Source organism: Kitasatospora atroaurantiaca (assembly GCF_007828955.1).
Lineage (GTDB): Bacteria > Actinomycetota > Actinomycetes > Streptomycetales > Streptomycetaceae > Kitasatospora > Kitasatospora atroaurantiaca.
This window is the reverse complement of record NZ_VIVR01000001.1, coordinates 55,777-111,320: the sequence shown is the minus strand read 5'-3', so window position 1 is coordinate 111,320 and position 55,544 is coordinate 55,777. Positions and strand designations below refer to the sequence as shown.

The window sequence follows — 55,544 nt, the reverse complement described above, 5'->3', positions numbered from 1 at the left end:
CCGGGGAACTGTGCCCGGTCGAGCTGTCCCGCGAGCGCCTGGCCGAGGCGGTGGTCGCCCGGTGCCGCAACGACCACATCGAGCCGCCTGCGCCGGCGAAGGTCCGGCGGCTGGTGGGCAAAGCGGTCAAGACCTTCGACGCGCGGTTCTGCCGTACGACGATGGAGCGGCTGTCGCACATGACCCGCTCGCGCCTGGAGGACCTGGTCGCGGGCGGCGAAGGCGACGATGAGCCGGACGGCGAAAAAGCGGCGGCCGGTGGTGGCCGGTCGTTCTTCACCGAGCTGAAGACGGACCCCGGTGCGCCGGGCCTGGAAAGCCTGCTGGCAGAGGTCAACAAGCTGCAGCGGGTGCGGAGGCTGGAGCTGCCGGCGGACCTGTTCGCGGACGTGTCCGAGAAGCTGGTGGACGCCTGGCGGGCGCGGGCGTCGAAGGAGTACCCGGCGAACCTGCAACGGATGAAGCCGCCGGCGCGCCTGGCGCTGCTGGCCACGCTGTGCCACGTGCGGCAGACGGAGATCACCGACTCGCTGGTGGACCTGATCATCCAGCTCGTGCTGCGGATCAACACCCGGGCGGAGAAGCGGGTCGACAAGGAGTTCACCAGCGACCTGAAGAAGGTCCGGGACAAGGACGCGATGCTGCTGCGGGTCGCTGAGGCCGCCCTGGCGGAGCCGGCGGGGACGGTTCGCCGGGTGATCTACCCGGTGGTCGGCGGGGAGAAGACGCTGAAGGCGCTGGCGGCGGAGGCCGCGGCGACCGAGGCCCGGTACAAGGCGCGGATCCGCACGGTGCTGCGGTCCTCGTACTCGGCGCACTGGCGGCGGATGCTCTCGCCGCTGCTGCGGGCGCTGACGTTCAAGTGCAACAACAACGCGTACCGGCCGGTGATGGACGCGATCGACCTGCTGGAGCGGTACCTGGAGCAGCCGCTGAAGGAGGGCGCGTTCTTCGACCTGGCGGAGACGGTCCCGCTGGACGGCGTGGTGCCCGAGCAGTGGCGGGCCGCCGTGGTGGATGACAAGGGCCGGGTCGAGCGGATCCCGTACGAGCTGTGCGTGCTGGTGGCGCTGCGGGATGTGCTGCGGCGCCGGGAGATCTGGGTGGTGGGCGCGAACCGGTGGCGCAACCCGGAGGACGATCTGCCGCAGGACTTCGAGGACAACCGGGACGTGCACTACGACGCGATCCGCCAGCCACAGGACCCGGCGAAGTTCGTCGCCGACCTGCAGAAGAAGCTCCGCGGCTCACTCGACCGCTTCGAGCGGGCACTGGTGGAGGACGCCACTGGCGGGGTGGCGATCACCAAGAGGCGCGGCGAGCCCTGGATCCGGGTCTCGCCTCGGCCCAAGCAGGAAGAGCCGGAGAACCTGGTCGCCGTCAAGGGCGAGATCGAGCGGCGCTGGGGGACGATCGACCTCCTGGACATCCTGAAGTACGCCGAGTTCGATACCGGCTTCACCGCTGAGTTCACCTCTGTAGCCACCCGCGAGAACCTGTCCAAGGAGGTGCTGCGACGCCGGCTCCTCCTGGTGTTGTTCGGGCTGGGCACCAACATGGGCATCAAGCGGGTCGCGGTGACCGGCAAGCACGGTGAGACGGAGGCGACTCTCCGCCGGGTGCGGCACCTGTTCGTGAACCGGGCCAACATGAGGGCCGCGCTGGTGAAGCTGGTGAACGCCACCTTCGCCGCCCGCGACGAGAAGTGGTGGGGCACGGGGACGGCATGCGCCTCCGACAGCCGCAAGTTCGGCTCCTGGTCCTCGAACCTTATGACGGAGTGGCACCAGCGGTACCGGGGTCCGGGCGTGATGATCTACTGGCACGTCGAGCGGAAGTCGGCGTGCATCTACAGCCAGCTGCGATCCTGTTCGGCGTCCGAGGTCGCAGCGATGATCGAGGGCGTGCTGCGGCACTGCACCGACATGGAAGTGGATCGGCAGTACACCGACACCCATGGCGCGTCCATCGTCGGGTTCGCGTTCGCGCACATGCTCGACTTCAAGCTGATGCCCCGTCTGAAGACGCCGCGCGGCTGTACCGGCCGGCGGCCGGCGAGGACGCCAACTGGCCCACCCTCGCCCCGGTGCTGTCCAACCGGACGATCGACTGGGACCTGGTCGCCCAGCAGTACGACCAGATCGTGAAGTACACCACCGCCCTGCGGCTGGGCACCGCCGAGGCCGAGCAGGTGCTCCGCCGCTTCACCAAGGGCGGCCCCAAGCACCCGACCTACCGGGCGATCGAGGAGCTGGGCAGGGCGGTGCGTACGGCGTTCGTCTGCGACTACCTGGCGGACGTCGAGCTGCGGCGGGAGATTCACGAGGGCTTGCAGGTGGTGGAGAACTGGAACTCCGCCAACCAGGACCTGTTCTACGGCAAGGACGGCGACCTGACCGGCGCGGACAAGGAGAGCCAGGAGGTCAGCATGCTGGCCCTGCACCTGCTCCAGTCCACCCTGGTCCAGTCAACACCCTGCTGATGCAGCAGGTCCTGGCCGAGCCGAAGTGGGCGGCCAAGCTCACCGACGCCGACCGGCGGGCCCTGTCGCCGCTGTTCTGGACGCACGTGAACCCGTACGGCCGGTTCGAGCTGGACATGAACTCCCGCCTGGACCTTGGCCCGCAGCCCACCGTTCCCGGTCAGCGGGTGGCCGAGGAGGAGCCGGTGGCCGCCGGCATTTGAGCGGCACACGCGAGGGATAGCACCGGGTCCATCCGGTGCCCATCGGGTGAATGCGGCACCGCCGGGGCTGTTGGCCTGCACCGACGCAGCGTCGAGGCCAAGGACAACTCGGCTCGGCGGCCCCCGGGCGAGCCGGACCAGGACTCAACTGGATGCTGACACCAGGCCTGCTTCGTAGGCGGCGATGACGAGTTGGACCCGGTCGCGGGCGTCGAGCTTGGTCAACAGACGGGCCACATGGGTCTTAACGGTGGCGGGGCCGATGAAGAGGTAAGCGGCGATCTCACTGTTGGACATACCGCGCCCGACCAAGGTCAGCACCTCGCGCTCTCGTCCGGTGATGCCGTCGATCTGCCGACTCTGTGATGGGGGTGGTCCCCCCGTCCGGAGGCTGGAGGAGGATTCGCGCCGCCCGGCGAACTCCTCGATGAGGCGGCGGGTGACGCTCGGCGCGATCAGGGCATCGCCAGCGGCGACAACGCGGATCGCCGCGATGATGTCCACCAGCGCCATGTCCTTAACCAGGAATCCGCTCGCACCGGCGCGCAGCGAGGCGTAGACGTTGTCGTCGTCGTCGAAGGTGGTCAGGACGACGACGCGCGTCGTCTCGGAGCCCGCCGTGATGATTCGGGTGGCTTCGATGCCGTCCATGCCGGGCATGCGGATGTCCATCACCACGACGTCGGGCTTGAGGTCCGATGCCAGCTCGACCGCCTGCGCACCCGTTCCGGCCTCGCCCACGATATCGAGGTCCGGGATGTCGGCGATGACCATGCTCAGCCCGGCGCGAACCAGTTCCTGGTCATCGGCGAGCACGATACGGATCGTCATGTCGGCAGCCTAGCCGCCACCCGGAAGCCGCCTTCGGGCCTGGACCCGGCGCTGAACCGGCCGTTCAGCAGGGCAACCCGCTCGCGCATCCCGGAGATCCCATAGCCGGCCCCCGCCGCCGCATCGGCACGCACAGGGCCGCGCCCGTCGTCGACGACCTCGATGGCCAGCTCCTCGTCTCGATACTCCACGGACACCTGGCAGTGGTGGGTGCCTGAATGGCGCACCGTGTTGGTGACCGATTCCTGGATGATCCGGAAGGCGACCAGGTCAATCTCGGGGGGCAGCGGGCGCCGTTGTCCCAGCCAGTGCACCTCAACCCGGACTCCGGCGTCGGCCGTTGTCGCGGCCAACCGGTCAACGGCCTCCAATCCCGCTGCCGGAGCGGCTTTCGCCGGATCCGCTTCCGCTTGGTGGAGTGCGCCGAGCATGCGTCGCAGTCCGGCCAGCGTCTCGCGGCTGGTGGTCTCGATGGCGCTCAGCGCCTTGCGCGCCCCGGCTGGCTGGGTGTCGATGACCAGGCCCGCCGCGCCGGCCTGGATCGCGATGACGCCGATGCTGTGGGCGACCATGTCGTGCAGTTCGCGGGCGATCCGCAGCCGTTCGGCGACCACCGCCCGGGCTGCTGCCTCCGCGTGCAAGGCCTCACGGTAGTCGCGCCGCTGGCGGATCGAGTTGCCGATCATCCAGGCGATGACGACGGTCAAGGCGGCGCCCGACACCTCGGAGAGCAGATCACTGACCATCTCGTTCCCACGGCGCACGGTCACCCAATTGCCCATGAATGCGCCGGCCCAGACGGCCAGCACGGTGCCGGCGGCCGCGATGCCGGTTCGGCGCGACCGGGTGGCCGCGATGTAACAGATCAGAACATCCATGGCCGGGAACAGCGGCCACGTCCGCTCCCTGAGCACCATGACCGCTATCGAATCGGCGAGCATCAGCCCGAGCACCGGCAGCGGCCGACGGCGGGCCACTCCGATCGGCAACGCCATGACGACGGCCACGCCCGCCCCGGCCCAAAGCCCCCAGCGAAGGAATCGATCCGGGGAAAGGTAGAAGAAGACGTTCATCGCGGTGAACAGCACCAGCGCGAACAAGCCGGCCACGCAGCGGGTGACCGCAATCCATGCGCCCGGCGATATCCGTCTCAGCAGCGGGAGCCGCGGCATTACTTGATCCACCGGCCGATCGTAGCCATCCGATCCACCGCCGGGCGTCCCCCCGCGGGCGTACGCCCGCAGGGGGACCGGCTCGTTCGGGAGGTCCGCCTGTGTCCGGACGCTGTACGGGGCCGGCCTGCGACAGCGTTGACCGGGTGATCGAACTCAACCAACTCACCAAGCACTACGGCAGCGTCCTGGCCGTGAACGGCCTGACCTTCACCGTGCGGCCCGGACAGGTGACCGGCTTCCTCGGCCCCAACGGCGCAGGCAAGAGCACCACCCTGCGCATGCTCCTGGGGCTGAACACCCCCACCAGCGGCACCGCCGTCATCGACGGCCGCCCGTTCCGCGAGTTCGGCACCGGACTGCGCCACGTCGGCGCCCTGCTGGATGCTAATGACGTCCACAAGGGACGCACCGCGAACGCGCATCTGGCCGCACTGGCCTGCAGCAACGGTCTGCCCCGGCGTCGGGTCCAGGAGGTCCTGGAGATGGTCGGCCTGGGCGAGGCGGGCCGTCGGCGGATCGGCGGATTCTCCCTCGGCATGCGGCAGCGCCTGGGCATCGCCGCCGCCCTACTCGGTGACCCGCCCGTCCTGCTCTTCGACGAGCCGGTCAACGGCCTGGACCCGGAGGGCATCCGATGGGCGCGCGAGCTGTTCCGCCGCCTGGCCGGTGAGGGGCGGACCGTGTTCGTCTCCAGCCACCTGATGAGCGAGATGGCGAACACCGCCGACCACCTCATCGTCATCGGAGGCGGCAGGCTGATCGCCGACGAGCCGGTCGGCGACTTCGCCGCCCGCGCTGCCAATGCCGGCGTCACCGTACGTACCCCCGACCCGGACGCCTTGGCGGAGGTCCTGCGAAACGTCGGCGCGTCGGTGCTGGCGGAGTCCCAGGGCACCCTAAGCGTCACCGGCCTGACTGCGGCCCGTATCAACGAGCTCGCCTTCACCCACCGCGTCATGGTCCACGAAGTCACCGCCCATGGCGGATCGCTGGAAGACGCGTTCATGCAGCTGACCGCCGACAGTGTCCAATACCGCGCCGGAGACCCCCGATGACCACGCTCACTACCTCACCCACGGCCACCGTCCCGTCCGCTGTCGGGGCTCCTCCGCGGTGGCGCGACCTGCTCGACGCCGAATGGATCAAGCTCTGGTCACTGCGCTCGACCTTGATCGTGCTGGCCGGCATCGTCATCCTGGCCTGGTACGTCGCCTACGACGGCGCCAACCAGGCTTACACCGCCTGGCCGGGCTTCGAGGACGACTTCAAGCAGATCTTCGACCCCGGGCACGAAACCCTCTACCCCCCGGCGTATCTCCTGCTCATGACCATTGCCGGCGCGATCGGCGCACAGACCGTGGTCGGCGAGCACGCCAACGGACTGATCCGCACGACGTTCATCGCCGTGCCGGCCCGCAGCCGAGTGGTGCTGGCCAAGGCCGCCGTCGTGACGGCCGTACTGGGGGTCATCGGCCTGCTCGTCGGCGTCGGCTCATGGGGCATCGCCATGGCAATCTACTCGGACCGCATCACCGCGTTCTCCTGGAGCACCCCCGGTCTGCCGGGCCTCCTCACGGCCGTTGTGATCACGTTCCCGGTGTCCGGCCTGATCGGGATGGCCGTCGGCACGCTCATCCGCAACGGCGCGGTCACCATCTTCGTCCTCTTCGTGAACTTCATGATCGTGCCGATGGGCCTGCTGGCGCCCGACGACAAGCTGCTGCACACCGGCAATTTCTTCGAGCAGGTGAGCAACGCCCTGCCGTTCTCCGCGTTCCTCCAGCTCACACACCTCGGATCCGGGCACATCGTCGGCTATCACCCGTCGAACACGGAGGCGTGGATCGCGCTCCCCATCTGGGGCTTCGTCTCCTGCGTCATCGCTGTGATGGCCCTCCGCCACCGCGACGTATGAGCACACCAGGCCCCGCAACCAGCAGAGACGGCAAGCCAGGGCGCTGAATGGGCTGGACTGCGTGCTGACAGCAGCCCCGCGTGCTCGCCGCAGGTAGGGGGGCTGGAGAGCCTGCACGGCATCAGTTGGCCACCAACGCCGCTTTCCCAGCGAACCTGCGGGCTCGTCAGCGAGAGCTCCGGGCGGTCACGCGATTCGCGCCGCAGACCCCGGTGGGCTGCCTGGGGTAGGGCGCCTTGGCCGCCCTACCCACTCTGCCGTTCATCTCCGTCGACGGGCGGCCGGGTCCTGGGCGGCGACGTGCCGGGCGACCGCGTCGACGCCGGGGCGGGCGTACCGCTCCAGCGACCGGACGGAGGCGTGCCGGGAGCGGGCCAGCAGCATCGGGGTGCTGGTGCCGTTCTCCGCGTCGTGCGTGAGGCTCGAATGGCGCCAGCGGTGCAGCGTCCAGCCCTGCAGGTCCTCCCACTGGTCGGGCCGGGCGAGCGGGTTGGCCAGCAGCCGGGTGCTCTCCTCGAAGATCTCCTCCGCCCGCCGGTAGGACAGCCGGGCCCGGCCGGTCGTCGGGCAGACATCGAGGCTGGGCGTGCCGTCCGGGGCCCGGCGCTCGGTGAGGAACAGCGGTCCCTTGGCGCGGCCGGCGATCAGGCGGGGCAGCAGCTGGGCCGCGCCGGACTGCCAGTGGATCCACTCGATCGCGCCGCCCTTGGCCTTGATCTTGCCGCGCTTGTCGGCGGTGAACAGGTCCTCCACGTTCAGGCACAGCATTTCCTCGGCCCTGGCCGCCGACTCGTAGAGGAGCCGCCAGAGCGTCTTGTCCCTCAGGCTCACGTCGTCCAGGCGCCAGACGGCGGCGACCTGGGCGAGGGAGAGCGCCTTGGTCTTGTCCGGCGGGGACGGCCGGCGCTCGATGCCCAGCGTCGGGTCGGTGCTGATCCAGCCCTGCCGCAGCCACCAGCCGATCGCCTTGCGCACCATCGACAGTTCGCGGTTGACGGTGTCCGGGTCCATCTCGTCCGCGCGGGCGGCGGCGAGTTCGGCCAGGACCTCCGGCAGGCCGGGGTCGTCCAGCGCGGAGAGCTCCAGCGTCGGCGGCTTCGCCCCGCGCCGGGCCGGACCGGTCGGCGTCTGGTCGCCGGCCAGCATCCGCCGATCCGAGGATAGAGGTCCTGTCGCGGTAAATCCGAGATTTACCGCGACGGATGGTCCAAGCCATCGACGGACACAACTTGTCAGATCGTCAGCCAGGCCCCGATCCAGTCGTCATTGCTGGTTACCGACAGCAAGGGCAGTTATGGAGAGCTACTTGTCGGGTGGCGGCAGCTATACGAGGACACGTCCTTGAGCCCCGTGGGTTCATGGAAACCGAAGGTCCTTCATGGTGAACCCGCGGGTCCACCACCCTGATTCTCGCGAGGGGACCCGCGAGTTCGTATCAAGACACGGGTCCACCCTTGTCGGTCGCCTCCAGAGCCTGGGTCAGGTCCGCGCCGCGGATGGTGTGGACGCTGAGGACGGGATCGAGGGGAGGGACGAGCGCCCTGGTGGCGATGTCCACCAGGTGCGGTGGTGCGGCGCCAGCCTGCAGAGCGGTGACGTACTCGATGACTTGCGCGTGCGTGAGCGTGTGGACCCGTTGCCGCAGCACGTGCATGGCGATGATTCGTCCGTGGGCCGCCGCTGCCCGGCGGATCTCCTCGTGCAGGTCATCCACTGCGGTGCGTGTGGGCATCTTCCGAATGCGGGTCCGGTAGTCCAGCTCCCACTCGCCGGTAACAGCGGTGACCGGTCCGATCTGGTGGAGACTCCCATCGAGGCGATCAACCAGGTAGGGGCCATTGCCGCCCAAGAGCTGACTCGGGTCGCCCGTGCGTAGGTACTCCGCGGTCTGGTAGTAGACGATCCAGACGAGTTCGTGCTCCTCAGCCTTGGTCACCACCAGTCGCCCCGAGAACCTTCGATCCAGATCTTCTTGGGCCGCCCGGATCGCGAACTCACGCTCGATCATGTCCGGCAGCATCTCGCACGGTGTGGGACATGAACAGGGGTTTTCTCCAGGTGGGCTCGCTGTGAACCCAGGGCGATGGATTCACGCGCCCACCTCGGGAGATGCTCTTCGACGGGCCCCAGGTGCTGGTCAAGCAGGCGTCTGCCGACCAGGTCCTCAGCGTTGATCATCCAGCGATGCTGTCACGGAGTTCCACGACTCGGCACTGTTTCCAGGAGGCGCCGGGCCGAGTCCGCGTAGCGGATGGCGGTCTTCTCGTCGATGCCGAAGACGAGGGAGAGGTGGAGCGGGTCGGGTCCGTGAGTGAGGGCCTCTTCGAGCTGGCGGTCGACGCGGAGCCGTTCCAGGGTGGCGGTGAGGTTGCGGGTGGCCCGGGTGGTCCAGAGCTTGCCCGCCGGCCCGAGTTCGACGGCTGTCTTCTGGGTGATCAGCAGGTGGGGGTTGGCAGTGTTCGGCCAGCGGTTGCGGCGGTGGTCGAGCCAGTCCAGGACAGCGCGGTGGGTGAGGTCGTCGAGTGGGCGGACGTGCCCGCCCACGGTGATGCGCCGGTTGCCGAGGTCGACGTCATCCAGTTGCATCGTGCGGATCGTCCTCGGTCGTGCCGCGTGGACGGCGGCCAGGGCCATGATGAGCCGGATGTCCGGGCTGGTGGCGGCGGCGATCGCCTCGTCGATGTCCGGCTGCCCGAGGGATTGGATGACGCCGCCGGCCTGCCGTGGGACGCGGATCCGCAGGGTGGGGTTGCGGAAGACCTGGCCGTTCTTCTTCGCGTGACGGAACAGTGACCGCAGTGCGACGAGCCGGCTCTCCCGCTGCTTGCCGCTGACGGCGTCCCGGGCCGCGATGACGTCCTCGCGCGTGACCTCCCGCAGATGGTCGTAGCGGCTGGACCACTCCAGCAGCACCGGCTGGACCTCGTTGAGGTAGGCCCATGCTGTCTGTCGCGCGCGAGGCTCGGACCGTTGCCCGCCGTCGAGCAGGGTGCGGGCCCAGGCTTCGACCTCGCTGCGGATGCCCTGGGCGACTGCGTCGAGCTTGCGTTCCAGCCACCGGTCGACTGCGGGAGCGCGATCGTCGGTGAACAGGCCCAGCTGGTCAAGGACTTCGGCGGTCCGACCTACCGGGAGCCCCCGGATTCGCAGGGCCGGGAAGAGCTCGGAGTACCGGATCGGCTCGGCCTCTGTATGACCGGACAGCACGATGACCAGAGCCCGGTCGACGTCACTGGTGATCCAGCGGCTCCACCCGCGCGCCTCGCTCAGCGCGCGAGCTGCCCGCCGACCTCGAACCAGCCATGGATTGGCCAGGTCAGCGTGCTGTTTCCGGTCGAACTTGCGGTAGTCCCGTGCGGCGGCGAACAACGGCGGTTGGATCCAGTCCGCCAGCGTGCCTGGCCAGGCAGGTGCTGGTGACCGCTTCGGAACGCGACGCCCTTGCTTGCCGACTGGCGGGCCGCCGCTTCGGGGCCGCTGCAGGTTCGCGAAGAACAGCTGCTGGCAGGTCACCTGACGTAGGTACGGCTCCAACACCGATGCCTTGCCGCTGGCCTTGATCGCCCAGGTCGCCTGAGCCCGGCAGAGGCGGCAGTAGCCGTGCTTGTCGTCAACGGGAACCTCGCGTCGGCAACCCGAGCACCGTCCGACGGCATGCTGTTGGCCGTAGGTGTAGCAACCTCGGCAGTACCGGCCGGGCAGTTGTCCCCAAGCGAAGCAGCCCGCGCAGGAGGCTGCCGGCTTGTCATCGCTGATCTTGCCCACCGCGGCGATGCCGGCGTCAGACCGGCGGGAGGGAACGGCCGTCGCGGCGCTTGGGCACCACTGTCGGGGCGGTGGTGCTGGCTCCGACCGCCGCTCGAGCCGTCTCCTGCTGCCCGGGGGATTGGACCTTCGCTGGTTCGGGGATCAGCAGGTCCCCGATTTCGCAGTCGAGAACGACGCAGATGACATCGAGGTCCTCCAGCTTCAGGGAGACCGGCTGCCCGGACCACAGCCCGGACATCTTCCCGGCCGAGATCACCAGGCCGTGCTCTGCCAGGCTCCGCTGGAGCTCAGATGCCTTCCAGACGCCCTTGTTCGCGGCGGTCAGCCGTAGGTTCCACTTCATCCCAGGAGTCCTTCCAGTCGCTTCGCGGCCCGCTGTTGCCCGGTGATCCAGGCGTCTTCGACCCGGGTCTGCTGGACGTGGATGTATCGCATCGTCGTGGCGATCCATGAATGTCCCAAAACCTCCTGAATTGCGATGAGGTCCAGGCCGCCCTGATAGAGCTCCGACGCGCAGAAGTGCCGCAGGACGTGGGGAGTCAACTTCTCTGTCCAGAGCGGCAGATGGGCCTCGACGGCCGCTGCCAGACCATCACGCAGGGCGTCATCGCCGACCCGGCGCGCGGAGCCGTCGGTGTTCTTGCGCTCGCTCGGGAACAGCGGGGCGCCGGGGCGGGTGTGGTCGTCGTCGAACTGGCCCCACACATCCTCGATGAACCACCGCAGCGTCCGGTCCGCGCCGTTGATCAGCGGCACCATTCGCTCACGTGGCCCCGAGCCACGAGCGCCCTTGCCGTGGCGGACATGGAGCTTGCCGAACCGGCCCAGGTTCCACTTGATGTCGTCCAGGTCGAGCTTGCACGCCTCGTTCACCCGCAACCCGACCTGCGACATCAGCTTCGCGGCGGTGTAGTTGCGGGCTGTCGGAGCAAACTTGCGGCAGGTCGCGAGCTCACCGCCCCAGCCCGTGAATAGCTGACCGACCTCCGGCTCGGTGGGCGGGATCCGCAGTTGAGCGTCCTTGGAGCCGCGCGGACGGTTCATCTCGTCGATCGGGCACTCGACCACGCGCCCGGTCATCTGATGGATCTCGACCTTGTGCCGAAGCTCCAGGAACATGAAGTACGTGGTCAGCGCCTGGGAGCGGGCCAGCCGGGTACCACTGGGCGAGCCCCGCAGGACCCGCCCGAAGTACGCGTCCGCGTCGGTCGGCTCCATGTCCCACAGCGGACGGCCGAACCACGTCCGCATCTGCTCCAGGTGCCCGACGTCGCCGCGAATCGTGCCGTCCGTCAGCCCGGCCGAGGCCCGGGCCAAGACGAACCCGGCCAGCACGTCGGTCTCGAACTGCTCAAGCTCCTCCGCCGAGACCGGATCCCGGTACTCGCGCAGGTCCCGCACCACCGCCAGCGCCGCCAACTCGCGCCTCCTCGCCTTCGACCGGACCGCAGATCGGTCGGATGAGTTGAGAACGCTTCAGGAATCCTGAGGTTACGTCACAGGCCGGCGGAGCACTCGAAGGAGGAAGAAGCCCCTGGCCACGGCCTCGGGCACTCAGCAGGCCTCAGGAGAACTCGCGGGATGTCGCACAGGCGCAGCTCATGGCGGGGCTCCACAGCCTGGGCCTCAACAGCATCCGGCTGCCGTTCGCCGACGCCCTGATCCACGACACGACGGTGGTGCCGGACGCGGCGGTGGCGGCGAACCCGCAGTTGCGCGGGAAGACGCCGCTACAGGTGTACGACGCGGTGGTCGCCGCGCTGACCGCCGACGGCTTCGCGGTCATCCTCAACAACCACACGACCACCTACCGCTTCTGTTGCGGCCTGGACGGCAACGAGCGCTGGAACAGCGGCCAGTCCACCCAGCAGTGGGAGGACGACTGGCAGTTCATGGTGAACCGCTACAAGGCGAACAAGCGGGTGGTCGGCGCGGACCTGCGCAACGAGGTCCGGCGGGACACCTGGGACAACCCGAACTGGGGGATGGGCGACGCGCACGACGAGAACGCCGCCTTCGAGGAGGCGGGCAACAAGATCCTGCAGGCCGACCCGGACATGCTGATCATCATGGAGGGGATCAACTGGTCCGGGATCCCGACCGATATCACCTGGCACACCCGACCGATGCTCACCCCGGTGGCCACGCTGTCGAACACGCTGATCCGGTCGGACAAGCTGGTCTACTCGGCGCACTTCTACGCCTACACAGGGCCGGCCAACACCGGAGCGAGCAGTGGCTTCGGCTCGACCGGCGACCCCCGCTACGAGGACTTCACCCCGGACCAACTGGCCCAGGTGGTGAACGACGAGGCGCTGTTCGTCACCCAGTCCGGGCAGCACTTCACCGCCCCCGTGTGGGTCAGCGAGTTCGGTGCCGGCGGCCGTGGCTCCACCGCCGGCAAGGAGCAGGCCTGGTTCGACAACTTCACCGACATCCTGATCGCCAGGGACACCGACTTCGCGATCTGGCCGCTGGTCGGCTGGGCCGACAGCAGCGGCAAGCCGCTCGACAACTGGGCGCTGCTCTCCTACGACAGCGCCGGCAAACAACTGGGCATCAACGACCCCGGTGACTGGCGGGCGACGGACTGGAACAAGCTGATCAACGCCCCGAGCCTGACCGGTCAGGTCGCCAGGAGCCCGCGCTGGAACATGCTCAACCTCGACCACACCGACTACAACGTGTCCGCCCGGATGCTCGCCCAGGGCGACTGGGACAACGGCAACCGCAAGGCCAGCTGCCCCGACACCCAGCGCCTGGTCGGCCTCGGGCGCAGCGACAGCCGCGGCCTGTGCACCGACGCAGGCCAACCGGCCGCCGGCAGCGGGGCGTTCGTGAAGGTCACCGACGAGCGCTATGTCACCGGCGGCGACTGGGCGTCGGGCTACAGCAAGCTCCAGTGCCCGAACAACTCCTTCGCGGTCGGCTACAGCGTGCACTCCAACGCGATGTCCTCGCTGCTGTGCGCCCCGGCGGCCGGTCCGCTGCCGACCGGCGGCCGGACCCTGTGGTTCGACCGCGGCGACAATCGCCCCGCAACCGGCGGATCGGTGGCCAGTGACTGGGCACCCGGCTACTACAATGGCCAGTGCGCCGACAACGAGTACATCGCGGGCGTCGCCTACACCTGGAACTGGAACCAGGGCGGCGTCCCGGACGCCCTGCTCTGCCGCCCCCTGAACTGACTTCCCATCGCCCGCCGACCACCAGGAGGTCCGTGAGGCGCGTGGCATGGAAACTGTCACCGAATTGTCAGGATGACTGTCCCCGGACGCGGGACTGGTGATTCTCCGGCCGGTATCCGGGGCGGGAGATGGACGACCGGCGCGGGGTCACCAGGCCGGTCGGTCCGGCCGGGTCAGCCGCAGGAGTGCCAGGCGGTGACGTAGTAGACGACCGTCTTGCCGTTCGGGTCCTCCATCCCTTGATCTCGCAGGGAATCCCGGCCTTCAGGCCGGGCGGGAATGCGATCCCCGGCCCGGAGGCGCGGAGCGCCGGAGGTCTCTGCGCCTCCGGCGTGACGGTCAGGTAGGCCGCTTCTGGTTCTCGATGTACTTCTTGACGATGCTCAGCGGTGCGCCGGCACAGGACCCGGCGAAGTACGAGGGTGACCAGAACACTGGCCCGATGCCGATCCGGTTGATCCGGCCGGTGTACTCCGCGCGGAGGTAGCGGGAGCTGACGCCCTTGAGGGAGTTGACCAGTTTGGAGATGGCGACCTTGGGCGGGTAGTGCACCAGCAGGTGGACGTGATCGCCTTCGCCGTTGAACTCGCGCAGCTCCGCGCCGAAGCTCTCGCACACGTCCCGCATGATCTCCTCGCAGCGCGTCAGCATGGCGTCATCGAAGATCTCACGCCGGTACCTGGTGACGAACACCAAGTGTGCGTGCAGATTGTGGACGACATGGTTTCCCCTGCGAACATCGGGATCTGGTTCCCAGCGTGGTGACATGGGCCAAGTGTATGATCGAGCGAGCTCGACCGAAGGGGGGTGGGCCGGGTGATCCGTGCGTACAAGTTCCTCATGCGGCCCACCGTGGGCCAGGCCCAGGCTCTCGGCGAGATGCTGCGGGATCACTGCTCGCTCTACAACGGGGCGTTGCAGGAACGGCGCGACGCCTGGCGGCACGTGTCGAGGACGAGCATCAAGTACGGGATGCAGTCCGCGCAGCTCAAGGAGATCCGGGCGTTCGACCCGGAGCGTCAGGGCCGTTGGTCGTTCTCGAGTCAGCAGGCGACGCTTCGCCGTCTGGACAAGGCGATGCAAGCGTTCTTCCGCCGGGTCAAGTCCGGCGAGACACCCGGTTACCCGCGCGTTCGCGGGGTGAACTGGTTCGACACGGTGGACTTCCCCAAGGACGGGGACGGCTGCCGGTGGGACAGCACGCCGCACGACCCGGTCACCCGAGTCCGCCTCCAGGGTGTCGGCCACGTCAAGGTCAACCAGCACCGCCCGGTTGTCGGCAGGGTCAAGACCGTCTCAGCTTCCTGCCCAACGGGGCGGCCGCCAAGGCCGGGCTCAACCGCTCGATAGCTGATGCCGGTTGGGGGGTTTTCCTGACGATCCTGCACGCCAAGACACCTCACGGAGCTAAGTCGTCAAGCAGCTTCGAGAAGTTGTGTGGGGAAGGCGAGGTTCTCGTCGAACAGGATGTGCTTCTGGAGACAGCAGTAGAGCTGGCCGATCATCTTGTTGAAGAGGTTTCTCTGAGCCGCGGCGTGCCAGTCCCCGGCCTCGCGCCGTCGGTCGTAATGGGCTTTGGCCCCGGGCGAGGCGGTCAGTGAGGCGAAGGCCCAGAGGTAGCCGACGTGGTTGAGCCGATCGTTCTTCACCCAGCGTCTGGTGATGCTGGACTTCTTGCCGGACGCCCTGGTGATGGGGGACGCGCCGGCGTAGGCCTTCATCCCGCGGGCGGTGGTGAAGCGGGCGTGGTCGTCCCCGATCTCAGCGAGGATCCGGGCGCCGAGCTGGGTGCCGAGCCCGGGGAAGCTCAAGATCACCTCGGCGTCCGGATGCTGAGGGAAAGCCTCTTCCACCGCCTCGGCGAGCTGGTCAGCGGCCGTGCAGGCGGCGTCCAGCTGCCGCAACAGGCCGAGCATCTGCTTGCCGAGCGCGTCCTCGACCAACGGAGGCTGGTGCGCGTAGTCGGCCCGTAGGACCTCGCGGATGCGCTCGGCGTCGGCGTCGATCCGGCGTTGGCGGCCGGCGCGCTTGAGCGCTGACCGCAGCTGCGCGAGCGACAGCCGGGCCGCGCGCGAGGGCGTGGGAGCAAGCTCCAGCAGGACGCGGGTCTCGGGGCGGCAAAGACCGTTCTGCCAGTGCAGGAAGGCGTCGATGGCGGCGGGGAAGTACTCGCGCAGGAGCGAGCGGAGCTGGTTGGCGAGCTGCTGCCGGTTCCAGACGGCGTCCTGCTGGGCGCGGGCGAGGACGGCGATGGCGCGGGCGAGATCGCTGTCCTGCGGCAGCGGCCGGTGGGCGTGCCGGTCGGTGCGGAGGATGTTCGCCAGGACGAGGGCGTCGCCGGGGTCGGACTTCTTCCGGGTCACGGAGTGGCGGTCGCGGTAGCGGGCGGCGGCCATCGGGTTGATGGCGTAGACCTGGCGCTTCCCGGTCCGAAGGACCGCGACGAGCAGGCCGCGGGAGGTCTCGATGGCGACCGGGATCGGGATGTCCTCGGTGTCGCCGTGCTCGGCGAGCAGGTCCAGCAGGATCTTGTAGCCGGCTGCGTCGTCGGTGATGTGGCGCTTGGCCAGGAGCTTGCCGTCGTCGTCGACCAGGGCGACGTCGTGCGTCCTCTCGGCCCAGTCGATGCCGCAGTAGATCAACTTTCCCTCCCCGAGTGTGGCTGTTTGCGCTGGTCACGAGCGCATGCGGGGCCACGCAGCGACCTAATTCCAGGCCTCGATCAAGGACCGGGCCGACACCTCACAAGCCGTTCGTGGCACCAGCTCACCGCACGGGCCCCGGTCTGTTCCCAGAGCTCGGACGGCTCGGGGTAAGCGAGAGATCACCGTGCGACGGGCTCGCACCACCAACTCCAACGAGTGATCAAGCAAACGGTGTTGACGCCGCTGGCGGCAGTGAAGGCGCCGGATGCCGCCGATCTTGGCGGAGACGTCGTGGCCGGGCTGAAAGAAGGCGTGCGTCCGGCGCCCACACAACTGCCAGCAGTGTCAGCGCTGGTGGGTGGCGGCCGTGATAGCACCAGATGGCACCGCTCTGTGGGAAGGCATCTCGGCCATGACGTTGAGAGGTATCCACCGGAGCTCAAGAACCACCACCCACCAGCTGGGTTGCGCAGCCGTGCTCGTCACAGACCTCCTTGAGGGCCGAGTGGAGTGCAGGTATCACAACCCGTTCGAACCACCCCGCCGAGCCGCGAAAGCCCGCGGAGTGCTTACGAAGGAATTAGGCTGAGAGCGCCGGACGGGAAGTGATCGCCGTGGACCCCCGCAACACCTCCCGCGAGTGCCCCGCATGCGGGCACGTCTCGGCGGAGAACCGGCCCACACAGGAGACGTTCCACTGTGTCAGGTGCGGCCACCAGGCGCACGCCGACACAGTGGGAGCCGTCAACGTTCAACGGGCCGGGCTGGTCCGTCGCAACGCCCGGAAGGGTTAGCTATCGCTGCCGCCTCCGTCACCGTTGTAGTCCGTGATGAACAGGTACGTCCAGGTCTTGGTGCCCGTGTACGCCGACTTCACGAAGACCGAGCAGTTCGCGTACCCGTCCCAGTAGGTGAACAGCGTCCCACCGTTCCCGCTGCTGACGGTCGGAATGGACTTGGTGTAGACCAGGTTCGCCGCCACCCCGTCCCGAGTACAGCCGTAGGCGCCGGCCTGCGCGGCGGCGAGCGTGGTGACACCGACGGTGGCGGCAGTGCGGTGGCGGCGTTGCATATGCGTATAACGAGCTGGTACATGATTGCGGTGGCGATGTGACCAGCGCGGTTGCGGACGGCAGGATCTGACGGTGTGACGATCAAGGTGAACCGCGCGGTCCTCGGCCATCGGGTGCTGACCGGGATCTCGCGGCACCATCTGGCGGACCTGGTCGTCGAGCTGGCGTCTCCGTGGCATGCGGTGGTCGAGGGACGGCGGCATGCCGCCCGTGGTGGAGAGCGGCGACGGGCGGCCGGTGCTGGTGCCAGGCACCGGCTCGTGTTCGTGGACCGGGTGAGCGCCACGCTCATCCACCTGCGACACGACCTGCCGCACGCGGTCCTGGCCCTGCTTTTCGGAGTCGACCGCTCCACGATCAGCCGTGCGATTCACGAGGCCAGGGACCTGCTCGCCGCTCGCGGCTTCGCGGTGCCCGACCGCCCTGGGGTGCGGCTGCGGACCCTGGCGGACGTCTTCGCCTACGCCCAGGCCGAGGGTGTCGTGCTGCGGCTGGACGCCACCGAGGTCCAGCTCTGCCGCCCAGCCCCGCACCGCAGTGGGCGCCGGGCGTTCGTCTCCGGAAAAAGAAGCAGAACACCATGAAGGCCACCGTCGTGGCCGACGGCAAGGGCCGCACCCTGTGGACCGGCAACCTCCGACCGGGGCCCATGCACGACGCCACGGCGATACGAGGCGAGGGGATCGACGACCTCTTCCGGCAGTTCCCCAGGGTCCAAGTCCTTCTGGATGACGGGCATTTGGGCCTCCGGCGAGACCACCCAGGCAGGGCGGTCACACCGCCGAGAAAGCCGAACAAGATCGCCGCACCAGAGGTCCACGAAGCCCGGGAACAGGCCCGCACCAGCACTCCTCCCAGCGCACTTCCGTCGAGCACGCCCTCGCCGACCACAAGCGTTGGAAGGGCCTGACGCGCTGGACCCAGCCCCCCCCGCCACCTATCTCGCCGTCGCCGGCCTCGTCTCCGACCGCACTGCCGCCAGCTGACCAAGAGAGAACGATCAAGCCGTCACATCGCCACCGCAATCACGCACCAGCTCGTTAAGTGTGCCTAGTGTGATGCGCCGTAAATCACGAGGGAAAGTTGCTACCCTTTTCGGGTGTCGCACCCTGGGCCTTCTGCTGTGGTGATCTCGCTGTCCGAGGACGAGCGTGCCGAGTTGGTGCGTCGAGCCGGGTCGTGGGACCGGAGAGCCGCCGAGCGGGCCCGGATCATTCTGGCGTGCGCTGACGGCATGTCGAATGCCGCTGCCGCGCGGCATGTTGACGTCCAGGCGAAGACAGTGTCCAAGTGGCGTCGTAGGTTCGCTGCTGACCGACTGGCCGGCCTGCAGGATGAGGGCCGCATCGGTCGCCCGAAGGCCGACCTGGTCCTGAGCGACGCCGAGCGGGACCAGTTGACGCGTTGGGCCAGGCGGGCGAAGACCGCGCAGTACCTCGCGCTGCGGGCCAGGATCGTGCTGCGCTGCGCGGACGGCGGGACGAACCGGCAGGCCGCGATGGACCTGGGCGTTGACGAGTCGACGGTGGAGCGCTGGCGGGCCCGGTTCATCGACAAGCGGCTGGACGGCCTGCAGGACGAGCCGCGTCCGGGCAGGCCGCCCTCGATCCTGCTCGACCAGGTCGAGGACGTGCTGGTGGCGACACTGGAGTCGACACCGGGCAACGACACGCACTGGTCGCGGGCGTCGATGGCCACCCGCACAGGGCTGTCGAAGTCGACCATCGGGCGGATCTGGAAGAAGTTCGACCTCAAGCCGCACCAGCAGGACAGCTTCAAGCTCTCCACCGACCCGCAGTTCGTGGACAAGGTGGTGGACGTGGTCGGGCTCTACCACAACCCGCCCGAGAAGGCGGTCGTGCTCTGCGTCGACGAGAAGTCCCAGATCCAGGCGCTGGACCGGTCCCAGCCGGTCCTGCCGATGATGCCGGGCATGCCCGAACGCCGCACACACGACTACCTGCGCCACGGCATCACCAGCCTGTTCGCAGCCTTCAACATCGCCGACGGAACCGTCATCGGAGAACTCCACCGCCGCCACCGGGCCCTGGAGTTCAAGAAATTCCTGGTCACGATAGACAAGGCCGTCCCCGCCGAGCTCGACGTGCACCTGGTGTGCGACAACTACGCCACCCACAACACCGCCGAGATCAGAACCTGGCTCGGCCGGCACCCGCGCTTCCACGTCCACTTCACCCCGACCGGCTCGTCCTGGATCAACCAGGTCGAGCGCTGGTTCGGCCTGCTGACCGACAAACTCATCCGCCGCGGCGTCCACACCTCCGTCAAAGCCCTCGAGGACGACATCAAGGCGTGGATCGCCACCTGGAACCAGAACCCGAGACCGTTCACCTGGACCAAGACCGCCGACGAGATCCTCAAATCCCTCGCTGACTACCTCGCCAAGATCAACCCACCTGGGCCATCAACGCAGGAATAGTTTCCCTCGTGATTTACGGCGCATCACACTAGTGCCGCATCAGGCAACGTTCGCCGTGCTTTGACGTGGCGCCCGGTTGTGCTGGGCCGGGTGGCGCCGGATGGTCAGAGTCCCCGCCGGGGGCGTCCGGCTACCTCTCGGTGCTGTGCCCGGAAGGTTCACCCCTTGGCGACGGCTGTCAAGGCGACCCCATTTCATGCAAAGACTTCGTTGCAAAGAAATGGTGGCGATCGCTAGGCTGCCGATCATGACGGAACCTCAGCCCGCCGTACGCAGCCTCGACGCCCGCTCCCTGCGCGGCCTTGCGCACCCACTGCGGATGCGCCTGCTCGCCGCGCTGCGAGAGGACGGCCCGGCCACGGCGACGAAGCTCGCCGCCAGGCTCGGCGAGTCATCCGCCTCAGTCAGCTACCACCTGCGGCAGCTCGGCGCGCACGGCTTCATCGCGGAGGATCCGGACCGGGGCACCGCCCGTGAACGCTGGTGGCGGGCCGAGCACCGCGGCCACCGGTTCGACAGCCTCGAGGAGTTCCTGGAGAACCCCGACCCCGAAGTACGCGGCGCCATGGGTGTGTTCCTGAACGAGGTGGCCTCCGTCCACGCGCGGGAGCTCGGCGGCTGGCTCGCCGGCACCGGCGACTGGCCCGAGGAGTGGCGTCGCAGCTGGGACATGAGCGACTTCAACCTGCGCCTGACGCCCGAACTCGCGCGGGAGCTTGTCGGCCGAGCACACGAACTCGTGCAGAGCTTCCGCGACCGGGCCGCCGCCGGCGAGGACCAGGCCGTCCCGGTCCGCATCCACCTGCACGCCTTTCCCCTGCCGAAGAGCTGACGCCCCGACAACCGCCCGGAGATACACCCATGACCGTCGCCCCCGCTCGGGCCGACGAGGCCCAGACCGCCCCGGACCGGCGGCCGCTCGGCGCCCTGCTGACCGCGAACCTCGTCTCGATCACCGGCAACGCCCTCGCCGGCATCGGTGTGCCGTGGTTCGTCCTGCAGACCACTGGCAGCGCCTCCCGGGCCGGCCTGGTGGCCTTCTGCGGGATGCTGCCGCTGGCGGTGTCGGCGCTCGCCGGCGGACCGGTGATCGACCGGATCGGACGCCTGCGCGCGTCGGTGCTGTCGGACCTGGTGTGCGGGACGGCCATCGGGCTGATCCCGCTCCTCCAATGGGCAGGCGCCCTGCGGTTCTGGCAGCTGTGTGTGCTCATGGGGGTCAACGGGCTTTTCCAGGCGCCGGGAGAGACCGCGCGCCAGGTGCTCACCCCTGATCTCGCCGATCACGCCGGGCTCCCGCTCGCCCGGGCCATGAGCCTGTACACAAGTGCGTCCAGAGGGGCCCGGCTGCTCGGCGCCTCGGCCGCCGGCGTACTGATCGCGCTGTTCGGGGCGGGACCGGTCCTGCTCCTGGACACGGCGACCTTCGGCGTCTCGGCGCTGCTGGTCACCCTCGGTGTCCGGCGTGTCCCCGCCGCCGCCCCCCGACGGGACGGGCCCCCGGTGAGCCTGCGCATGTACCGCGACGAACTGCGCGAGGGCCTTGCCTTCCTGCTCCGTCAGCGGCTGCTGCTCGCCATCACCTTGGTGCTCATGGTCACCAACGGCCTGGACCAGGGCTGGAGCGCGGTCCTGCTGCCCGTGCACGCTGAGCGCGACCTCGGCGGGTCGGTCGACCTCGGCCTGCTCGCCGGCCTCTTCGCGGCCGGCGCCCTCGGCGGCTCGCTGCTGCACGCGGCGCTGGGGGCCAGGCTTCCCCGCTGGTCGCTGTACGCCTGCTGCCTCATTGTCAGCGGAAGCCCGCGCATGCTGGTCGCGGCGTTCGCGCCCGGCCTGCTGCCCTTGGGCATTACGCTGGCCATCGCCGGTGTCGCCGCCGGGATCCTCAACCCGATCGTCTCGACCGTGCTGTACGAGCTCGTGCCCGACACCCTGCGCAGCCGGGTGACGGGCGTCCTGGCGGCGGGAGTACTGCTGGCGACCCCGCTCGGCGGCCTCGCCTGCGGCTACCTGGTGGACCGGGCCGGGCTGACGACGGCCCTCGTGCTCCTCGGCGGGGCGTACCTGCTGATCACGCTCTGCCCGCTGACCTTCCCTGCCTGGCGCCGGATGGACAGCACGAGCGACGCCGGGGCAAGTATGTAGGTGCTGGGCCGGGCAGCACCGGATGGTCAGAATGATCACGTGGCTGAACGCGTGCGGGTCCGGGAGATCAATGGCCACGAGGGCAGACGGTTGCTGCGGATCGTTCGCCGGGGTGCCGGGTCGGTGGTGACCTGCCGGAGAGCCCAGCTGGTGCTGCTGTCCGCCCAGCGCATGCCCGTGGCGAAGATCGCGGAGGTCACGTACCCGGTCGGCGCTGACAAGGGCGGGCGCCCCAGGTGGGTGCCGTAGTTGTCGCAGATGAGGTGGATGTCGGGGACCTCACGGTCGATCTTGATGAGGAACTTCTTGAACTCCTGGGCCCGGTGCCGACGGTGCAGGGAGCTGATGACCTGCCCGTTGGTGACGTCGAAGGCGGCGAACAAGGTGGTCAGGCCGTTGCGCAGGTAGTCGTGGGTGCGGCGCTCGGGCATGCCGGGCATTATCGGCAGGACAGGTTGAGAGCGGTCCAGGGCCTGGATCTGGGACTTCTCGTCGACCGACAGCACCACGGCGCCCTCGGGCGGGTTGAAGTACAGGCCCACCACGTCGTAGACCTTCTCAATGAACAGTGGGTCCGTCGACAGCTTGAACGTGTCGGTCAGGTGGGGCTTGAGCTGGAACTTCCTCCAGATTCGGCCGACGGTGGACTTGGACAGCCCACTGCGGTCCGCCATCGAACTGCGGGACCAGTGCGTGGCGTTCTTCGGGATCTCCTCGAGGGTCGCCACGACCACCGCCTCCACCTTCTCCACGGCGATGGTGGGTGGCCGGCCCGGCCGTGGTTCGTCGACCAGACCGTCCAGCCGCTCGGCCAGGAAGCGTCGCCGCCACTTGCGCACGGTATCCGCGGTGATTCCCAACTCCCGTGCGACACCGATGATTGGCGGACCCTGCGGACCCGCGCACGCCAAAACGATCCGCGACCGCAAAGCGAGCGCCTGAGCTGATGTCGCCCGCCGCGTCCATCGCTCCAACTCCGTCCGCTCATGGACGGACAGGAGCAGCGGCTCCAGCTTGGGGCCTCGGCGGCGCAACGGCACGTCCGGAGAAGGGCTCATACAAGAGCTAACGACGGATCTCCGGCGCAGGACACCAGCCACTTCCGGAGCCGCTACGAAGGGACGACCGGTGGGCGGCGCTTGTGCTCGGTCCGCCGGTAGTGGCCGAGCACCGTGCGGAACACCTCCTCGCTCACCGGCCTCACCTCGAGGAAGTCGTCCAGCGCGTCGTAGCCGAGGCCGAGCACCTCCTCGTCGGGCCGGCCGGGTACGAGTGACTCGAGGTCGGCCGTGGGCGTCTTGTGGACGAGCGCCGCAGGTGCGCCCAACGCTGCGGCAATCGCCCGTACCTGACGCTTGGTGAGCCCGGCGAGGGGCATTATGTCGGCCGCGCCGTCGCCGTACTTGGTGAAGAACCCGCAGACCGCCTCCGCGGCGTGATCGGTGCCGACCACCAGCCCGCCGGACGCGCCCGCCACCGCGTACTGGGCCACCATCCGCTGACGGGCCTTGACGTTGCCGCGGACGAAGTCCTCGTGGGCGCTGTCGTCGAAGGCCAGGCCGGCGACTGCCAGGGCGTCGATTGCGGCGTCGGTCGCGGGCCTGATGTCCACCGTCAGGACCTGGTCCGGCCGGATGAAGGCAAGCGCGAGCTGGGCGTCCTCCTCGTCCGCCTGCACGCCGTAGGGCAGCCGCATCGCGCAGAACGTCGCCTCGTACCCGGCGGTGCGAAGCCGGTCGACCGCGAGCCGGCACAGCCGCCCGGTGGTCGTGGAGTCGATCCCGCCGCTGACGCCGAGCACCAGACAACGCGCGCCGGCGGACCGCACCTGGTCGGCCAGGAACGCCACCCGGCGTTCGGCCTCCTGCTCGGCGCTGGGGACGGGAGCCACCCGGAGGCTACGGGCGATCTCCCGCTGGAGGTCGGCGGGCAGAGGTTCGGGCATGACGGCTCCCTGGTGGCAGAAGGGGGTGGGTTTTCCGGAGACCGGCACGAGAGGGGCCGCCGGTGAAGCCGACGGGTCGTCCGCGGCCAGGACCTTCGGGGTCACCATGCCGTCGGGTGTCGTCGGTGTGGGGCGGTTCATCGCTGTCACGGGTGACGGCGGACGCGGTGGGTTCCCGTCACCGACATCACCAGCGAGTACAGGGATGTTGTGGCGGTGATGAAGAGGCGGTTGTACTTCGGACCGCCGAAGGTGATGTTGGAGACGGGCTCGGGGATGAGGAGGCGGCCGATGAGGGTGCCGTCCGGGGCGTAGCAGTGGACGCCGTCGCCGAGGGCCGCCACCCAGAGCCGGCCGTCGCTGTCGAAGCGGATGTTGTCGAAGTGGCTGTCGGCGGCCTTGGTGAAGACCCTGTCGTTGCCGAGGGTGTCGTCCTCGCGGACGTCGAAGGCGCGGATGTGCCCGGCCCGGGTGTCGGAGACGTAGAGCCGCTGCTCGTCGTGGGAGAGGACGAGTCCGTTGGGTCCGGCGAAGCCGTCGGCGGCGAGGTGGACTTCGCCGCTGTCCGGGTCGATCCGGTAGACGTTGCAGGCGCCGATCTCGCTGTCGGCGCGGTGGCCCTCGTAGTCGCTGGTGATGCCGAAGTCCGGGTCGGAGAACCAGATCGAGCCGTCGGAGCGGACGACCGCGTCGTTGGGCGAGTTGAGCCGCTTGCCCTGGTAGCGGTCGGCGAGGACGGTGATCGTGCCGTCGTGCTCGGTGCGGGTGACGCGGCGGTTGCCCTGCTCACAGCTGATCAGGCGGCCCAAGTGGTCGAGGGTGTTGCCGTTGCTGTGCCCGGCGGGGGAGCGGAAGACACCGACCAGGCCGGTGGCCTCGTCCCAGCGCAGCATCCGGTCGTTGGGGATGTCGCTCCAGACGAGCTGGCGCCAGGCGGGTAGGTAGAGGGGCCCCTCGGCCCAGCGGCAGTCTCCGTACAGCTGCTCCAGCCGCGAGTCCCCGTTGGTGCACCGGCGGAAGCGGTTGTCCAGGATCTCGTACAGCCCGAACTCGATCTCGCCAGACATCATCCACATCCAATCGTCAACAGCCGAATGAGATTCCGATTCCCTGGAGTATGGCAGAACGAGGTATGGTTCCACCATGGCGACTGGGAACCTGGACGACACCGACCGCGAGCTGCTGACGCTGCTTCAGCAGGACGCCGGACAGGCGTATGCGGCACTCGGCAAAGCCGTGGGGCTCTCCGCCGCCGCTACCCATGAGCGGGTGCGCAAGCTGCGGGAGCGCGGCATCGTCCGCCGTACGACGGTGGAGGTCGACCCGCAGAAGCTCGGGCTCGGCGTGCTCGCCTTCGTGATGGTCGAGTCGTCCGCCTGGATGGGAGATTCGGCCGAAGCGTTCGCCGCCATCCCCGAGATCGAGGAGGCGCACGTCATCGCCGGCAGCGCGTCGGTGCTCGTCAAGGTGCGTACGACCACCACCGAACAGCTCCAGGACGTGCTCCGGCGCCTCTACGCGATCGACGGCGTGAGCGGCACCCAGGCCACGGTCGTCCTGGAGACCTTCTTCGAGCGCCCGCCGTCCCCAGCGCCGTGACAGCCCTCGCTCGGCCAGGCGGGCACGGCAGGGCCCGGGCCGGTGACGGAAATCCTCAGCTGACGGGGTGTGAGGTCGAGTTCCAGGCAGGCGGGGCCGCAGGAGTGGGGGCCTTCGGCACGGCCGATTCGGGTGTTCAGGCCGGCGCGGAGAGGGCCGTGAAGTAGCCGGACAGGGCCGCCGCGGTGGCGGCGAGGGGGAAGCGGGCACCGAGCTGCCCGTCCGGGCGGACGACGAAGCCGGTCGGGCCATCGGGGCGGTAGAGCCGGGCGAACTCCCCGGCCGCGTCCCGGTATCCGGGGACGTCCAGGGTGTCGGGAGCGGTCGATGCGGCTTCGCGGGCGAGGACGGCGATGGTCTGCAGGCCGGGCCGAGGGTCCGGACCGTCGGAGGTGCCCGGACTGCCGCTGCTCAGCTCCGCCACCCCGGCAGCCGCAGCCGCTTCGGCGGCCTTGGCCAGGGCAGCGGTGTCGGCTGCGTACAGAAGCAGCACGTGGCCCGTGCGGCCGCGCAGGATGTCGAGCAGGCGCAGCGGGTAAGTGGCGACCGGGTCGGTCAAGTCGGCGCAGTCCGGGGCCCGGTCGCCGGGCTGGGGCGCGTCGGCCGGCCCGTACGGGCTGCGGGCGAGCGGGCCGTCCCGGTAGCTGGCGAGCAGTTGGGCCTCGCGGAGCATCAGGGTCCGCGGGTCGTCCGGGTCGGTCTCGATGCCGTGGGTGGCGTGCCGCACGGTCCGGCCGACGACCTCCTCGCCGACCGGGCGGCGTTCGGCGTCGTAGCTGGTGAGCAGGCCCGGCCCGGCTTCCCCGCGAACGACGAGGGCGAGTTTCCAGGCCAGGTTGCAGGCGTCCTGGATGCCGGTGTTCATGCCCTGGGCGCCGGTGGGCGGGTGGATGTGGGCGGCGTCGCCCGCGACGAAGACCCGGCCGTCGCCGTAGCGGTCGACGATCCGGTGGCTGATGCGGAAGACGGAGGACCAGCGCATCCGGGAGAGGGCGGCCGGCCTGGGGGTCAGTCGGTCGACGACGGCCTGGATATGGGACAGCTCCGGGGCGCGGCTGCCTTCCAGGCCGTGCGCGACGCCGTCGACCCGCGCGGGCGCCCGGCCGGTCGCGTGGGTGGAGAGTTCGGGTGGGACCAGCATCGACATGCGGTAGCGGCCTGCGCCGGGCAGCGGGATGCAGACCAGCACGTCGTCGGTGGAGCCGTCGTCGGCGCGGTGGCTGGAGCGTACGCCGTACCCGTACGGCAGGTCCCAGTCGGCCTCGACGTCGGCCAGCATGTACTCCTCGGGGAAGGCCCCGCCCTCGAAGCCGAGTCCCAGTCCCTTGCGGACGATGCTGTGCGCGCCGTCGCAGCCGATCAGGTAGCGAGCCCGGACCTCCTCGGTGGCACCGGAGTCGGTGCCCAGCCGTGCGGTGACCCCGTCCGCGTCCTGGGTGAAGGACAGCAGCTCGGTGCCGCGTTCGATGGTCGTGCCCAGGCCCGCGACGTACTCCTCCAGGAGGCGCTCGGTCTCGTACTGCGGCAGCGCGGCGAAGCCGTACGGCACCTCGGGCGGCAGGGCAAGGTCGATCCGCGCCTGTTCCCGGCCGTTGACGTAGATCAGCTGACCCCGCATCGGGACGGCGGCTTCCAGGACGGCACGGGCCAGGCCCATCCGGTCCCAGATCTCCAGGGTGCGCGGCTGGATGCCGACCGCCTTGGCGTACGGAAGGCGCTCCGGCAGCCGGTCGACGAGGCGGCAGTGCACCCCGTGACGGCGAAGCTCGGCGGCCGCGCTCAGTCCGACCGGGCCGGCGCCCGCGATCAGTACGTCGGTTGTTCGAGTGTGCGCCACGGATGCCTCCCGGTGTCCGGCCCCGGCCGGTCCCGTCCCCTCATTCCATGGTCGGCCGACGGGGCGAGGGCGGCGAGCCGGGCACCGGGCCGGCGGCGGGGAGCGACGTGGCCTGCCGCGCCGGCCAGGTCGTGATCGTCGACCCCCGAGTCCCGGCCCGACCCTGGATTCCTCGCTCACCTGGTAGGAGCGGTCAGTCACGCCCATGTGGTCGAGGAAATCCCGGACGGGGTGCATGCACTACGGCTGACGAATCGTTGGACAACGCATGTCCAATGAGTCAAGTGGCCGCGAGGAGCAGGCACCGATGGTGTGGGCGCTGGTGGTGCGCGAGGAGGACGAAGGGTCACCCTTCGCCGAGGCCATCGTGGAAGTCGGCCCGGCACTGTTCGACAGCCTGATCGAGGACGCGACCGACAGCGGCTTCGCCCTGGCCGCCGGCGAGCCACCGGATACCACCGCCTCGCTGCAGGTGCGCGACGACCAGCTGCTCAGGATGCTGTTCGTCGGTGGGCGCCTGGTGTGGGAACCGACCTCACCCGTCCAGGTATCGCCCAGCTGGCTGTCGGCAGCGCGGGCCCGCCAAGGCGTCGTCGTGGTCATCGTTCCGCCCGGGACCTGGCCGCCCGGCCTGATGGACATGCCACCGCAGGATCGCAGCACTGCGTTCACCGACAGCCTTCAAGCAGCACGCGCGGCCGGCTTGGCCATGCACGGCATGACCGCTGTCGACACCACCTGATCGTGGGGCCGAACAGAACTCGAGCCTCGGACAGGCCGCCTCCGGACTCGCGGCGACGACGCCCACCTGCCCGCATTCGCGCTTGGCGGGGGCGACGGGGCGGCAAAATCAGCTGGGGCCGGTCGGTGCGGGCCAGTTCAAGACGGTCTGCCGGCGCTTGGCGCGGGTCTCGCGGGCGAGGAAGGTGGCGCCGGTAGTGATCGTCACGGCGAATGACACGACTGCGGCGAGCGGCCAGATGTAGGTGTCGCGAAGCAGTGCGATCCAGCCGGCAGCCACGACCGTCGCAACGGTGGCGAGAGTTGCCAAGCGAACCGAGCGTGCCTGTCTGGTGGTCAGTGCCACGGAGGCGAAGGCCGTGGCGGCGGCCGGTACGCAGAGAACTGCGAACCCGAGTGCCAGGAAGATCAGAGCGGCGAAGATCATGTTGGTCCCTCCCTGTGTGGATGAAGCCATGGGGCCGACGTGGACGCCGCTGTGGCGGGCCGTCGGACGGGCATGCCGAAGCAGCCCGCAGGCGGGACGGTCGCACACGCGGTAGCGGCGCCGCTTCCCAGCCGCAATACTGACAGTAATTTTGAACATGTTCAAGACTGTGGGGAGGGCCGCGAGATCCAGTGGCCGACGGCCGGGTGGTCGTGCCGGTTTAGGGAGGATCTCGGCCCCACCTGCGCGGCAAGCCATGCGGCGCGCACTTCGCCGTCGGTGTGGACGAACAGCGTGCGGTGGTCCCCCCGCGGACTTTCGAAGTCGGTGCCGTCGTGATGCAGGATCACCTGTGGAGCGGCGTACCTCGACGTCCACCGGATACCGTGGTCCGGCACGTCCGGCCAGGAGAGTTGTCCCAGTGGACTTCGATCCGGTCGACGACGCGGATCGCGGCGCACGCCGCGCCCTCCGCACGATCCGTGGGTTCCGGAGTGGTGACTGCCCGCTGGTGAGCCGCCGCAGGGCTGCTCCTCATGGCCCAGGGCGTTGGTGGTGTTGCCCGCTGTCGTTCGGGCCGGGGCGGGTCCGCGAGCGGAAGGTGCGGCGGTAGGTGTCCGGAGGCACGCCGACCGTGCGGTTGAAGTGCCGGCGCAGCGTCGTGGCGGTGCCCATGCCGGTGGCCGACGCGATGGTGTCGACGCTGTCGTCGGTGGTCTCCAGCAACTCCTGGGCGTGGCGGATCCGTTGAGTGAGCAGCCATTGCAGTGGGGTGGTGCCGGTCACCGACCTGAAGTGGCGGCCCAGGTTGCGCGAGCTCATCCGCGCCCGGCGGGCCAGGTCCTCCACGGTCAGCGGATGGTCCAGCCGTTCGATCACCCAGGGGAAGAGTTCGGCGAGCGGGTGGTTGTCCGGGGCGGGGACCGGGGTGGTGACGAACTGGGCCTGGCCGCCCGCCCGGTGCGGCGGCACGACCAGGAGGCGGGCGAGCGCATTGGCGATCGACGAGCCGTGGTCGAGGCGGACAAGGTGCAGGCAGAGGTCCATGGCGGCGGCTTTGCCGGCGGAGGTGAGCACACTGCCGTCGTCCACGTAGAGGACGTCCGGATCGACCGTCACCCGGGGGTAGCGGGCGGCCAGGGCCCGGGTGTGCGCCCAGTGCGTGGTCGCGCGCCGCCCGTCCAGCAGGCCGGCGGCGGCCAGCACGAACGCGCCCGTGCAGAGGGAGGCCACGCGTGCGCCGGCCTCGTGGGCCACGCGAATCGCGTCGACCAGGTCGACGGGCGGATCCTCGTCGACGTCGGCCCAGCCCGGGACGATCACGGTGTCGGCGCGCGAGAGCCGGTCGAGTCCGTGGTCGGGCTCCAGCCGGAACCGGCCGACCCGCACGGCACTTGGCCCGCAGACGGAGACGCTGTACCAGGGGTCCGCCACGTCGGTCATGTCGGCTCCGAAGACCTCGAACGCCAAGGACAGCTCGAAATGCAGCATCCCGTCGGTGACGGCCAGTGCGACAGTTCCCATGTCCGGAATTGTACGGGTGATGGCGTTCCAGACACTCGCGGCAGGGTGCCCGCCCCCGTCAGGATGTCCGTGACAGATCGCAACGGATCATTCGAGTACGGGGGAGAACCCATGGGATCGGGACTCACGGTGGCGGTGTTCGGCGCGTACGGGCACACCGGACGCTTTGTGGTGGCGCAGTTGCGGGACCGCGGGTTCGTCCCGGTCCTCTCCGGCCGCGACGCCGACAAGCTGCGCGTACTGGCGTCCGAGTCCGGACTCGACGCCCGCCCGGCGTCGGTCGACGACCCGGCCTCGCTCGACCGCGCACTGGCCGGTGCGGCGGCCGTGATCAACTGTGCCGGGCCTTTCGCCACGACGGCCGCCCCCCTGATCGAGGCGGCACTACGCGCCGGGATCCCGTATGTGGATGTGGCGGCCGAGATCGAGGCCAACGCCGATACGTTCACGCAGTTCGCCGACCGCGCCCGCGCCGCAGGAGTGGTGATCGTCCCGGCGATGGCCTTCTACGGCGGCCTCGGGGACCTGCTGGTCACCGCAGCGATGGGCGAGTGGACGGCGGCCGACGAGGCGCACATCGCGTACGGGCTGAGCAGTTGGCACCCCACCGCCGGGACGCGTACGGCGGGCGCGGTCTCCCGCCAGCGGCGGGGCGGCGGACGCGTCGTGTACACGAACGGGCGGCTGGAGCACCGCCAGGACAACCCGCCGACCCTGGAGTGGCCCTTCCCCGACCCGATGGGCCCCCGGGCCGTCATCGGGGAGTTCACGATGGCCGACGTCGTCACTGTTCCCAGCCACCTGTCCATCCCCGAAGTGCGCACCTACATGACGGTCGAGGCGGCCAGGGAGGTGTCGGCCCCGGACACACCGACGCCGGCCGCGGTCGACGCACGCGGGCGGTCCGCGCAGACCTTCCTCGTCGACGTCGTCGTGCGCTCAGGCGACACTGAACGGCGCGCCGTGGCAAGGGGTCAGGACATCTACGCCGTCACCGCGCCACTCGTGGTGGAAGCGGTCGACCGCATCCTCACGGGGCGGACCAGGACGGTCGGCGTCGCCTCCGCAGGCGAGATCTTCGATGCGCCCGACTTCATCCGCGCGTTGTCCTCGCACATCTCCCTGGAACTGCGTCCGTGACTTCCTCTCCGGCCTGAAGGGCCGTGCCGGTGACGTGGCGCCAACTGTGCCGCAAGCGGCTGACCGACCGTCGACCGACCGCCGGGGTGCGGCGCGCACCCCGGCGGCTGCGCAGTTCCGGGTCGGTCCGGATCCGCCCTCACCGTGGTGACTGCCGGTCAGCTGGACGGGGAGGTCGTGGGCTACGGTGCCGGCTTGATGTTCTGGTTGGCGTGGAAGAGGTTGTCCGGGTCGTACGTCCGCTTGATCTGCGACAGCCGGTCGTAGTGGTTGCGGTAGGTGGCGTGGACGCGGTCCTGTCCTTCCTCCATCATGAAGTTCACGTAGGCGCCGCCCATGGAGTGTGGGTGGAGCTCCTCCCAGTAGCCGACGCACCAGTCCCTGATCACCCCGGCGTTGCCGGGATCGGGGTCGATGCCCCCGTAGACCCCGGACCAGACGGCGTCGCGGAAGCCCCACGCGGTGTCGTCGGGCCCGACCCGGTGGGCGGCCCCGTCGACCGGGTACAGGTGCATGGTCGAGAGCTCGGTCGGGATGTTGGCCGCGTACTTGGCGTGGACGTCGATCGCGTCGTCCGTGATGCGGTCGAAGAAGTCCCCGCGCCAGTACCACTGCAGCCCCGGCGGGATCAGCTCGTCGAACATGCTCTGCACCGCCGGGTACGGCATCGGCGTGGTGAAGTGGAAGGCGGGCGGGCCGGGATCGTTCACCGGGGCGAGAACCTCACCGGTGCGGTCCGGATCGCCGGTGTGGCACCACACGACGCCGCACATCTTCCGGTGGTGGAGCTCCTCCGGGAAGGGCGGCCCGGGTGGGATCACCAGCACCGCGAAGAACCCGTTCAGGTCCTCCGGTGCCTGGGGGAGGAACTCGCGGTACCACCTGAGGACTTCGGGCGTCCGTTCGGCCGGCCAGACCGTCAGGCCGAGCCCGACGGTGTCGACCGGATGCAGCCGGTAGGTGAACGAGGTGACGACGCCGAAGTTGCCGCCGCCGCCCCGCAGTGCCCAGAAGAGGTCCGGGTGCCTGTTCTCGTCCGTCGTGACGAAGCTGCCGTCGGCGAGGACGACGTCCGCCGACAGCAGATTGTCCACGGTGAGCCCGTACTTGCGGGTGAGATGGCCGTGGCCGCCGCCGAGGGTGAGGCCTCCGACACCCGTGGTGGACACGATGCCCGCCGGGGCGGCGAGCCCGAAGGCGTGCGTGGCGTGGTCGACGTCGCCGAGCAGCGAACCCCCGGCGACCTGGGCGGTCCGGGCCTCCGGGTCGACGCGGACCCCGCGCATCCGAGACAGGTCGATGGTCATTCCGTCGTCGACCAGGCAGAGCCCGGGGCCGCTGTGGCCGCCGCCGCGAACCGCGACCTCCAGCCCGTTGTCCCGGCCGAAGTTGACCGCCGCGATGACGTCGGCCGCGTCCGCGCACGGCACGATGGCCGCCGGACGCTTGTCGATCATCGCGTTGTAGATCTTGCGGGCCTCGTCGTACCCCGGCTGTTCCGGCCCGATGACCGGGCCGCGGAGCGCGCTCCGCAACGACTCTAAGGTTGCCGTGTCCATCGCGATCTCCCTTGCCACAGGCTGCCCTCGGCGTCGGGCGCCGCGTCCTGTGGCCGTTCATGGAGCGCGCGTGAGCCAGGAACGCACAGGGCGCGGTGCGAGTCGCCCGTATGGTCCAGCGTGCGCCTGCGTTCGCCGGGCTGCCATCGCAACCGTCGTACCACCGAGCCGCGGTTGAGGCCGGTTACCCTGCGCGCCGGGGCCGGTGCGGTCCGTTGAGAACCGCTATCGCCATGACACAGTGCGAGCAAAGCCCGAGACATGCTGCCGAACACTCGATCACCTCGATCACCTCGATCGCCGAAGTCCTCGGCGGAGGAGCTCCAGGCGGGCGTCCACGGATTTCGCGCTCACCGATGAGGACCTGCAAGGCGACCGTCGCCTGCCTGCTGGGTGCTGAACCCCTCTGGTGTCGGGGCCAATTGCGCTAGCCTCATGGGACGGGCAACTGGAAGCCCCTGGAGGAACGATGCGCATCGTGTTCGACCCCACCGAGGCTGAGGGGCTGCGCGCCTCCGCGCGGGACGCCGCGCTGGAGGACCCTACCCTCGCGTATGTCCTGCTTGACCTGGCTGACCGCGGTGTCGACCTGAACGAGTGCCGCACCTGGGAGGACATCCGCGTCGAGCGTGGCCTGGTTCAGACCGCCGACGAGCAGCGCGTTGCCTGAGCCCGGTCCGGCCCGGCGGCGGGCGGTGATCACCTTCCACGAGGTCGCCGAGCGGCAGATCGCGGAGATGGACGACGCCGCGCTCGCCCGCCTCGACCCGCACCTGACGGTTCTGGCGCTGAATCCAAAGGCCGGCGTACAGAGCAAGCCGGCCAGCCCGGTGCGCGAGTACGTCAAGGACGGTGTTCGCATCGCGTACATCTCGACGGTGCTCGGCACGATCATCCTCGTCGCCTACGTCGAGGTCGACTGACCTCTCACCAGGGTCAGTTCCAGTCCCCGGGCCCAGTCGGCCCCTTGGTGGCCGAGTCGGCCCGAGCGCTGTGGTCGGCCCGCCACGGTCCAGCCGTGGGTGGCTCCTTGGTGGCGGGGTGCCGCTCACGGCAGCCATCGCACCGGAGACACCCGGCGAATGTGGACGAGGACGTCGAATGCGTCGGCAAGGGAAGCGACGGTCATGTGCTCGGCAGTGTCACGGGACGGGTCGTAGACGCCGCTGATGACGCGGACCTTCGCCGGCCCCTCCCACCGGCGGCGTACGGCGTCGCGGCGCAAGTCCAGCCAGTGGGCGGGCAGATCCACCTCTCCCAGCGTCGCGTCGATCAGATCCCCGGCCGGCTCCGGGACAGCGGCGACACCGAGATCCCCGTGATGGAAGCCGATCGCCACGGAGACATACCGCGTGCCGTGACGCTTGCGCAGCAGGCTGCCGACGGTGGGCTGCGGACCACGCCCGGGAGCCAGGCCCAGGACCGTCTCGACCGCCGAGGTGTGAGCGATGCCGTCCCAATAGACCACGCGCGCACCGGTCCGACGCTGGGAGTCGCTGATGGCCTCCGCCCACACTGCGGCGTCGCCCGCGTAGTCGCCTCGCCCGGCGACGCTGCGTTCATGGAAGTCCACGATCCCGCGCATCCGCGCCAGGATGCCCTCGTCATGGTCGGCACCGGGCCATGACCGGATCAGCGCCAGCGCGTCGCGGGCGTGATCGGCGAACGGGCGTCCGGGGTGCGTTCCCTGGGCGCGCTGCACGTGCTCGTCGGTGTGGTGAGCGGTCCGGATCGGATCCAGGTGGGATGCCACCTTCGCCAGGAGCTCCGGGGCCGACCCACGGACGTGGTCGAGGACGGCGTCGTAGTCCTCGGGCCGGGCCTGTGCGGGCTTCACACCGAAGATCCGGACGGAGTCGTTCGGGTGGTCCCGGTTGAACGCCCGGATCCATTCCAATGCCGCGACCATCTCGGCGGTGCGCCAGGGACGCCAGGCGCCCTCGAGCGCGGATTCGGCCGAACCCTCGCCGCCGCGCACGTACTTGTCGAGGCCGGCGGCGACGCCGGCACTGTCCTGTACGGCCAGCGCCCGGAACCCGTGGTGTCGGACCAGCCGCCGCAAGAGTTGGTCCCGCACGCCGAAGGTCTCCCGGGAGAATCGGGTGGACTCCCCGATGCCGACGATCGTCGCCCCGGCGGCAAGCCTCTCGGCGAGTTCATCGAGCGTGGCGTCGGACAGCGGGCCGGCATCGGCGTCGGCGTGCTGAGGATCGGGTGACCCTGTGGTCGAAGGGAAGAAGGCCCGGGGAGCGGCGGTGTCGGTTTCCATGCCTCCCAGACTCCTACTTCAAGTGCGGTTGAGGTCAAGTCAGGAGATCGGCCCGGCCCGGCGACCGGGTCGGCCCGCGGGGTACCGGCCGTCACCGCCGCCCGCCGGGCCTTGGCGTGAAGTCTTGTCACAACGGTGCACGGGCGGGCGCGAAGCCGAGCGAGTGCACCACATCAAGAAGGAGCGGGCCCGCCTCCGCCACACCACGTGATTCCGGCTCGCCCGCCCCGCCCCGATGCGCCGTCATCAATACATCGACACCATCAACCGCCGCGGGCCCGCACCTGGCACTCCAGGGATCCCGGCGGTCCCGGTCGACAAGAGGCAGCGTGCGGCGGCCGACCACGTGCGAGGCATCGTCTTCAACCGGTGCGCTCGGAGGCGGTCAAGGTAAGAGACACGCATGTGTCCCGACGCCCTTCCAGGACGGGTGCCTCAGCATTCCCCTTCGGTGACTTCGAGGTACTCCACCTCGCCGACCAGCTGGGGGTGGACGTAGCGGAGGTGGGTGCCGCGCTCGGGTCCGGTGGGTGTCGCGGTGAACGGCGAGGTGGTGGTGTCGATGCGGCGCAGCGCCGCGGCGAGGTCCGGCGTTCGGCCATGCTGAAACCGGTGCCGACGGGGCCGACGTAGAGCAGGCCTTGGTCGGTGGGGACACCGACGAGCAGAGCGCGGACGGTGGCGGCGGTGGGTCCGCCGGGGAGCCATCCGCCGATGGTCACGGCCGAGATGCTGAGGTGCTCTGCTTCGCCCAGTCCCGGGAGCGTGCGCCGGGTAGGTAGGGCGAGTCGAGGCGCTTCATGGTGACGCCTTCCAGGTGCTGTTCCTTCGTCCAGGCGAGGGCGTCCTGGCCGGCTTCGGTCCACGCGGGTGAGACTCGGACGTGGACAGCGTCGAGGTGCAGGTTCTCCAGGTGCCGACCGCGTTCGGTTGCGCCTGCGCGGTCGCCATCGCTGGCGCATCGGCTCGGTACAGCATCTGCCCGGCCGCGCGGGCGCTTGCCGCCGGTGAGTGGGCTACCGGCCGGGCTGCCGTGCTGACTTCTGGGGCATCCCTCATGGAACGTGAATGTCACCTCGAAATGGATCATGCCGTATCGAGAACGAGCCAATATGGGAGGCACTCTGGCCTCCGGTGCATGCGTCCGCCACACTGATGGACGTCTGGTCCTTCGAGATGAACCATCAGTCTGGATCAGGGGGTTGTGTGCGGGTCTCTTCGACCATTCAGAATGTGCCTTCCTGGGCGTTGGAGTTCGACTGGCATCTGACGAACCGATGTGACTTCTTCTGCGAATACTGCCATCCCCAGATCCGTTATGTTCTCAACCGGAAGTACCTGGACGAGCCCTCTCCGGAGCTGGTGAAGCGGAGATTCGACGAGCTCGGCAAGACCTGCCTGGTGCACATGTCCGGCGGAGAGCCGTTCATGTTCCCGCGTTTCGTCGATCTGTGTGTTGGGTTGACAGAGCATCATTTCATCAGCATCAACACGAACCTTGCTTCCGGCGATGTGGAGAGCTTCTCGAAACTCGTGGACCCGAACCGGGTCGCGAGGATCACCGCCGCCGTGCACATGCCGGAACGTGAGCGCCGGGGGTTGGAATTGGCTGCTTACGCGAGAAACTATCTGCACCTGGATGAGCGCGGATTCGACGTCACGGCCCTGTACGTTCTCTACCCTCCGCTGCTCGGCCGCCTCGCGGAGGATCTCGACAGGCTGAGGTCGCTGGGGGTGACGCGTGTTCAGGTCAAGGTTTTCAAGGGCGTTCATGGAGGAGTTCGATATCCCGAGGGCTACACGGAGGAGCAGAAGCGCCTGATTCTTTCCAACTCGGGCGAATACCTGTTCAACCGTTCTTACCTCGACGGGCTGATGTCGTTCCGGGGCCAGGCGTGCACGGCCGGAGTGTCCTCGTTCAAGGTGATGGTGACCGGCGACGTCCGCAGGTGCGCGTCCGTGCCCGTGGGTTACGGAAACCTCTACGACGGTTCCTTCCGGCCGAGCGAGGTGAACGAGGGGTGTCCGGCACGGCGGGTACTCGTGCTGTCCCAGTGTCTGTCGTACCTCGTCGATCCTCCGGCGGCTCATGGTCACAGCGGCGAGGCGGAGGAGTAGGCGCATGCGAGTGATGATCCGTCACGCTTGTACCAGTCCTGATCACCTGCCCTTCGACGTGGCTGAGCGCAAGGGCATCGGCCACCCCGACAGTCTCGCCGATCTGGTCGCCGACACCTTCTCCGTGCGGTACTCCCGCTGGTGCCTGAGCCGGTTCGCCTTGGTGCCGAACCACTGGGTCGACAAGGTGAACCTGGTGGGCGCCGCGGCCGACGTCGACTTCGGCGCTTTCGACATCCTCAAGCCTGTCGACGCGTATCTCTTCGGCAAGATCACCGACCGTGTTGGCGACATCGAGGTGCCGGTCGCGGAAATCTTCGAGGAGGCCGTCGCCGATGTCCTGGCCCGAGCGCTCGGCGACGCCCGCATCCTGGATCACGTCAGGCTTCATGTCAACAACACTCGTGGCACCTCTGTCGACCACGCTCCCGAGTTCTACCGTCCCAGAACCCTGCCGTTGCTTGCCGACGTGCTGGCGGTGGAGTCGGTCGCGAACGACACCGTGATCTGCGTGGGTACCAGTCTTCGCGGGCTGGCGGCCGAAGTAGCCATGGGGCTGGAGAGCGAGCTGACCGACGCGGCGTTTCGCGTCGACTTTCCGGCGGTCGGCACAGACGTGAAGGTCATGACGGTCCGTGCGGGATCCCACCTGGACGTCACCGCCGCCGTGCCCTTCCATCCGGAGCGGATCGCCTCGTGGGAGGCGTATCGCGATTGCCTGGCCGAGGTGGAGAGCGCGATCACCCAGATCTTGAAGGGCCTCGTGGACCGCGACCCCCGAGCGCGGGCAATCGCGCGGACCTCCCTGCACCTCAACACGAAGGACAGCCCAGGTCGGGGTTATCTCGCCCCCTTCGGAACGTCGTTGGGAAAGGGCGACTGCGGTGCGGTCGGACGCGGAAACCGGTACAACGGTGTCATCGAACCGATGCGCCCCGCCGGTTGTGAGGCGCCTGCGGGAAAGAATCCGGTCCACCACGTGGGAAAGATCTACTCGGCGATCGCCGCGCAGATAGCACGTGACGTGTTCTCGCAGACGTCCGTGTACGCGGAAGTCACGGTCGCCACCCGCAATGGCGGGAGTCTGGACGATCCCGCCTATGTGCTCATCGCACTGGATCGGGAGCCGGACGCGTCCACGGCCCGCGCGATCGACGGGATCGTGCGACAGGGACTGGCCGACGTAGCGAACTTCACGAACCGGTTCCTCACCGGAGACCCGATCGCGCGCTTCCCAGCCCCTCGGCTTCCATGACCTCGGGCCCGTTCACCGAAGTCCATTGCCGGCACATCGCCCGGTTGCGGTCACTGCCCGCCGTTGTCGACGACCACGGCCTGCGGCTCGGAGATCAGTACGTCATGTTCAGAGCGGAGGCGGACCTGATGCGCCGGCACGTCCGTCACCTGGTCGCGGGCACCAGGCGGCCCGACGTGCTCGAGATCGGACTCGGACTCGGCGTCTTCGCCGAACAGCTCCTCGACGTCCGGGTCGGCTCGTACACCGCCATCGAGCCGCACGACGAAGTGGCCCGCCTGGCCCGGGCCAGGGTGCTGGACGCCTTCGGCGCCCGAGCCCGCGTGATCGGCGAACCCTGGCAGCTCGCCACTCTGCCGACACGGGCCTATGACGCGATCATGTATGACACGTGGCCACCGGACGGCTACGCCGACGCGGACTTCGCCTGGTTCGTCGAGCACGTCGCCGTTGCCTGCTTGCGTCCCGGTGGAAGGTTCAGTTTCTTCCACAGCGGCGACGCGATCGGCTCGCTGCGTCGTCGCGTCCTGGACACGCACTTCACATCGTGGGCAGCGCACCCGTATTCGATACCGGTCGCGGGCCTCCCGGCGATGTGGACCAAGCCCACCAACCGATTTCTCGTACCGGTCGCGACCCTGGGGGACGAACGACATGTCGGAGCCGGGCCCTCTGCCGATATCCGGTGACCAGCGCAAGCGTTTCGACGCGGACGGTTACCTGGTGCTACCTCGTCTCCTGTCGTTGACGGTCGTCGAGCGCCTTCGAACGGACGCGGACGCGCTTCGTGACCGATTGCTCGCCGCGATGGCGGCGAGCAGGGACTGGGACGCGAGAGTCACGTGGTGGCGCCTCTCGTCGGGCGAGCCGTATCTGTTCAAGATCAAGCCGGTCCTGGGCCTGGCTCCTTCGGTGGAGACGGTCGCAGGTGGGGCCGAGCTTCGTGCGATCACCACCGGGCTCCTGGGCTGTCCGTCAGAAGTCATGGAGAGCAAGTTCATGTACAAGCAGCGCGTCGAAGTCGCCGCCGGCTGGGCGACGTTGCCGGTGCTGGGTGAGGAGGTCCGCAAACACACGGATGCGGCGTACTTCACCCGACGCGGCTACCGGCGGGTGATCAGTGTCGCGGTGTGCATGGACGAGTGCACCGAGTCGGCGGGGGCCCTGCAGGTCTGGCCCGGTACCCATCGCCAGGACGTCGAGCAGGGGCAGACACCGCATCAGGGTCCCGTCGTGACGGAACACGCAGCGCCGGACTCGGCGGCGGTCACGCTCGAGGTGCCGGCCGGCTCGGTCGTGGCGTGGGACTCGCGATTGGTGCACGCCAGCGCAGCGAACACGTCCGGCCGCCCCCGGCGGCTGCTTGTGCTCGGCTACGCGCCGACATCTGCGTCCCGCGGCGACCGGCCATGAGGGTTCTCGTGCTGGGCGGAACGCGGTTCATCGGTCGGCACCTGGTGGACGCATGCCTTGCCCGTGAGCATCAGGTGACGATCATTCACCGAGGACTCTCCCGTTCGCCGTTCGGTGGCCTCGTGCGCGAAGTCCTGGCCGACCGCCGCACCCCGACTCCCGAGGCCCGGCACACACTCAGGCAGAGCTGGGATGCCGTGATTGACACCTGCGCGGCGGAACCCGACGACCTCCAGGTGACCACCCCGCTCCTGCGCGACGTCGGCCTGTACGTCCTTCTCTCGTCGTGCGCCGTGTACAGCCGGCGGGATACCCCCCTGACCGAGCTGTCCCCGACGATCCGGTCTGATACAGCCGACCCGATCGAGCGGTCGGGTGCGTTCAAGCTGCGATGCGAGGCCTATCTGCGGGACAACTTGGGCACGGCCGGTGCGAGCCTGCTCGTCGCTCGGCTCGGCCTGGTCATCGGCCCCCATGACCACAGCGGCCGCCTGGCGTACTGGTTGGGACGCGCCCTGCGGGGCGGTGACGTACTCGTTCCGATGGACCTCGACCAGCCACTCCAGCTCATCGACGCTCGAGACGTGGCACGTTCCACAGTGCAGGCGATGGATCGCGGCCTGACAGGTGTTGTCAACATGGCAGGCCCTTGCATCACGGCCGGTGAGCTGCTGGAAGCCATCGCGCTGTGTGCCGACACGTCGATGAATCCGTGCTGGGTGGGCGAGCAGTTCGTCCTCCTGCGCGGTGTGCGCCCCTGGGCCGAGATCCCCCTGTGGCTGACGCGATCCAGCCCTGAGCGCGCACTGATGAACGTCTCCTGTGCGCGGGCAGCCGATGAAGCGGGACTGGCCCATCGGCCGCTCCCGGAGTCCATCGGGGACTGTCTCCTACGGCACACCTCGCACCCCCTCGGATCGACGACTCGCTGGCTCGACCGCTCCCACGAGCTTCGCCTGCTCAAGGAATGGGCGAACTGTTGATCTTCGCTGATTCGCTGATCTTCGCAAGGAGATTGATCCAGAGAGGTGATTCTTTCATGGCGTCGGACAGGAGTCGGGAGAGGAGAAGAGCCGTTCTTGCGACCTTCCGGAGAAAGGGATTCGCCTATGTGCATGTACCGAAGACCGGCGGGTTTGCCATGACTCGCAAGTTGTTGGACGGAATAGCGACCGAGCATGCCACGGCGGCGGAACTGCGCGAAGAGCTCGGGCCGGCCGAGTGGTCCCGGTTGTTCTCGTTCGCGTTCGTCAGGGAACCAGCAGCAAGATTCATGTCCGCGTTCCACTACCTGAAGAGCGGGGGAATGACCGCGATCGATGAGGAGTGGGCTCGCGCAAACCTACGAGGCTGCGCAACGGCCGAGCAGTTTCTCCACCGCATGGTGGACTCTCCGGACTTGGCCGATTGGGTTCATTTTCGCTCCCAGCGGACATTTTTATGTGACGGGAGGGGGCAGATCTTGGTGCAGTTCGTAGGCCGGTTCGAGAGGTTGTCCGAGGACTTTGCGTTCGCGGCCAGGAGAATTTCCCTCCCTGATCCCGCCCTGAGTGTCCTGAACAAGACCTCCTATGGCCGTGAAAGTCTCTCTGAATGGACTTTCGAGAGTCGTGCGCAGTTCACGCAGTTCTATCGTGACGATTATTCGCTATTTGATTACCGGCCTCCATGGGGGCCGTGCTCCTGAGAGGTCCAGGCCGAACGGGGAGCCCAGGTCTCCGAAGTCTGTGCCGAACACCTCGTCGCTGAGACGGAACACGGCAGGTGCCAGCGGTCCAAGGTGGCCGCGTACGGGGAGGCGATCGGCGAGCAGGGTCGCTGTCAGCAGCCAACCCCTCGGGGACGGACGGAGAGTGAGCTGCCCATCGGCGGTGGTGCTCGTGGCATCGGTGACCGGTCGAAGCCCTTCCCAGCGGAAACCGATCCGCCTGTTGCCGTCTCTCCGGGCGCGTGTCGCCGCGCCATGGAGTGTGTACGCACCCCGATCCGCGAAAACGTCCCCGGCGAGCGTTTCGACGGCTTCGGTGGTGATGCCGATGCCCTCGCGGGCCAGGAGGTTGGCCGTGTGAAGCAGAACTCGCAACTCGGGCGGAGCGGCCGCCATCGCAGAGGTCAACCTCGCGTTGAAGTCGGTGGGCACAAAACCGTCCCTGGTGACGATGCCGTCCACCGAGAAGCCACCCCGGTAGCCCATCCGTTCCTGCAGCGCAGAGCCGATCCGGGCGGCTGACTCCCGGAGGCCGACCTGATCGATGAGTGCCGCGTTCGGCACGGTTCCGGCACACAGAAAGGCGCCGCGGTCAAGCCGAGGCAGGGTCACGATCTCCATGGGTGGGAACGTGACCACGCCGTGCGGGAGAACGAGGCCGTGAAGACGCGCAGGCAGACCCTCCAGCAGCGGCATGAGCCTGACGTGATGTCGGCCCGTGAGCGAGCGGGGAACGGATGGCGGTTCGCCGGGCCGCCACCACCACATGCCGTCGCCACCTGTCACCGGATCGCCGTCCACCGGCTGGAGCGAGCAGACGACACCACCGCCACAATCCACCCACTCGCCGAGAACAGACACGTCGTGGGGCAGATCGCTGATGAACGACCGCGCCCTCGGCACGCCGAGCGTGTCCCAGAGAGTGTCCACGACCGTCTTGTTCTCGAGGAATCGGAAGGCCGGCTGCCGACGGCCCAGGCGACGACGCGTGCCCGCGCGCGCAGGATCGAGCGGGTCGGGAACGACAAGCCACGACGTCCTGTCCGGGTCGAAGGCGTCGGCCTGCGAGGTCAGCCAGCCGGGCGCGTCCAGCTGCGCGATGAGGTGGTGGTGCATGGCCAGTAGTCCCGAGGCGCCTCTGACCGGGACGCGGCGGAGACCGGCCGGCATCCCGTCCAACGCGATCGCGCGACAGCGACTCCGTCCGAGGAACTCCTCCCATGCCGTCGCTTCGGCCCTGCTGCTGCAGATCACCAGAATCTCACCGTAGGGGAGGCAATCACTCAGCTGCTTCTCTGGTCCGGTCATGGTGGTCGCCGCCCAAGGTCCTGGTCATCGAGGTCGCGTGTTGTCGGTGCCGAGCTGTCGGAACATCACGGCGTACAGCCGCCCGAGGACGTGTGGAGCAGGTCGGCGGCGGGCCGCCGACGTCGGCACCACAACGGATGTTCCCCCTGATACGAGGTCACCAGACAAAGGATCTTGGTGGTTCAGTAGAAGCGTCTGACGGGATGGCAGAGACGGCGTAGCCGTTGCCTCGGGCGGCAGATCGTAGACCTGCTCGGGGCGAGAGTGCCGGTGATCGCCTACCGGCCGGTCGACCACCGAGCTCGGGAGTGTTCAGCTGGCCGCGGCGCAGTCCCATGGACGTGGACTTGATGCAGCTCATCGCAGACGCGCTCGCTTGAGCTTGCAACTGGGCCGGGTGAGGTCCACCGGCTGTCCTCACCCAGCCACTCGCCCCCTTTCGGCGCGCCGAGCGGCGGGGGCGGCACCTGGGGACCGTCGTGGTCGAGCTGTGAGCGGTCACCGAGCGGAGTTGACCCGGTTTGCGCACGCACGGTGCGTGTCTCGCAGCCTTGTGTCAGCCTTGCTGCGACCCTTCCGCGCACGCGTTGCCGGCGCGGCTCCTCGCCCGTCGGAAGTCGGAGGGAGGAGTTGACCTGCCGTGATGCAGCCCATGCCCGAATCCGGACCCGACCGGCTGACGAGCCTGCGGAGCAAGGCGTTTCCGCCCACAGGCCGGCCCCTCGGGGTCATCGGCCTCGGCTGCGCCGGGCTCAGCAAGTGGATGTACGACCGCCCTCACCCCGACGACGCAGCCTCGGCCGCCCTGCTGCGCACCGCCCTGGACCACGGGGTGACCCTGTTCGACACTGCCGGCGTGTACGGAGAGGGCCACAACGAGACCCTCATCGGCCGGGCACTGTCCGACCGTCGGAGTGAGGTCTTCCTCGCGACGAAGGTCGGGCTGGTCGTCGACGATCTCGACTCCTTCACCCTGCACAACGACGGCAGCCCGGCCCACCTGCGCAAGGCCCTGGACGACAGCTTGGGCCGGCTGCGCACCGAGGCCGTGGACCTGTGCTACCTCCACCGGATCGACCCCGACGTCCCCCTGGAGGACAGCTGGGCCGCCCTCACCGAGCTGGTCGACGAGGGCAAGATCGGCCACCTCGGCCTCTCCGAGGTCTCCGTCCACGATGCCGAACGGGCCTACCGGATCCACCCGGTCGCCGCGATCCAGTCCGAGCTCTCGCTCTGGGCCCGGCAGGCGCTCGGCGGTGAGCCGCACACGGGGGCATCACGCGGCGAGGACATCGTCCGCTGGTGCGCCGACCACAACGCCGCGTTCGTCCCGTACGCGCCTCTGGGGCGGGGCTTCCTGGCCGGCGCCATCACCCCCGACACCTCCTTCGCACCGAGCGACCTGCGCTCCCGGCTCCCTCGCTTCACCCCACACGCCCGCACGGCCAACCAGCGGATCGTCACCGTCCTGCGCCGCGTGGCCGAGCGGCACCAAGCCAGCCCCGCGCAGGTCGCACTCGCCTGGATCCTCGCGCAGGGCGACCACGTGATCCCGATCCCCAGCACCACCCACACCCGGCACCTGGAGGACGACCTCCGCGCCGCCGCACTGGACCTCACTCCGCGCGACCTCGCCGACCTCGACGGCGCGCCCCCGGCCGCCGAGGAACCGTCCGAGCCACACTGACCGCACTGCAACTCCCGTAGGGCCTGTCCGGCGGATCTTGGTGGGCCGAAGGTGCAGAGCAGATCGGCCAACGGCCTGTCTCACCCGGGCAACATCCGATCAGTTTCGGAGAAGCCGCCGCTGCGGCGGATCCCTAGCATGAGATGGTCCCCGATCAAGCCTTGCAAGAGGAAACCTGCAATGAAGGGCTCGCAGATGTCCGCCAAGAACACCAACGCGACCGACGAGCATTACGACGGATTCACGGACGACGAACGCGACGCGATGAAGGAGCGCGCCCAGGAGCTGAAGGCGGCCGCGCGCCGCGGCCCCCGCGCGGCCAAGGCGGGCGCGGAGAGCGAGGTGCTCGCGAAGATCGCCGAGATGCCGGATACGGACCGTACCCTCGCCGAGCGGCTCCATGCCATCGTCAAAGCCGGCGCGCCGGACCTCGCGCCGAAGCTCTGGTACGGGATGCCCGCGTATGCCAAGAACGGCAAGGTCGTCTGCTTCTTCCAGAGCGCGCAGAAGTTCAAGACGAGGTATGCCACGCTCGGCTTCAGCGACCAGGCGAACCTCGATGAAGGCACCATGTGGCCGATCGCCTTCGCTCTGACGGAGTTGACCGCCGCCGACGAGGCACGGATCGGCGCGCTCATCAGGAAGGCGGTGAACTGAGGCCGGTCCTCCTCGCGGACGCAACGCTCGCCGCGGCCCGGCCGGGCGAGTAACCGTCGGGCAGAAGTTCCGGACAGGGCGTCGAAGTCGGCCCCGGATGAGCCCGTGAAGCGGATCACGGTGTCTGCTTGTTGAGCCGTCGCCGGCAGATGAGTGCGGCGGTGAGTTATGGAGGTCGAGGGGCAGGATCCGACGTCTGATCAGTTCCCGCCGGACGTGCCGCCTGTCGCAGCCCTTGTCATGGAGCAGGGGTTTGTCCCTCGCCCAGTCGGTGCGCAGGCCGCCAGTAATCAACTGATCATGGAATTTGCACCGTTGACATCTTGATGCTCCCGAAACGGCCGACGCCGGCCACTCGGGGGGAAGTGGCCGGCGCCGAGGCCGCCGCAGGCCGCGGCTGGATCAGCGGTCCGGATCGATCATCGGATCAGTGCTGATGCCAAGTCAGCAGTCCGGGATGACGGTGCCGTTGTTGCCCTTGGCGACGTCGTTGCCCCAGCGGGAGAGGTAGTAGGCGGAGACTCATTGGCCGGCGGGTCCGACGTCGGGGTCGGTCTTGAGCCACCAGTGGTTGTAGCTGTTGCCGTTGGAGATTTGGCGGCCCCAGGTTTTGCAGTAGACGTAGTTGGTGCCCTGGTAGAGGGTGCCGGTACTGGTGGTGCTGGTGGGTGAGGCGTAGACGGAGGCGTTGGAGAAGGTGTCGACCCAGTACTTCCCGCCCGACGGCGGCGGGTTCGGCGAACCGCCCCCGGGGTCGTACACATGCCGGAGCAGTCCGGGCCCCGCACGTTGCAGTCGTTCGGCGCGCCGTTGGACGCGTCGCAGATCCCGTACGAAGGGCCGGGCTGCGCGCCGTGGCCGCCGCCCCACGAGTATGGCGTGCCGATCAGCCCGCAGGCCTTGTTGACGGCGGTGTTGGCCTGGGAGGCGCCACCGGAGGCCAGCACCCCGCAGGCCGGCTGGGTGCGAGCCGGCCCGGCGAGGGAGAGGAAGACGAATAACTGATCGTTTCAGAATGCCGTTCGGAGTCGTCGGAGGCAGATGATGCCGAAGGCGAGTTCGAGGAGGCCTTGGTGGAGGTCGGCGCGCCGCTCGTAGCGGGTGCGGAGTCGCTTGAACTGGTGCAGCCAGGCGAAGGCGCGCTCAACAACCCAACGCACCTTGCCCAGTCCGGAGTGTCAGTGGCGTGTCGCGCAGTTCCTCGCGCCCCTGGGAGCGGTCAGCCGTTGAGCCAGTCCTGGTAACGGGTCGGTGCCAGGCGGGCGCCGGGGCCCGGGGTGAGGACGTCTCCGTGGACGGCGGCGAACAGGCCCGCCTGGTCGTCGACGACGACGGGGCGCCGGTCGCCCCGCGCGGCCAGCGTCATGCGGCCGATCTCGTCGAGCGTGAAGGTGTCGGGGCCCGCGATCTCGAGAACCCCGCCGAGCGGCGTGCCGGTGGCCACGTCTGCGAGGACGTCGACGATGTCGCGGCTGGCGATCGGCTGGAGCAACGTCGCGGGCAGTCGCACCGCGGTCTCGTCCGAGGTCCACGACATGGTCGGCTCCATGAACTCGAAGAACTGCGTGGCGCGCACGATCGAGTAGGGCGTCGGACCGCCGCGCAGCAACTCCTCCTGGAGCGCCTTGGCGCGGTAGTAGTCCAGTTCGGGGACCTGGTCCACGCCGACGATGGACAGAACCACCTGGTGGCGTACGCCGGCCCGCTCGCCTGCAGCGAGGAGGTTGCCCACCGTGGTCCGGAAGAACTCGATCGACTGCTCGTCGAACGTGGGGGAGTTGGTCACGTTCACCACTGCCTCCGCGCCGGCGAGCGCCATGTCGAGGCCGGCCCCGGTGAGCAGATCGACGCCGGACGACAGCGACGCGGCGGTCACCTCGTGGCCTCGTGCGGTCAGCTCGGTGGCGAGCTGCGAGCCGATGAGTCCGGTGCCGATGACGGTGATCTTCATGGTGCGCCTTCCTTCGTGAGTCGAGCCCCCGCAAACTCGGACAGCTGATATCCGAGATAATACTCGGATATCCTATGTCCGAGTCAAGTGGAGGTGGCATGAAACTGTCCGGTGGCGTGGAGTGGGCACTGCACTGCTGCGTGGTGCTGACCGCGGCCGGCGATCCGGTGCCGGCGGCTCGGCTGGCCGCGCTGCACGACGTGTCGCCGAGCTACCTGGCCAAGCAGATGCAGGCACTGTCCCGCGCGGGCCTGGTGCACTCGATCCAGGGCAAGACCGGCGGCTACGTCCTCACCAGGAAGCCCGAGGAGGTCAGCCTGCTGGACGTGGTTCAGGCCGTCGACGGGGCGAGTCCCGCGTTCGTCTGCACCGAGATACGTCAGCGCGGACCGCTGGGGACGCCGCCGGAGCAGTGCACGAAGCGATGCCCCATCGCCCGGGCGATGGGAGCCGCCGACGCGGCGTGGCGCGCGTCGCTGGCCGCCGTCACGATCGCCGACCTCGCCGCATCGGTGGAGGGCGACAGCGGTCCCGAGGCCCTGCCGAGGATCGGCGCCTGGCTGAACGCGGACCCGGACGACCGGCCTCACTGATCGTTCTCAGAATGAGTTGAGCCGCACGTCTAGCACTCAGTGATCCTGGTCGGCAGTGTGTCCGGGCGCGTGCTGATCTTGTTCCTGACGGCCTGTGGGAGAGGTTGGCTCCGTTGTTGCCACCCGCTCCCGAACGGCGCAGCCGCTACCCCGGGCGACTGCGCGTTCCGGACCGGGCGGCCCTCGCCGGCATCATGTACGTGCTGCGGACTGGTGCAGCCTGGCGCGACGTCCCCGCCGAGACCGTGGGATGCTCTGGAGTCACGGCCTGGCGTCGACTTCGGAACTGGACCGAAAGCCGGCGTCTGGCCCCGCCTGCACGCCGCTCTGCTGAGCGAACTGCGTCGCGCGGACGTTCCGGACCTGGACGACTGCGCCGTGGACGGGTCCCACGTCCGAGCCCTCAAAGGGGGGAATCACGTGGGCCCTCACCCGTCGACCGCGTCCGCGCCGGCTCCAAGCACCACCTGATCGTCGACCGCCACGGAACCCCGCTCGCCGTCACGCTCACCGGCGGGAACCGCCACGACGTTACCCAGCTCTTGGCACTGCTGGATGCAGTCCAGCCGATCCGGGGCCTGCGGGGACGGCCCCGCCGCAGGCCCCGACGTCTGTACGCCGACCGGGGCTACGACTTCGACAGGTACCGCCGCCTGCTATGGAAGCGCGGCGTCAAGCCGCTAATCGCCCGACGCGGCGTCGCACATGGTTCCGGACTGGGCAAGGTGCGTTGGGTTGTTGAGCGTGCCTTCGCCTGGCTGCACCAGTTCAAGCGACTCCGCACCCGCTACGAGCGGCGCGCCGGCCTCCACCAGGGCCTCCTCGAACTCGCCTTCGGCATCATCTGCCTCCGACGACTCCGAACGGCATTCTGAAACGATCAGTAACGCGGCCAGCAGGCCGATCAGAGCGCCCGTGCGCACGATGGGCGTGCGCCGGGCGGTAGGCGGCTCGCTGGCATCGTGGCGAACCGTGGCGAGCGTCCCGGCGTCGGCGTTCGTTGCGAGTTCGTACGTTCCCCTGGACTGTATATGCCGGTTGCCGATATATGTAGTCCCATGACGGATCGTTCGATGCAGGAGCCGACGCTGCTCCTGCTTACCGCACTTGCCGATGCGCCCCGGCACGGGTACGCGCTGATCCAGGAGGTCGCCGCGATTTCCGGGGGCCGGGTGAAACTGCGCACTGGGACGCTCTACGGAGCGCTGGACCGCCTGCTCGGGCAGGGGCTGGTCCGAGTGGAGAGCGAGGAGGTGGTGGACGGGCGAGCCCGCCGGACCTACGCGCTCACCGACCGCGGGTGCGAGGTGCTGACCGCCGAGGCCGAGCGGCTGCGCGCGGTCGCCGCCGAGGCCGAGCGCCGGCTCTCCGCCGCCGCCCGTGCCCCGAAGCTGCGCACCGGGTTCGCCTCATGAGCGGGCACGGGTTGAAGTTCGCGCTGCTGCTCCACCCGGCCGCCTATCGGAGGGAGCGGGGCGAGGAGTTGGCATCGGTGTTCGCGGACACCACCGCCGGCATGGGGCGCTGGACCACCGCGCGAGAGGTCATCGACCTGGCCGGACACGGGGTGCGACTGCGGATCGGGCTGGGCTCCGATGGGCTGCCCTCGCAGTTGGCCGCACTGGCCGCACCGTTCGCGGCGACGGCGGCGGTGGCCGGCGGGCTCGCCTCGCAGGTGGTGGACCTGGCACGCTGGCATCAACTCGGGGTGCCGAGCAAAGTCCTGTGGGCGGAGTACGGCAGCTTCCACGTCTTCCTGCTCGGCCAGGGTGGCCTGCTGCTCTCGCTGGTGGCCGCCATCGCGGCCGTGTTCGGGCGCTGGACGACTGCCCGGCTGTCCGGCCTGGTCGGCCTGCTGCTGACGCTGACCAACACGATGATCATGCTGACGTACTCTCCGTCGTGGGCCGAAGGCCAGTGGGCCCTGCTGATTGCCCGGGCGGTCGTCTGGTACGGGCCGCAGGCACTGTGGGTGCTGATCCTGCTGGCCGCGCCGCGCGACCTGCTCGGACCAGCCACCCGTCGGCGTACCTGGAGCGCCCTGGCGGGAGCGCTGATGGGCGGCTTCGCGCTCAACACCGCGCTCGGACTGGGGCCGGTGAGGTCGCTCAACAACGGCGCCGGCAGCGTGGTGCTGGCGCTGGTGCTCGGCGCGACGGAACTCGCGCTGCTCGCAGTGGCCGTGCCCGCCCTGCTGCGCGGCCGGTACGGTCCGGCCGCCGCAGCGCTGGCCGGGTCTCCCATCGCCTTCCTGATGTTCTCCACGGCCGTCTCCCACCTGTGGAAGTCCGGCGGGCACGGCACGGCCGTGGCACTGTTCGGCATAGCCGCGGTGATCGCGGTGGCTCTGAGCCGCCGGCGGCCGACGATCCCCGACCGTCAGCCGCCCGAGGCCGGCTGACGTCCCGCGGCACCCTCTCATCAGGTCGCCGGCCACTCCGCAGCTTGCCGGTCGGCCAGCCTGAGCACCGTCGCGCTGTCTCACCCCCCGTTGCCGCTCACCGATGCGGGCGACAATGGGAGGTGCGACAGCGACAACGCCACGCGGGACGGGACATTGGCTTGTCGTCGTTTAACGGCCGGGCATTCGTGTGCCTGCCCTCTTCTGCCCGCGCTGCCTGTGGATAGGTTCATCTCGTGGCAGTGTCGAGGGGCCGTGGGCCGAAGTATCGCTGGGCGAGGCCGGAACCGGACAGCGGGGTGGAAGAGGTCACGCTGCTGATCTTGGAATGGCTCGGCGAGCAGGGCGTGAACGCCATGATCCGAGTAGATGCCGAACGGGTTCGGGACGGTCGTCCGCCGTGGACCTTCGCTGCGAGCGGTGGACCGCTGTCGGACGGGCTGAGAGCTGACGGCTCATCGGCCGGGGAGTGCATGGCGCGGGCCTTGGTCAGGCTGCGTGAAGCCGGAGTGGCGGTTCCGTTCTGACGTCGGGTGGTCCGGCAGCCAGGCTGTGTCCGTCGCGCGCGTCGGCCTGCGCGCCGTGTTTGGTGCCTGTCTTGTGGTGAGCGGGAGGGGTGCATGTATGCCTTGCCTGTGGCGAGGACGCGGCTCACCTCGCGACGGGTTGCCGAACGGCTGTTTCTCGAATCGAGCGGGCGCCCAGGGCCGGGACGGGTCGGTTTGGGTGCACGCGCTGGAGAGAGGGACTTCGTGTGGAGGTTCCTGAAGCCCCGCCGGACACGGGCAGGGGTGAGTCTGTTCGATTCGGCCGGCTTCTCTCGCCCGGCTGGCCGCCACCGCGCCCGGCCCCGCCCGACACCACCGGCTTGGAGATCGAAGAGCGCACGGTGGACGCCGACCCGCAGGTGCCGGTGGATCGCCGTCGGTGGCCACGGCGCCGGCGCCACCCTCGCGGCCGCCGCCGCACTGCGGGCACGCGACCGGCAGGATCCGCCGATTCGCTTCCAACTACTCAACCAGCCCACGCTCGACGACCGTCAGCAGACGTGGTCGGCGCGGCACTTCACCGCAACTCCGTTCACCTTGGTCGGGCCAATCCTGCGCTAATGGACAGTGATCAGGAGCTGGAGCGATATATCGCCATGGGGTCCGGGAGTGGACGATGGGTGAACTTCGCCGGGTGCTGGACGGGCTTGCCAACGAGATGCGGCCGCGCACCCACGTGCCGGCAGCACCACGGTCCAACCCTTTGGCCTTGGGGCGTGGGCCTGTGGCGGCGGCGGGGTGCCGTTCTGGCACTCTGAGCCGATGGACGATTTCGCTGGTACCCAGTCACCAGTCCGCCGCCTGACCGATCCCGAGGAAGCGATCGCGGAGTTGGAGCGGGCGGTGCCGGGGCTGACCGCGTTGCGTCTGCCGGGGCCCAAGACCGTCAACTGGCGTGTGCTGGAGGCGGAACTGGGCGCCGTCCTGCCGGCCGACTACAAGCTCCTCTGCGAGCTCTATCCGCCCTTCGTGCTCAGCGACTTCCTGGGCTTCGGCGGGCCGATGCCCGGCCTCGAGGACATCTGGGTGCGGGGGACACGGGAAGACCTGGAGACCATCGCGGAGTGGTGTGAGGAGGCCGGCCTGGCCGTTCCGCTCCACCCGTACCCCACCCCGGGCGGCCTGCTTCCCTGGGCCGGGTCGACCCAGGGGGACTTCTTCCTGTGGACCACCAGCCCTGCCGGCCCTCAGGAGTGGACGGTCACCGTCGCCTCACGGAGCTCCGCATGGTGGCACTACACCGGTGGGGCGGTTCAGTTCCTGGCGGATCTGGTGAGCGGTGCCCTGGAGCCCTGGGCGCTGCCCCAGGTCCGTCCCGAGGTGGCTACCTGGTGACGACGGATCAGCCCGTGAGGTGGCGGTAGGGGGATCGGAGTCGCCGGGACCACTCGAACTGGGAGGGGTGGAACGCGGTGGTGTTCGGCGCGTGCCGCGTCGGCACCTGCTGCGTAGCCGGCAGGCGCCGGGCACCCGAGCACCTTCCGCCTACCCACGGTTCCGGAATCGTGACGTGCCGGCGATGGCCGGATGGCCCGAGACCCGCGAGATGGGCGAAGACCTGCCAAGCGGGGCCGATTCGGCGGCGCGGGTGCCGCCCGTGGGAAGCGGCAGGGCGGCTGGGCAGATCCGGGTCCACGCTCCGCAGTGGGCATTGGTCTAGACTTTTCCAAGTGGTCCAGTCCACAATGGGGAGTATGCGAAGGGACATGCGACACCCGGCTCCAGGCCCGGAAACGTGGACGTGTACGCACCCGGGCGCCCCGGAGAGGCGAGCACTGCCGATCGCAGCGCATCTCGTCCCGCCCGGTCCAGCCGCCCCGGCTCCGGGAAGCGGGGTCGCATGCGCGTGCCGCAGGTGCCGTCCTGCGCCTCCGCCTCCGCTCAACGAGGAGCGACCATGACCGTCATCCACCCCCGCAGCTCGCCAGGCGGGGTAGCCGCGTACCTGCGCTGCTACCCCTATGACGCCTGGCAGATGGCATCGCACCTGCGGGCGCTGGAGGAGTACGGGGACCGGCTCGGCCTCTCGGCCCCGCGTGTCTTTCTGGACAACGGCGTCTCGTCCCGAAACCTGCGGCCGCAGCTGCGGCGGCTGCTCGCCCGGGCGGCCGAGGGCCGCATCGACACGGTGCTGGTCCCGGGGCGCTGGGTCTTCTCGCTCGACAACCGGACTGCGGACTCCGTCACGGACTTCCTCCGGGGAGTCGGGGCCGACGTCGTCGAACTGCCCTACCAACCGCGGAAGGCCCCGGAGCCCTGGCCCAGCGCACTGGTCGGGGCGGAGCGGCAGCCGGTCTGACCTCGGGGCCGGGCAGGTCAGAACCCCGAGCCACGGTCGCCCCCCACGGCTCAGGCGCCGCCCCGCGGCGGCAGCGCGTCGCGGACTTCCGACGCCAGGGGTACGGGTCGCCGGTCGGGCAGTGGGGTGCGGGTTGCGCCGTCCCGTCCCGATCGCCAACGCTGTCGACGCCTGCCGCAGGCGGGCCACCACAGTGGGCGAGCTGCGGGAGGTGATGCACGACCGATGCCCGCAGCGGTTGCTGACCCCCGCCCGGCCGCTGGAGCACGACGAGGTGCTGCGCGTCGCCCGGCCCGATGTCGTGCTGTGCCGGGGTGTCCCGAAATTCCTGGAGCTGAACATCTCGGCCACCATCTACGGGATTCCGGCGCTGGACCGCCTGGCCGACGCCTACGCCCGGTTGTGGCCCGGCGCCGCGTTGACCGCCCCCGCCCCGATCCTGGCGGCTCGCTCGGCCCTCATGGCCGCCCTGATGTCCCGGCGGAGCGGGTCCGGAGGCCGCCTGCTCGTGCCGACCTGGCGCAGCCGCTTCGGGCAGGCCGCGAAGCTCGGCAACCGGCGTGCGCTGCGTGCTTACCTGCGACCGACCGTCGAATCCGCCGCAAGCGCGGGGCTGGACGTCGTGGTGGAGGACCTCAGCCGGTTGCGCACCGATGAGCACGGCCGTCTGTACGCGGGGGATGCCCGTGTCGACGTGGTCCTCAACTGGTTCCACACCTGGATGATCACGGATGACTCGGGTGGCGTGGACTCGATCGCGACTGCGCTGGCCGCCGGCACCGTGGAGCTGTTCCTGCCGGAGACGATGCGGCTGCTGCGGAGCAAGCAGGTCCTGGCCTGGCTTTACGAGGACCTCGACCTGCTGCCCGCCGAGGACCGCACGCTGGTCCTCTCGCACGTCCCCTGGACGGCATGGGCCGGGCCCCAGCAGTCCCGCACGGACCGGGACGCCGTCGTGCGCCGCGCGCTACGGGAGCGGGCGGACCTGGTCCTCAAGCCCGCGAACGAAGGCAGCGGCCGCGGAGTGGTGTTCGGCACCGACCTCGACGACCACAGCTGGCGCGCTCTCGTCACCGAGAGCGCCCGGCAGGGGACCGTCGTCCTCCAACGTCGCGTGGACGGTGACAGCGTCCGGATGCCGTTCCTCGACCCTTCATCCGCCGCACAGTGCGATCTCCGGCTTCCCTACGTGCTCTCCCCGTTCCTGGTCGGTGGCCGGATCTGCGGAGCTCTGGTCCGCCACGTCGGGCCGGACCGCACCGGAAGCCGGGTGATCAACCTCGGTGCCGGTGCGGTGGCCAACACCGTGCTCCTCACGACGCGGACTCGAGACCACGGGTCGGCAAGCCGACGCCGGTGACGAGTACGGCGAAGATCCGGTGACACCTACCGTTTCCGTGCCCATGTGTCGGCGGTCCGCGAACCCGGACGACAGGCCGGGCCCGGGTCATGTCATGCAGGGACGAGCATCCCGAGGGCGTGCGGCACGATGCTCACATCGACGGGCAGAAGGGCGACGAACTCGCCGTCGGCGTAGGCGGTGATGCCCGGGGACTCGATCCGCAGGGTGGTGGTCCGGTGGGTCTCGACCTCCTCGTGCTGCACATGGGTGCCCTTGAAGACGGTCGGGAAGAAACGCACCAGCTTCCGCCGCCGCATCGCGTGCACCAGGGTCACATCGAGCTGCCCGTCGGCGTGGTCGGCGCCCGGGCAGATGGCCATGCCGCCGCCGTAGCTGCGGGTGTTGCCCACGGCGGCGAGCGTGAGGTCGCGCTCGATCACGGTGCCGTCGTCCAGCACGAGCCGGAACGGCAGCGGGCGCAGGTTGGCCAACTCGACCAGGATGGCGAGGTTGTAGCGCATCCGGCCGCGCGGCCAGGTCAGCCGGTTCGCGCGGTCGCTGACCAGCGAGTCGAAGCCGACGGCGAGCACGGAGCCGAAGTACCGGCTGGTACCGTCCGCGGCCGCTATCCGGCCGAGGTCCACCGAGGTGACGTGCCCCTCGGCGACCACGTCCGCCGCGGCCTCGGGATCACCGAGCGGCAGGCCGTACTCCCGGGCGTGGTCGTTGCCGGTGCCTGCCGGGATCAGCCCGAGCGGCACGTCTGTCCCGGCCAGCGCCTGCAGCGCGAGGTTGATCATGCCGTCCCCACCGACGACCACCAGCGCGTCCACGCCGCGCGCCACCACCTCGCGCGCCAGCCGCAGGGCGTCCTCCGGGTCGGTGCCCTCGATGCTGTGCACCTCGACGCCGCGCCCGCGCAGCCGGGCGGCGGCCCGCGTCGAGGCCCGTTCGGCGTGGCCGCCGCCGGCCACCGGGTTGGTCAGGACCACGACGTTGCGGATGGGTCTGCGCCCGGTCGGCGCGCTCATGCCGACGTCCCTGCGAGCTCGGCGCGTGCTTCGGACAACGAGCACCTCCTGATGGGCCGTTCGCCGGCCGTGGTCACGGGATGAGCTTGCCGGGGTTGAGGATCCCGGCCGGGTCGACGGTGTCCTTGACCGCGCGGAGGATCCGCACGCCGAGTTCGCCGATCTCCTGGTCCATCCAGGGCCGGTGGTCGGCGCCGATCGCGTGGTGGTGGGTGATGGTGCCGCCGTTCGCGACGATCGTGTCGCAGACGGCGCGCTTGACCACGGCCCACTGCTCGATCGGGTCGCCCTGCTGGGCGGCGACGACGGTGAAGTAGAGCGAGGCGC

50 protein-coding genes and 9 pseudogenes (2 of these 59 only partly in view) are annotated in these 55,544 nt (G+C 69.2%); 34 read left to right on the top strand and 25 right to left on the bottom strand.

Translation table 11 applies throughout. The features are described 5' to 3' along the window. Positions 1–2,482: pseudogene (locus tag FB465_RS00550) on the top strand (Tn3 family transposase); it begins 388 nt to the left of the window's first position. Then, a complete protein-coding gene (locus FB465_RS37365) occupies positions 2,482–2,685 on the top strand; it encodes a Tn3 family transposase (RefSeq protein ID WP_281292311.1) in 204 nt (67 codons plus the stop codon). Before FB465_RS00550 ends, FB465_RS37365 begins: the two are co-directional and overlap by 1 nt. A 144-nt stretch (positions 2,686–2,829) precedes the next feature. Here the strand turns inward: FB465_RS37365 and FB465_RS00545 are convergent, their stop codons facing one another. After that, positions 2,830–3,516 carry a response regulator gene (locus tag FB465_RS00545; protein ID WP_145786603.1) on the bottom strand — a complete coding sequence of 229 codons (687 nt, stop codon included), beginning with the start codon at positions 3,514–3,516 and terminating at the stop codon, positions 2,830–2,832. Beyond that, positions 3,513–4,700, bottom strand: coding sequence for a sensor histidine kinase (locus FB465_RS00540; protein ID WP_342791773.1), 1,188 nt, complete (start codon positions 4,698–4,700; stop codon positions 3,513–3,515). The genes FB465_RS00545 and FB465_RS00540 overlap by 4 nt, the downstream gene beginning before the upstream one ends. Positions 4,701–4,834: 134 nt before the next feature. On the opposite strand from FB465_RS00540, the gene FB465_RS00535 reads away from it, so the two are divergent. After that, positions 4,835–5,746 carry an ABC transporter ATP-binding protein gene (locus tag FB465_RS00535; protein WP_211785687.1) on the top strand — a complete coding sequence of 304 codons (912 nt, stop codon included), beginning with the start codon at positions 4,835–4,837 and terminating at the stop codon, positions 5,744–5,746. After that, positions 5,743–6,606, top strand: coding sequence for an ABC transporter permease subunit (locus FB465_RS00530; protein ID WP_145786601.1), 864 nt, complete (start codon positions 5,743–5,745; stop codon positions 6,604–6,606). The genes FB465_RS00535 and FB465_RS00530 overlap by 4 nt, the downstream gene beginning before the upstream one ends. A gap of 261 nt (positions 6,607–6,867) precedes the next feature. Here FB465_RS00530 and FB465_RS36475 read toward each other — a convergent pair whose 3' ends face one another. The 5 genes from FB465_RS36475 to FB465_RS00505 form a co-directional block, all read right to left on the bottom strand. Next, positions 6,868–7,752 (bottom strand): tyrosine-type recombinase/integrase, encoded by an 885-nt coding sequence (locus FB465_RS36475; RefSeq protein ID WP_246192425.1) that lies wholly within the window; start codon positions 7,750–7,752, stop codon positions 6,868–6,870. A 289-nt stretch (positions 7,753–8,041) separates the two neighbouring features. Further along, complete coding sequence (locus FB465_RS00520) at positions 8,042–8,614, bottom strand: YrhB domain-containing protein (RefSeq protein WP_145786599.1); 573 nt, start codon at positions 8,612–8,614, stop codon at positions 8,042–8,044. 182 nt (positions 8,615–8,796) lie between these two features. Next, the gene (locus FB465_RS00515) at positions 8,797–9,975 is read right to left on the bottom strand and encodes a site-specific integrase (protein ID WP_145786598.1); all 1,179 of its coding nucleotides are present in this window, start codon (positions 9,973–9,975) and stop codon (positions 8,797–8,799) included. A 412-nt stretch (positions 9,976–10,387) separates the two neighbouring features. Further along, positions 10,388–10,717 (bottom strand): helix-turn-helix domain-containing protein, encoded by a 330-nt coding sequence (locus FB465_RS00510; RefSeq protein WP_145786597.1) that lies wholly within the window; start codon positions 10,715–10,717, stop codon positions 10,388–10,390. Continuing rightward, the gene (locus FB465_RS00505) at positions 10,714–11,793 is read right to left on the bottom strand and encodes a tyrosine-type recombinase/integrase (RefSeq protein ID WP_145786596.1); all 1,080 of its coding nucleotides are present in this window, start codon (positions 11,791–11,793) and stop codon (positions 10,714–10,716) included. Before FB465_RS00505 ends, FB465_RS00510 begins: the two co-directional genes overlap by 4 nt. 176 nt (positions 11,794–11,969) lie before the next feature. Here FB465_RS00505 and FB465_RS00500 point away from each other — a divergent pair. After that, positions 11,970–13,562, top strand: a pseudogene (locus tag FB465_RS00500) (glycoside hydrolase family 5 protein); the annotation flags it as partial. A 339-nt stretch (positions 13,563–13,901) separates the two neighbouring features. Here FB465_RS00500 and tnpA read toward each other — a convergent pair. Next, the gene (gene tnpA, locus FB465_RS00495) at positions 13,902–14,330 is read right to left on the bottom strand and encodes an IS200/IS605 family transposase (RefSeq protein ID WP_145786594.1); all 429 of its coding nucleotides are present in this window, start codon (positions 14,328–14,330) and stop codon (positions 13,902–13,904) included. A gap of 48 nt (positions 14,331–14,378) precedes the next feature. Here tnpA and FB465_RS00490 point away from each other — a divergent pair. After that, positions 14,379–14,861 (top strand): annotated as a pseudogene (locus tag FB465_RS00490) (helix-turn-helix domain-containing protein); the annotation flags it as partial. A gap of 116 nt (positions 14,862–14,977) precedes the next feature. Here FB465_RS00490 and FB465_RS00480 read toward each other — a convergent pair. Next, entirely contained in the window at positions 14,978–16,204 is a 1,227-nt protein-coding gene (locus FB465_RS00480) for an IS110 family RNA-guided transposase (protein ID WP_145786593.1), read from the bottom strand. Between the two features lie 599 nt (positions 16,205–16,803). On the opposite strand from FB465_RS00480, the pseudogene FB465_RS00475 reads away from it, so the two are divergent. Continuing rightward, positions 16,804–17,001, top strand: a pseudogene (locus tag FB465_RS00475) (zinc ribbon domain-containing protein); the annotation flags it as partial. Here FB465_RS00475 and FB465_RS00470 read toward each other — a convergent pair. Then, positions 16,998–17,279, bottom strand: a complete 282-nt coding sequence (locus tag FB465_RS00470; protein WP_145786592.1) for a hypothetical protein — start codon at positions 17,277–17,279, stop codon at positions 16,998–17,000. The pseudogene FB465_RS00475 and the gene FB465_RS00470 overlap by 4 nt on opposite strands. 75 nt (positions 17,280–17,354) lie before the next feature. Here FB465_RS00470 and FB465_RS00465 point away from each other — a divergent pair. The 5 genes and pseudogenes from FB465_RS00465 to FB465_RS37645 all read left to right on the top strand — a co-directional run. Next, positions 17,355–18,266: pseudogene (locus FB465_RS00465) on the top strand (transposase). 137 nt (positions 18,267–18,403) lie between these two features. Next, positions 18,404–19,720 (top strand): IS630 family transposase, encoded by a 1,317-nt coding sequence (locus tag FB465_RS00460; RefSeq protein WP_145797047.1) that lies wholly within the window; start codon positions 18,404–18,406, stop codon positions 19,718–19,720. A gap of 247 nt (positions 19,721–19,967) precedes the next feature. Further along, positions 19,968–20,552, top strand: coding sequence for a winged helix-turn-helix domain-containing protein (locus FB465_RS00455; protein ID WP_145786591.1), 585 nt, complete (start codon positions 19,968–19,970; stop codon positions 20,550–20,552). A 29-nt stretch (positions 20,553–20,581) separates the two neighbouring features. Then, on the top strand, positions 20,582–21,865 hold the full coding sequence (locus FB465_RS00450) for an MFS transporter (protein ID WP_145786590.1): 1,284 nt from the start codon (positions 20,582–20,584) through the stop codon (positions 21,863–21,865). Between the two features lie 39 nt (positions 21,866–21,904). Continuing rightward, positions 21,905–22,066 (top strand): annotated as a pseudogene (locus FB465_RS37645) (IS630 family transposase); the annotation flags it as partial. Positions 22,067–22,113: 47 nt separating this feature from the next. On the opposite strand, the pseudogene FB465_RS00440 reads toward FB465_RS37645, so the two are convergent. The 3 genes and pseudogenes from FB465_RS00440 to FB465_RS00430 all read right to left on the bottom strand — a co-directional run. After that, positions 22,114–22,923: pseudogene (locus FB465_RS00440) on the bottom strand (IS630 family transposase); the annotation flags it as partial. Positions 22,924–22,976: 53 nt separating this feature from the next. Beyond that, entirely contained in the window at positions 22,977–23,810 is an 834-nt protein-coding gene (nadE, locus tag FB465_RS00435) for an ammonia-dependent NAD(+) synthetase (RefSeq protein ID WP_145786589.1), read from the bottom strand. Positions 23,811–23,956: 146 nt separating this feature from the next. Continuing rightward, on the bottom strand, positions 23,957–24,877 hold the full coding sequence (locus tag FB465_RS00430; protein WP_145786588.1) for an SMP-30/gluconolactonase/LRE family protein: 921 nt from the start codon (positions 24,875–24,877) through the stop codon (positions 23,957–23,959). Between the two features lie 91 nt (positions 24,878–24,968). On the opposite strand from FB465_RS00430, the gene FB465_RS00425 reads away from it, so the two are divergent. Continuing rightward, positions 24,969–25,409 (top strand): Lrp/AsnC family transcriptional regulator, encoded by a 441-nt coding sequence (locus FB465_RS00425; RefSeq protein WP_145797046.1) that lies wholly within the window; start codon positions 24,969–24,971, stop codon positions 25,407–25,409. A gap of 136 nt (positions 25,410–25,545) precedes the next feature. Here the strand turns inward: FB465_RS00425 and FB465_RS00420 are convergent, their stop codons facing one another. Continuing rightward, positions 25,546–27,246: an FAD-dependent monooxygenase gene (locus FB465_RS00420; RefSeq protein WP_246192424.1), complete on the bottom strand. Its 1,701-nt coding sequence runs from the start codon at positions 27,244–27,246 to the stop codon at positions 25,546–25,548. A gap of 307 nt (positions 27,247–27,553) precedes the next feature. On the opposite strand from FB465_RS00420, the gene FB465_RS00415 reads away from it, so the two are divergent. Then, a complete protein-coding gene (locus tag FB465_RS00415; protein ID WP_145786586.1) occupies positions 27,554–27,988 on the top strand; it encodes a hypothetical protein in 435 nt (144 codons plus the stop codon). Positions 27,989–28,096: 108 nt separating this feature from the next. Here FB465_RS00415 and FB465_RS00410 read toward each other — a convergent pair whose 3' ends face one another. Together FB465_RS00410 and FB465_RS00405 are read right to left on the bottom strand one after the other, a co-directional pair. After that, complete coding sequence (locus FB465_RS00410; protein ID WP_145786585.1) at positions 28,097–28,414, bottom strand: hypothetical protein; 318 nt, start codon at positions 28,412–28,414, stop codon at positions 28,097–28,099. A gap of 534 nt (positions 28,415–28,948) precedes the next feature. Then, positions 28,949–29,938: a helix-turn-helix domain-containing protein gene (locus tag FB465_RS00405; RefSeq protein WP_145786584.1), complete on the bottom strand. Its 990-nt coding sequence runs from the start codon at positions 29,936–29,938 to the stop codon at positions 28,949–28,951. A gap of 111 nt (positions 29,939–30,049) precedes the next feature. On the opposite strand from FB465_RS00405, the gene FB465_RS00400 reads away from it, so the two are divergent. Beyond that, a complete protein-coding gene (locus FB465_RS00400; protein ID WP_145786583.1) occupies positions 30,050–31,078 on the top strand; it encodes a saccharopine dehydrogenase family protein in 1,029 nt (342 codons plus the stop codon). Positions 31,079–31,260: 182 nt separating this feature from the next. Here the strand turns inward: FB465_RS00400 and FB465_RS00395 are convergent, their stop codons facing one another. Continuing rightward, entirely contained in the window at positions 31,261–32,637 is a 1,377-nt protein-coding gene (locus tag FB465_RS00395) for an FAD-binding oxidoreductase (protein ID WP_145786582.1), read from the bottom strand. Between the two features lie 469 nt (positions 32,638–33,106). Here FB465_RS00395 and FB465_RS00390 point away from each other — a divergent pair, with 469 nt between their 5' ends. Both FB465_RS00390 and FB465_RS00385 read left to right on the top strand, forming a co-directional pair. Further along, entirely contained in the window at positions 33,107–33,307 is a 201-nt protein-coding gene (locus FB465_RS00390; RefSeq protein ID WP_145786581.1) for a hypothetical protein, read from the top strand. After that, positions 33,300–33,560, top strand: coding sequence for a hypothetical protein (locus FB465_RS00385; RefSeq protein ID WP_145786580.1), 261 nt, complete (start codon positions 33,300–33,302; stop codon positions 33,558–33,560). The genes FB465_RS00390 and FB465_RS00385 overlap by 8 nt, the downstream gene beginning before the upstream one ends. 125 nt (positions 33,561–33,685) lie before the next feature. Here FB465_RS00385 and FB465_RS00380 read toward each other — a convergent pair whose 3' ends face one another. Further along, positions 33,686–34,906 carry an erythromycin esterase family protein gene (locus FB465_RS00380; protein WP_145786579.1) on the bottom strand — a complete coding sequence of 407 codons (1,221 nt, stop codon included), beginning with the start codon at positions 34,904–34,906 and terminating at the stop codon, positions 33,686–33,688. A gap of 1,233 nt (positions 34,907–36,139) precedes the next feature. On the opposite strand from FB465_RS00380, the gene FB465_RS00375 reads away from it, so the two are divergent. From FB465_RS00375 to FB465_RS00350, 6 genes are read left to right on the top strand one after another with little or no spacing between them, the layout of a single operon-like run. After that, complete coding sequence (locus tag FB465_RS00375; protein ID WP_211785685.1) at positions 36,140–37,024, top strand: radical SAM protein; 885 nt, start codon at positions 36,140–36,142, stop codon at positions 37,022–37,024. A gap of 4 nt (positions 37,025–37,028) precedes the next feature. Then, positions 37,029–38,279, top strand: a complete 1,251-nt coding sequence (locus FB465_RS00370) for a methionine adenosyltransferase (RefSeq protein WP_145786578.1) — start codon at positions 37,029–37,031, stop codon at positions 38,277–38,279. Then, positions 38,276–38,968, top strand: coding sequence for a class I SAM-dependent methyltransferase (locus tag FB465_RS00365; protein ID WP_145786577.1), 693 nt, complete (start codon positions 38,276–38,278; stop codon positions 38,966–38,968). Before FB465_RS00370 ends, FB465_RS00365 begins: the two co-directional genes overlap by 4 nt. Then, on the top strand, positions 38,934–39,692 hold the full coding sequence (locus FB465_RS00360) for a phytanoyl-CoA dioxygenase family protein (RefSeq protein WP_145786576.1): 759 nt from the start codon (positions 38,934–38,936) through the stop codon (positions 39,690–39,692). The genes FB465_RS00365 and FB465_RS00360 overlap by 35 nt, the downstream gene beginning before the upstream one ends. Then, on the top strand, positions 39,689–40,675 hold the full coding sequence (locus FB465_RS00355; RefSeq protein ID WP_211785684.1) for an NAD-dependent epimerase/dehydratase family protein: 987 nt from the start codon (positions 39,689–39,691) through the stop codon (positions 40,673–40,675). The genes FB465_RS00360 and FB465_RS00355 overlap by 4 nt, the downstream gene beginning before the upstream one ends. Then, entirely contained in the window at positions 40,660–41,379 is a 720-nt protein-coding gene (locus FB465_RS00350; RefSeq protein ID WP_145786574.1) for a sulfotransferase family 2 domain-containing protein, read from the top strand. Before FB465_RS00355 ends, FB465_RS00350 begins: the two co-directional genes overlap by 16 nt. On the opposite strand, the gene FB465_RS00345 is transcribed toward FB465_RS00350, so the two are convergent. Continuing rightward, positions 41,341–42,516: a hypothetical protein gene (locus tag FB465_RS00345; RefSeq protein ID WP_145786573.1), complete on the bottom strand. Its 1,176-nt coding sequence runs from the start codon at positions 42,514–42,516 to the stop codon at positions 41,341–41,343. The two genes, FB465_RS00350 and FB465_RS00345, sit on opposite strands and share 39 nt — an antisense overlap. An 844-nt stretch (positions 42,517–43,360) precedes the next feature. Here FB465_RS00345 and FB465_RS00340 point away from each other — a divergent pair. Beyond that, entirely contained in the window at positions 43,361–44,395 is a 1,035-nt protein-coding gene (locus FB465_RS00340) for an aldo/keto reductase (protein WP_211785683.1), read from the top strand. Positions 44,396–44,575: 180 nt separating this feature from the next. Then, positions 44,576–45,052: an iron chaperone gene (locus tag FB465_RS00335; protein WP_145786572.1), complete on the top strand. Its 477-nt coding sequence runs from the start codon at positions 44,576–44,578 to the stop codon at positions 45,050–45,052. A gap of 522 nt (positions 45,053–45,574) precedes the next feature. On the opposite strand, the gene FB465_RS00330 is transcribed toward FB465_RS00335, so the two are convergent. From FB465_RS00330 to FB465_RS00320, 3 genes and pseudogenes are all read right to left on the bottom strand, one after another. Continuing rightward, positions 45,575–45,814 carry a hypothetical protein gene (locus FB465_RS00330; RefSeq protein WP_211785682.1) on the bottom strand — a complete coding sequence of 80 codons (240 nt, stop codon included), beginning with the start codon at positions 45,812–45,814 and terminating at the stop codon, positions 45,575–45,577. Positions 45,815–46,062: 248 nt separating this feature from the next. Next, positions 46,063–46,227: pseudogene (locus FB465_RS00325) on the bottom strand (transposase); the annotation flags it as partial. A 44-nt stretch (positions 46,228–46,271) separates the two neighbouring features. Next, positions 46,272–47,003, bottom strand: coding sequence for an SDR family oxidoreductase (locus FB465_RS00320; protein WP_145786571.1), 732 nt, complete (start codon positions 47,001–47,003; stop codon positions 46,272–46,274). A 98-nt stretch (positions 47,004–47,101) separates the two neighbouring features. Here FB465_RS00320 and FB465_RS00315 point away from each other — a divergent pair, with 98 nt between their 5' ends. Continuing rightward, positions 47,102–47,596, top strand: coding sequence for an RrF2 family transcriptional regulator (locus FB465_RS00315; protein ID WP_145786570.1), 495 nt, complete (start codon positions 47,102–47,104; stop codon positions 47,594–47,596). Positions 47,597–47,700: 104 nt separating this feature from the next. Beyond that, positions 47,701–48,390 (top strand): annotated as a pseudogene (locus tag FB465_RS00310) (IS5 family transposase); the annotation flags it as partial. Here the strand turns inward: FB465_RS00310 and FB465_RS37805 are convergent. Continuing rightward, complete coding sequence (locus tag FB465_RS37805; RefSeq protein WP_425461275.1) at positions 48,277–48,519, bottom strand: hypothetical protein; 243 nt, start codon at positions 48,517–48,519, stop codon at positions 48,277–48,279. The pseudogene FB465_RS00310 and the gene FB465_RS37805 sit on opposite strands and share 114 nt — an antisense overlap. Before the next feature lie 135 nt (positions 48,520–48,654). Between FB465_RS37805 and FB465_RS00305 the strand changes: the two genes are divergently transcribed. The 7 genes from FB465_RS00305 (at position 48,655) to FB465_RS00275 (ending at position 54,204) form a co-directional block, all read left to right on the top strand. After that, positions 48,655–49,011: a PadR family transcriptional regulator gene (locus FB465_RS00305; protein WP_145786569.1), complete on the top strand. Its 357-nt coding sequence runs from the start codon at positions 48,655–48,657 to the stop codon at positions 49,009–49,011. After that, positions 49,008–49,997 (top strand): hypothetical protein, encoded by a 990-nt coding sequence (locus tag FB465_RS00300; RefSeq protein WP_145786568.1) that lies wholly within the window; start codon positions 49,008–49,010, stop codon positions 49,995–49,997. The genes FB465_RS00305 and FB465_RS00300 overlap by 4 nt, the downstream gene beginning before the upstream one ends. Before the next feature lie 299 nt (positions 49,998–50,296). Next, positions 50,297–50,524: a hypothetical protein gene (locus tag FB465_RS00295; RefSeq protein ID WP_246192423.1), complete on the top strand. Its 228-nt coding sequence runs from the start codon at positions 50,297–50,299 to the stop codon at positions 50,522–50,524. A gap of 93 nt (positions 50,525–50,617) precedes the next feature. Next, a complete protein-coding gene (locus FB465_RS37800; protein WP_145786566.1) occupies positions 50,618–51,106 on the top strand; it encodes an alpha/beta hydrolase fold domain-containing protein in 489 nt (162 codons plus the stop codon). A 201-nt stretch (positions 51,107–51,307) separates the two neighbouring features. After that, positions 51,308–51,880: an SMI1/KNR4 family protein gene (locus tag FB465_RS00285; RefSeq protein WP_145786565.1), complete on the top strand. Its 573-nt coding sequence runs from the start codon at positions 51,308–51,310 to the stop codon at positions 51,878–51,880. Positions 51,881–52,442: 562 nt separating this feature from the next. Beyond that, positions 52,443–52,844 carry a recombinase family protein gene (locus tag FB465_RS00280; RefSeq protein ID WP_170290447.1) on the top strand — a complete coding sequence of 134 codons (402 nt, stop codon included), beginning with the start codon at positions 52,443–52,445 and terminating at the stop codon, positions 52,842–52,844. A gap of 133 nt (positions 52,845–52,977) precedes the next feature. Continuing rightward, a complete protein-coding gene (locus FB465_RS00275; protein WP_145786563.1) occupies positions 52,978–54,204 on the top strand; it encodes an ATP-grasp domain-containing protein in 1,227 nt (408 codons plus the stop codon). A gap of 92 nt (positions 54,205–54,296) precedes the next feature. Here FB465_RS00275 and FB465_RS00270 read toward each other — a convergent pair whose 3' ends face one another. Then, complete coding sequence (locus FB465_RS00270; RefSeq protein WP_145786562.1) at positions 54,297–55,217, bottom strand: diacylglycerol kinase; 921 nt, start codon at positions 55,215–55,217, stop codon at positions 54,297–54,299. Positions 55,218–55,290: 73 nt separating this feature from the next. Further along, positions 55,291–55,544 carry the 3' end of an FAD-binding oxidoreductase gene (locus tag FB465_RS00265; RefSeq protein ID WP_425461106.1) on the bottom strand. The gene runs 1,375 nt beyond the window's last position, so the window shows 254 of its 1,629 coding nt (coding positions 1,376–1,629); its start codon lies beyond the right edge, outside the window — the gene reads right to left on this strand; its stop codon occupies positions 55,291–55,293.

What these genes read in the sequence shown, in the direction of transcription:
- FB465_RS37365 (WP_281292311.1), top strand. Translation starts at nt 2,482, where the DNA reads ATGCAGCAGGTCCTGGCCGAGCCGAAGTGGGCGGCCAAGCTCACCGAC.
- FB465_RS00545 (WP_145786603.1), bottom strand. Translation starts at nt 3,516, where the DNA reads ATGACGATCCGTATCGTGCTCGCCGATGACCAGGAACTGGTTCGCGCC.
- FB465_RS00530 (WP_145786601.1), top strand. Translation starts at nt 5,743, where the DNA reads ATGACCACGCTCACTACCTCACCCACGGCCACCGTCCCGTCCGCTGTC.
- FB465_RS36475 (WP_246192425.1), bottom strand. Translation starts at nt 7,752, where the DNA reads ATGCTGGCCGGCGACCAGACGCCGACCGGTCCGGCCCGGCGCGGGGCG.
- FB465_RS00520 (WP_145786599.1), bottom strand. Translation starts at nt 8,614, where the DNA reads ATGATCGAGCGTGAGTTCGCGATCCGGGCGGCCCAAGAAGATCTGGAT.
- FB465_RS00510 (WP_145786597.1), bottom strand. Translation starts at nt 10,717, where the DNA reads ATGAAGTGGAACCTACGGCTGACCGCCGCGAACAAGGGCGTCTGGAAG.
- tnpA (WP_145786594.1), bottom strand. Translation starts at nt 14,330, where the DNA reads ATGTCACCACGCTGGGAACCAGATCCCGATGTTCGCAGGGGAAACCAT.
- FB465_RS00470 (WP_145786592.1), bottom strand. Translation starts at nt 17,279, where the DNA reads ATGCAACGCCGCCACCGCACTGCCGCCACCGTCGGTGTCACCACGCTC.
- FB465_RS00455 (WP_145786591.1), top strand. Translation starts at nt 19,968, where the DNA reads ATGACGGAACCTCAGCCCGCCGTACGCAGCCTCGACGCCCGCTCCCTG.
- FB465_RS00450 (WP_145786590.1), top strand. Translation starts at nt 20,582, where the DNA reads ATGACCGTCGCCCCCGCTCGGGCCGACGAGGCCCAGACCGCCCCGGAC.
- nadE (WP_145786589.1), bottom strand. Translation starts at nt 23,810, where the DNA reads ATGCCCGAACCTCTGCCCGCCGACCTCCAGCGGGAGATCGCCCGTAGC.
- FB465_RS00430 (WP_145786588.1), bottom strand. Translation starts at nt 24,877, where the DNA reads ATGTCTGGCGAGATCGAGTTCGGGCTGTACGAGATCCTGGACAACCGC.
- FB465_RS00415 (WP_145786586.1), top strand. Translation starts at nt 27,554, where the DNA reads ATGGTGTGGGCGCTGGTGGTGCGCGAGGAGGACGAAGGGTCACCCTTC.
- FB465_RS00410 (WP_145786585.1), bottom strand. Translation starts at nt 28,414, where the DNA reads ATGATCTTCGCCGCTCTGATCTTCCTGGCACTCGGGTTCGCAGTTCTC.
- FB465_RS00405 (WP_145786584.1), bottom strand. Translation starts at nt 29,938, where the DNA reads ATGGGAACTGTCGCACTGGCCGTCACCGACGGGATGCTGCATTTCGAG.
- FB465_RS00400 (WP_145786583.1), top strand. Translation starts at nt 30,050, where the DNA reads ATGGGATCGGGACTCACGGTGGCGGTGTTCGGCGCGTACGGGCACACC.
- FB465_RS00395 (WP_145786582.1), bottom strand. Translation starts at nt 32,637, where the DNA reads ATGGACACGGCAACCTTAGAGTCGTTGCGGAGCGCGCTCCGCGGCCCG.
- FB465_RS00390 (WP_145786581.1), top strand. Translation starts at nt 33,107, where the DNA reads ATGCGCATCGTGTTCGACCCCACCGAGGCTGAGGGGCTGCGCGCCTCC.
- FB465_RS00380 (WP_145786579.1), bottom strand. Translation starts at nt 34,906, where the DNA reads ATGGAAACCGACACCGCCGCTCCCCGGGCCTTCTTCCCTTCGACCACA.
- FB465_RS00370 (WP_145786578.1), top strand. Translation starts at nt 37,029, where the DNA reads ATGCGAGTGATGATCCGTCACGCTTGTACCAGTCCTGATCACCTGCCC.
- FB465_RS00365 (WP_145786577.1), top strand. Translation starts at nt 38,276, where the DNA reads ATGACCTCGGGCCCGTTCACCGAAGTCCATTGCCGGCACATCGCCCGG.
- FB465_RS00360 (WP_145786576.1), top strand. Translation starts at nt 38,934, where the DNA reads ATGTCGGAGCCGGGCCCTCTGCCGATATCCGGTGACCAGCGCAAGCGT.
- FB465_RS00355 (WP_211785684.1), top strand. Translation starts at nt 39,689, where the DNA reads ATGAGGGTTCTCGTGCTGGGCGGAACGCGGTTCATCGGTCGGCACCTG.
- FB465_RS00350 (WP_145786574.1), top strand. Translation starts at nt 40,660, where the DNA reads ATGGGCGAACTGTTGATCTTCGCTGATTCGCTGATCTTCGCAAGGAGA.
- FB465_RS00345 (WP_145786573.1), bottom strand. Translation starts at nt 42,516, where the DNA reads ATGCACCACCACCTCATCGCGCAGCTGGACGCGCCCGGCTGGCTGACC.
- FB465_RS00340 (WP_211785683.1), top strand. Translation starts at nt 43,361, where the DNA reads ATGCCCGAATCCGGACCCGACCGGCTGACGAGCCTGCGGAGCAAGGCG.
- FB465_RS00335 (WP_145786572.1), top strand. Translation starts at nt 44,576, where the DNA reads ATGAAGGGCTCGCAGATGTCCGCCAAGAACACCAACGCGACCGACGAG.
- FB465_RS00320 (WP_145786571.1), bottom strand. Translation starts at nt 47,003, where the DNA reads ATGAAGATCACCGTCATCGGCACCGGACTCATCGGCTCGCAGCTCGCC.
- FB465_RS00315 (WP_145786570.1), top strand. Translation starts at nt 47,102, where the DNA reads ATGAAACTGTCCGGTGGCGTGGAGTGGGCACTGCACTGCTGCGTGGTG.
- FB465_RS00305 (WP_145786569.1), top strand. Translation starts at nt 48,655, where the DNA reads ATGACGGATCGTTCGATGCAGGAGCCGACGCTGCTCCTGCTTACCGCA.
- FB465_RS00300 (WP_145786568.1), top strand. Translation starts at nt 49,008, where the DNA reads ATGAGCGGGCACGGGTTGAAGTTCGCGCTGCTGCTCCACCCGGCCGCC.
- FB465_RS37800 (WP_145786566.1), top strand. Translation starts at nt 50,618, where the DNA reads ATGTATGCCTTGCCTGTGGCGAGGACGCGGCTCACCTCGCGACGGGTT.
- FB465_RS00285 (WP_145786565.1), top strand. Translation starts at nt 51,308, where the DNA reads ATGGACGATTTCGCTGGTACCCAGTCACCAGTCCGCCGCCTGACCGAT.
- FB465_RS00280 (WP_170290447.1), top strand. Translation starts at nt 52,443, where the DNA reads ATGACCGTCATCCACCCCCGCAGCTCGCCAGGCGGGGTAGCCGCGTAC.
- FB465_RS00270 (WP_145786562.1), bottom strand. Translation starts at nt 55,217, where the DNA reads ATGAGCGCGCCGACCGGGCGCAGACCCATCCGCAACGTCGTGGTCCTG.